49 protein-coding genes, 1 tRNA gene and 1 pseudogene (1 of these 51 running past the window's edge) are annotated in these 57,671 nt (G+C 67.6%); 31 read left to right on the forward strand and 20 right to left on the reverse strand.

The window, feature by feature from the left end; all coding sequences use genetic code 11:
- A partial coding sequence (locus PGN37_RS05880) for a sulfite exporter TauE/SafE family protein (RefSeq protein ID WP_335330099.1) occupies positions 1-464 on the forward strand: 464 nt, incomplete at its 5' end.
- On the opposite strand, the gene PGN37_RS05885 is transcribed toward PGN37_RS05880, so the two are convergent.
- The gene (locus tag PGN37_RS05885; RefSeq protein ID WP_335330100.1) at positions 444-1,922 is read right to left on the reverse strand and encodes a cryptochrome/photolyase family protein; all 1,479 of its coding nucleotides are present in this window, start codon (positions 1,920-1,922) and stop codon (positions 444-446) included. The genes PGN37_RS05880 and PGN37_RS05885 overlap by 21 nt on opposite strands.
- 100 nt (positions 1,923-2,022) lie before the next feature.
- On the opposite strand from PGN37_RS05885, the gene PGN37_RS05890 reads away from it, so the two are divergent.
- A tRNA-Pro gene (locus tag PGN37_RS05890) sits at positions 2,023-2,096 on the forward strand.
- Between the two features lie 215 nt (positions 2,097-2,311).
- On the opposite strand, the gene PGN37_RS05895 is transcribed toward PGN37_RS05890, so the two are convergent.
- Positions 2,312-9,121: an Ig-like domain-containing protein gene (locus PGN37_RS05895; RefSeq protein ID WP_442932867.1), complete on the reverse strand. Its 6,810-nt coding sequence runs from the start codon at positions 9,119-9,121 to the stop codon at positions 2,312-2,314.
- Here PGN37_RS05895 and PGN37_RS05915 point away from each other — a divergent pair.
- The 3 genes from PGN37_RS05915 (at position 9,054) to PGN37_RS05925 (ending at position 10,982) form a co-directional block, all read left to right on the forward strand.
- Positions 9,054-9,248: a hypothetical protein gene (locus PGN37_RS05915; RefSeq protein ID WP_335330346.1), complete on the forward strand. Its 195-nt coding sequence runs from the start codon at positions 9,054-9,056 to the stop codon at positions 9,246-9,248. The two genes, PGN37_RS05895 and PGN37_RS05915, sit on opposite strands and share 68 nt — an antisense overlap.
- Positions 9,249-10,383: 1,135 nt before the next feature.
- A complete protein-coding gene (locus PGN37_RS05920; protein WP_442932868.1) occupies positions 10,384-10,713 on the forward strand; it encodes a nucleotidyltransferase domain-containing protein in 330 nt (109 codons plus the stop codon).
- The gene (locus PGN37_RS05925) at positions 10,713-10,982 is read left to right on the forward strand and encodes a hypothetical protein (protein WP_335330101.1); all 270 of its coding nucleotides are present in this window, start codon (positions 10,713-10,715) and stop codon (positions 10,980-10,982) included. Before PGN37_RS05920 ends, PGN37_RS05925 begins: the two co-directional genes overlap by 1 nt.
- An 8-nt stretch (positions 10,983-10,990) precedes the next feature.
- Here PGN37_RS05925 and PGN37_RS05930 read toward each other — a convergent pair whose 3' ends face one another.
- The 4 genes from PGN37_RS05930 to PGN37_RS05945 all read right to left on the reverse strand — a co-directional run bounded on the left by PGN37_RS05930 (position 10,991) and on the right by PGN37_RS05945 (position 16,290).
- The gene (locus PGN37_RS05930) at positions 10,991-13,090 is read right to left on the reverse strand and encodes a hypothetical protein (protein WP_335330102.1); all 2,100 of its coding nucleotides are present in this window, start codon (positions 13,088-13,090) and stop codon (positions 10,991-10,993) included.
- A gap of 177 nt (positions 13,091-13,267) precedes the next feature.
- Complete coding sequence (locus PGN37_RS05935) at positions 13,268-14,122, reverse strand: SDR family NAD(P)-dependent oxidoreductase (protein ID WP_335330103.1); 855 nt, start codon at positions 14,120-14,122, stop codon at positions 13,268-13,270.
- Complete coding sequence (locus PGN37_RS05940) at positions 14,119-15,591, reverse strand: flavin-containing monooxygenase (RefSeq protein ID WP_335330104.1); 1,473 nt, start codon at positions 15,589-15,591, stop codon at positions 14,119-14,121. Before PGN37_RS05940 ends, PGN37_RS05935 begins: the two co-directional genes overlap by 4 nt.
- A gap of 75 nt (positions 15,592-15,666) precedes the next feature.
- On the reverse strand, positions 15,667-16,290 hold the full coding sequence (locus tag PGN37_RS05945; RefSeq protein WP_335330105.1) for a TetR/AcrR family transcriptional regulator: 624 nt from the start codon (positions 16,288-16,290) through the stop codon (positions 15,667-15,669).
- A gap of 145 nt (positions 16,291-16,435) precedes the next feature.
- On the opposite strand from PGN37_RS05945, the gene PGN37_RS05950 reads away from it, so the two are divergent.
- Positions 16,436-16,855, forward strand: coding sequence for a pyridoxamine 5'-phosphate oxidase family protein (locus PGN37_RS05950; protein ID WP_335330106.1), 420 nt, complete (start codon positions 16,436-16,438; stop codon positions 16,853-16,855).
- Here the strand turns inward: PGN37_RS05950 and PGN37_RS05955 are convergent, their stop codons facing one another.
- The gene (locus PGN37_RS05955; protein WP_335330107.1) at positions 16,856-18,994 is read right to left on the reverse strand and encodes a DNA gyrase subunit A; all 2,139 of its coding nucleotides are present in this window, start codon (positions 18,992-18,994) and stop codon (positions 16,856-16,858) included.
- A gap of 10 nt (positions 18,995-19,004) precedes the next feature.
- Positions 19,005-21,038, reverse strand: coding sequence for a toprim domain-containing protein (locus PGN37_RS05960; protein WP_335330108.1), 2,034 nt, complete (start codon positions 21,036-21,038; stop codon positions 19,005-19,007).
- Between the two features lie 166 nt (positions 21,039-21,204).
- Here PGN37_RS05960 and PGN37_RS05965 point away from each other — a divergent pair, with 166 nt between their 5' ends.
- Together PGN37_RS05965 and PGN37_RS05970 are read left to right on the forward strand one after the other, a co-directional pair.
- A complete protein-coding gene (locus PGN37_RS05965) occupies positions 21,205-22,089 on the forward strand; it encodes an endonuclease/exonuclease/phosphatase family protein (RefSeq protein WP_335330109.1) in 885 nt (294 codons plus the stop codon).
- Between the two features lie 87 nt (positions 22,090-22,176).
- A complete protein-coding gene (locus PGN37_RS05970; protein ID WP_335330110.1) occupies positions 22,177-22,416 on the forward strand; it encodes a hypothetical protein in 240 nt (79 codons plus the stop codon).
- Between the two features lie 58 nt (positions 22,417-22,474).
- Here PGN37_RS05970 and PGN37_RS05975 read toward each other — a convergent pair whose 3' ends face one another.
- Both PGN37_RS05975 and PGN37_RS05980 read right to left on the reverse strand, forming a co-directional pair.
- Complete coding sequence (locus PGN37_RS05975; RefSeq protein ID WP_335330111.1) at positions 22,475-23,179, reverse strand: hypothetical protein; 705 nt, start codon at positions 23,177-23,179, stop codon at positions 22,475-22,477.
- A gap of 126 nt (positions 23,180-23,305) precedes the next feature.
- Positions 23,306-23,710, reverse strand: a complete 405-nt coding sequence (locus PGN37_RS05980) for an LpqN/LpqT family lipoprotein (RefSeq protein WP_335330112.1) — start codon at positions 23,708-23,710, stop codon at positions 23,306-23,308.
- A 28-nt stretch (positions 23,711-23,738) separates the two neighbouring features.
- Here PGN37_RS05980 and PGN37_RS05985 point away from each other — a divergent pair, with 28 nt between their 5' ends.
- Positions 23,739-23,990: a hypothetical protein gene (locus PGN37_RS05985; RefSeq protein ID WP_335330113.1), complete on the forward strand. Its 252-nt coding sequence runs from the start codon at positions 23,739-23,741 to the stop codon at positions 23,988-23,990.
- Positions 23,991-24,005: 15 nt separating this feature from the next.
- Here the strand turns inward: PGN37_RS05985 and PGN37_RS05990 are convergent, their stop codons facing one another.
- Positions 24,006-24,365, reverse strand: a complete 360-nt coding sequence (locus PGN37_RS05990) for an Rv2640c family ArsR-like transcriptional regulator (protein WP_335330114.1) — start codon at positions 24,363-24,365, stop codon at positions 24,006-24,008.
- Between the two features lie 105 nt (positions 24,366-24,470).
- On the opposite strand from PGN37_RS05990, the gene PGN37_RS05995 reads away from it, so the two are divergent.
- The 3 genes and pseudogenes from PGN37_RS05995 to PGN37_RS06010 all read left to right on the forward strand — a co-directional run bounded on the left by PGN37_RS05995 (position 24,471) and on the right by PGN37_RS06010 (position 26,932).
- The gene (locus PGN37_RS05995) at positions 24,471-24,857 is read left to right on the forward strand and encodes an ArsI/CadI family heavy metal resistance metalloenzyme (protein ID WP_335330326.1); all 387 of its coding nucleotides are present in this window, start codon (positions 24,471-24,473) and stop codon (positions 24,855-24,857) included.
- 10 nt (positions 24,858-24,867) lie between these two features.
- Positions 24,868-26,342: pseudogene (arsB, locus tag PGN37_RS06000) on the forward strand (ACR3 family arsenite efflux transporter).
- A 239-nt stretch (positions 26,343-26,581) separates the two neighbouring features.
- A complete protein-coding gene (locus tag PGN37_RS06010; RefSeq protein WP_335330115.1) occupies positions 26,582-26,932 on the forward strand; it encodes a hypothetical protein in 351 nt (116 codons plus the stop codon).
- Between the two features lie 2 nt (positions 26,933-26,934).
- Here PGN37_RS06010 and PGN37_RS06015 read toward each other — a convergent pair whose 3' ends face one another.
- Both PGN37_RS06015 and PGN37_RS06020 read right to left on the reverse strand, forming a co-directional pair.
- Positions 26,935-27,726 carry a bestrophin-like domain gene (locus PGN37_RS06015; RefSeq protein ID WP_335330116.1) on the reverse strand — a complete coding sequence of 264 codons (792 nt, stop codon included), beginning with the start codon at positions 27,724-27,726 and terminating at the stop codon, positions 26,935-26,937.
- A 214-nt stretch (positions 27,727-27,940) separates the two neighbouring features.
- Positions 27,941-28,300, reverse strand: a complete 360-nt coding sequence (locus PGN37_RS06020; protein ID WP_335330117.1) for a hypothetical protein — start codon at positions 28,298-28,300, stop codon at positions 27,941-27,943.
- On the opposite strand from PGN37_RS06020, the gene PGN37_RS06025 reads away from it, so the two are divergent.
- Positions 28,290-28,805 (forward strand): helix-turn-helix transcriptional regulator, encoded by a 516-nt coding sequence (locus PGN37_RS06025; protein ID WP_335330118.1) that lies wholly within the window; start codon positions 28,290-28,292, stop codon positions 28,803-28,805. The genes PGN37_RS06020 and PGN37_RS06025 overlap by 11 nt on opposite strands.
- 8 nt (positions 28,806-28,813) lie before the next feature.
- On the opposite strand, the gene PGN37_RS06030 is transcribed toward PGN37_RS06025, so the two are convergent.
- Both PGN37_RS06030 and PGN37_RS06035 read right to left on the reverse strand, forming a co-directional pair.
- The gene (locus PGN37_RS06030) at positions 28,814-29,722 is read right to left on the reverse strand and encodes a DMT family transporter (RefSeq protein WP_335330119.1); all 909 of its coding nucleotides are present in this window, start codon (positions 29,720-29,722) and stop codon (positions 28,814-28,816) included.
- Positions 29,712-30,575: an SDR family oxidoreductase gene (locus PGN37_RS06035; RefSeq protein ID WP_335330120.1), complete on the reverse strand. Its 864-nt coding sequence runs from the start codon at positions 30,573-30,575 to the stop codon at positions 29,712-29,714. Before PGN37_RS06035 ends, PGN37_RS06030 begins: the two co-directional genes overlap by 11 nt.
- 116 nt (positions 30,576-30,691) lie before the next feature.
- Here PGN37_RS06035 and PGN37_RS06040 point away from each other — a divergent pair, with 116 nt between their 5' ends.
- On the forward strand, positions 30,692-32,497 hold the full coding sequence (locus PGN37_RS06040) for an alkaline phosphatase family protein (RefSeq protein ID WP_335330121.1): 1,806 nt from the start codon (positions 30,692-30,694) through the stop codon (positions 32,495-32,497).
- Here PGN37_RS06040 and PGN37_RS06045 read toward each other — a convergent pair.
- Positions 32,494-33,069 (reverse strand): glycoside hydrolase, encoded by a 576-nt coding sequence (locus tag PGN37_RS06045; RefSeq protein ID WP_442932869.1) that lies wholly within the window; start codon positions 33,067-33,069, stop codon positions 32,494-32,496. The genes PGN37_RS06040 and PGN37_RS06045 overlap by 4 nt on opposite strands.
- A gap of 214 nt (positions 33,070-33,283) precedes the next feature.
- On the opposite strand from PGN37_RS06045, the gene PGN37_RS06050 reads away from it, so the two are divergent.
- Positions 33,284-34,684 (forward strand): amino acid permease, encoded by a 1,401-nt coding sequence (locus PGN37_RS06050; protein ID WP_442932859.1) that lies wholly within the window; start codon positions 33,284-33,286, stop codon positions 34,682-34,684.
- A 3-nt stretch (positions 34,685-34,687) separates the two neighbouring features.
- On the opposite strand, the gene PGN37_RS06055 is transcribed toward PGN37_RS06050, so the two are convergent.
- Positions 34,688-35,017, reverse strand: coding sequence for a cupin domain-containing protein (locus tag PGN37_RS06055; RefSeq protein WP_335330123.1), 330 nt, complete (start codon positions 35,015-35,017; stop codon positions 34,688-34,690).
- Positions 35,018-35,155: 138 nt separating this feature from the next.
- Between PGN37_RS06055 and PGN37_RS06060 the strand changes: the two genes are divergently transcribed.
- From PGN37_RS06060 to katG, 5 genes are all read left to right on the forward strand, one after another.
- Positions 35,156-37,408, forward strand: a complete 2,253-nt coding sequence (locus PGN37_RS06060; protein WP_335330124.1) for an NADP-dependent isocitrate dehydrogenase — start codon at positions 35,156-35,158, stop codon at positions 37,406-37,408.
- 178 nt (positions 37,409-37,586) lie between these two features.
- On the forward strand, positions 37,587-38,633 hold the full coding sequence (locus tag PGN37_RS06065) for a hypothetical protein (protein WP_335330125.1): 1,047 nt from the start codon (positions 37,587-37,589) through the stop codon (positions 38,631-38,633).
- Positions 38,634-38,696: 63 nt separating this feature from the next.
- Positions 38,697-40,016 (forward strand): acyltransferase family protein, encoded by a 1,320-nt coding sequence (locus PGN37_RS06070; protein WP_335330126.1) that lies wholly within the window; start codon positions 38,697-38,699, stop codon positions 40,014-40,016.
- A 32-nt stretch (positions 40,017-40,048) separates the two neighbouring features.
- Positions 40,049-40,486, forward strand: coding sequence for a Fur family transcriptional regulator (locus PGN37_RS06075; RefSeq protein ID WP_335330127.1), 438 nt, complete (start codon positions 40,049-40,051; stop codon positions 40,484-40,486).
- A 33-nt stretch (positions 40,487-40,519) separates the two neighbouring features.
- Positions 40,520-42,766, forward strand: coding sequence for a catalase/peroxidase HPI (katG, locus tag PGN37_RS06080; protein WP_335330128.1), 2,247 nt, complete (start codon positions 40,520-40,522; stop codon positions 42,764-42,766).
- 6 nt (positions 42,767-42,772) lie between these two features.
- Here the strand turns inward: katG and PGN37_RS06085 are convergent, their stop codons facing one another.
- Positions 42,773-43,516, reverse strand: a complete 744-nt coding sequence (locus tag PGN37_RS06085) for an STAS domain-containing protein (protein ID WP_335330129.1) — start codon at positions 43,514-43,516, stop codon at positions 42,773-42,775.
- On the reverse strand, positions 43,513-44,520 hold the full coding sequence (locus tag PGN37_RS06090) for a chemotaxis protein CheB (RefSeq protein WP_335330130.1): 1,008 nt from the start codon (positions 44,518-44,520) through the stop codon (positions 43,513-43,515). Before PGN37_RS06090 ends, PGN37_RS06085 begins: the two co-directional genes overlap by 4 nt.
- A gap of 138 nt (positions 44,521-44,658) precedes the next feature.
- Between PGN37_RS06090 and PGN37_RS06095 the strand changes: the two genes are divergently transcribed.
- The 3 genes from PGN37_RS06095 (at position 44,659) to PGN37_RS06105 (ending at position 48,089) form a co-directional block, all read left to right on the forward strand.
- Positions 44,659-45,774 (forward strand): glycosyltransferase, encoded by a 1,116-nt coding sequence (locus PGN37_RS06095; RefSeq protein ID WP_335330131.1) that lies wholly within the window; start codon positions 44,659-44,661, stop codon positions 45,772-45,774.
- Between the two features lie 141 nt (positions 45,775-45,915).
- On the forward strand, positions 45,916-46,893 hold the full coding sequence (locus tag PGN37_RS06100) for a glycosyltransferase (RefSeq protein ID WP_335330132.1): 978 nt from the start codon (positions 45,916-45,918) through the stop codon (positions 46,891-46,893).
- Between the two features lie 23 nt (positions 46,894-46,916).
- A complete protein-coding gene (locus tag PGN37_RS06105) occupies positions 46,917-48,089 on the forward strand; it encodes a glycosyltransferase (protein WP_335330329.1) in 1,173 nt (390 codons plus the stop codon).
- 4 nt (positions 48,090-48,093) lie between these two features.
- On the opposite strand, the gene PGN37_RS06110 is transcribed toward PGN37_RS06105, so the two are convergent.
- Entirely contained in the window at positions 48,094-48,978 is an 885-nt protein-coding gene (locus tag PGN37_RS06110; RefSeq protein WP_335330133.1) for a glycosyltransferase family 2 protein, read from the reverse strand.
- Here PGN37_RS06110 and PGN37_RS06115 point away from each other — a divergent pair.
- The 8 genes in view from PGN37_RS06115 to PGN37_RS06150 are tightly spaced (at most 12 nt apart) and all read left to right on the forward strand, a layout consistent with a single transcriptional unit that may run on beyond the window.
- Positions 48,977-49,999 (forward strand): NAD-dependent epimerase/dehydratase family protein, encoded by a 1,023-nt coding sequence (locus tag PGN37_RS06115; RefSeq protein WP_335330134.1) that lies wholly within the window; start codon positions 48,977-48,979, stop codon positions 49,997-49,999. The genes PGN37_RS06110 and PGN37_RS06115 overlap by 2 nt on opposite strands.
- A 12-nt stretch (positions 50,000-50,011) precedes the next feature.
- Positions 50,012-51,670 carry a carbamoyltransferase family protein gene (locus PGN37_RS06120; protein WP_335330135.1) on the forward strand — a complete coding sequence of 553 codons (1,659 nt, stop codon included), beginning with the start codon at positions 50,012-50,014 and terminating at the stop codon, positions 51,668-51,670.
- Entirely contained in the window at positions 51,667-53,163 is a 1,497-nt protein-coding gene (locus PGN37_RS06125; protein ID WP_335330136.1) for an HAD-IIIA family hydrolase, read from the forward strand. The genes PGN37_RS06120 and PGN37_RS06125 overlap by 4 nt, the downstream gene beginning before the upstream one ends.
- Positions 53,160-54,182 carry a glycosyltransferase family 9 protein gene (locus tag PGN37_RS06130; RefSeq protein WP_335330137.1) on the forward strand — a complete coding sequence of 341 codons (1,023 nt, stop codon included), beginning with the start codon at positions 53,160-53,162 and terminating at the stop codon, positions 54,180-54,182. The genes PGN37_RS06125 and PGN37_RS06130 overlap by 4 nt, the downstream gene beginning before the upstream one ends.
- Positions 54,179-54,754 (forward strand): D-sedoheptulose-7-phosphate isomerase, encoded by a 576-nt coding sequence (locus PGN37_RS06135; RefSeq protein ID WP_335330138.1) that lies wholly within the window; start codon positions 54,179-54,181, stop codon positions 54,752-54,754. The genes PGN37_RS06130 and PGN37_RS06135 overlap by 4 nt, the downstream gene beginning before the upstream one ends.
- Positions 54,744-56,138 (forward strand): D-glycero-beta-D-manno-heptose 1-phosphate adenylyltransferase, encoded by a 1,395-nt coding sequence (rfaE2, locus tag PGN37_RS06140; RefSeq protein WP_335330139.1) that lies wholly within the window; start codon positions 54,744-54,746, stop codon positions 56,136-56,138. Before PGN37_RS06135 ends, rfaE2 begins: the two co-directional genes overlap by 11 nt.
- Positions 56,135-56,839 (forward strand): SDR family oxidoreductase, encoded by a 705-nt coding sequence (locus tag PGN37_RS06145; RefSeq protein WP_335330140.1) that lies wholly within the window; start codon positions 56,135-56,137, stop codon positions 56,837-56,839. Before rfaE2 ends, PGN37_RS06145 begins: the two co-directional genes overlap by 4 nt.
- Positions 56,830-57,671, forward strand: the 5' portion of a protein-coding gene (locus PGN37_RS06150; RefSeq protein ID WP_335330141.1) for a glycosyltransferase family 9 protein. Its footprint extends 109 nt past the window's final position; the window shows 842 of its 951 coding nt (coding positions 1-842); the start codon lies at positions 56,830-56,832; its stop codon lies off the right edge, out of view. The genes PGN37_RS06145 and PGN37_RS06150 overlap by 10 nt, the downstream gene beginning before the upstream one ends.

Raw genomic sequence — 57,671 nt, forward strand, 5'->3', positions numbered from 1 at the left:
CCGGCGGCGGCGGGTGGGGCCCGGTCACCACCAGCACGCTGCTGTCGCGCGGAAAGACGGCGCCGCGCACCGTCATTGGTTCGGTGAGCGCCTCGGAGTTCCTGGTGTCGGTGTCGGCGTCGATCGGCTTCCTGATCGGGCTGCGCGACGAGTTCTTCCAGAACTGGCCGGTGGTCGTCGGTTTGATGGTCGGCGGCGTGATCGCCGCGCCGATCGCGGCGTGGCTGGTGAGCCGCATCAGCCCTGCGCTGTTGGGCACCGGCGTCGGTGGGGTCATCGTGCTGACCAACAGCCAGAAGCTGGTGCACTTCTTCGACATTCAGTGGCCGTGGTCGACGGCCATCTACACGCTGATCGTGGTGGCGTGGATGTCGCTGGTGGTTTACGCGTGGCGGGTTTCGCGGGCGCCGAAGTCTCTGCCGGTGGTTGTCGGCGAACCGGACTCAGAAGTGCTCCCGCGCTGACTCCTGCTCGAGTACGGCGTCGAGATCGCCGAGGCGGTCCATCGAGGACACCGCGCGGCGGGTGCGCATGTTCTTGGCGAGCAGATCCCGGTGGCGGTGCGTGAAGGCCCAGTAGCCGGCGGTGAACGGGCAAGCATCCTCGCCGAGGCGCTTTTTCGGATCGAATGCGCAGTCGCCGCAGTGGTCGCTCATCTTGTTGATGTAGGCGCCACCCGAGGTGTAGGGCTTGGTGGCCAACAGCCCACCGTCGGCGTGCTGGCTCATGCCGACGACGTTGGTGGGCATCACCCAGCGGAACCCGTCGACGTAAGCGGTGGCGAACCATTCGGTCAGCTCGTCGGGACGGTAGCCGCGTTGTAGGGCGTGGCTGCCGAGGATCATCAACCGTTGGATGTGGTGCGACCAGCCGCGGTCGCGCACCCCTTCGAGCGCGTCGTGCAGGCAGGCCGCGGTGACGGCGTCGGCATCGAGGTCGGCCCACCACCTCGGCAGATTCGTGTGCGCTTTCAGCTCGTTCTTCTTCGTGTAGTCGGGCCCGAAATGCCAGTAGAGATGCCACATGTACTCGCGCCAGCCGAGGATCTGCCGGATGAAGCCCTCGGTGGCGGCCAGGGGAGCGTTGCCGTCGCGGTAGGCCCGCTCGGCGGCCTCGACGGCATCGAGGGGATGCAGCACGCCGAGGTTGAGCGGCACCGACAGCAGGGAGTGAGACATGGCCCAGTCGCCGCCCATCATCGCGTCCTCGTAGCGGCCGAACAATTCCAACCGGTGGTCGATGAAGCGCTTGAGCGCCCTCTTGGCTTCGGTGGGGGTGACGGCGAACAGCCGAGGGCCGTCGGCGCCGACGGTGTCGAGATCCATCGCGTCGAGGTCGCGGCGGACCTGCTCGTCGATGTCGTCCTCGCGGGGTTTGTACGGGGCCGGTACGTCGAGGTGCTGTTGCTTCTTCGGCGGGGACTCGCGGTTGTCCTCGTCGTAGTTCCAGCGCTTTCCGACGGGGTCGGCGCCTTCCATCAGCACGTCGAAGCGGCGGCGTTGATCGCGATAGAAATCCTCCATCCGGAAGCGGGTGCGGTTTCCGGCCCACTCCTCGAAGTCCTTGCGCGGCAACGCAAATGTGGGCGTGGGTAGCACCTCTTCGACGAGCCCTTGCTTCTGCAGTCGGTCGACGAAGCGCTCGGCGGCGTGCGAGGTGGGCTGGTGGACCAGGACGGGGCGGTCGAACTGTTCGAGTGCGTCGGTGTAGGTGTCGGCCTTGAGCAGGGTTGCGCGGTCGCCGAGGTCGCGTTCGGCGTGGCGCAGCGCCGAGAGGACCAGATGCAGCTTTTGGCGGTGATAGCGGCGCTTGGACAGCGCCGAGGTGGCTTCGACCAGTAACACCTCGCGATGGGCGTGCTCGCCGCCGTAGACGGCCGGGCCGAGCTGGTCGGCGAACAGCCACAGGGGAGTGTCACTCATCCGTCAGTGATACCCGCGCAGGACGCGACGACGCGGTTGGGAGCCGGGGGTAACCCTGCTGTAAGCTTTCGACCGCTGACCGGCGATCCCGGGAGGCACGCGGGCTGTGGCGCAGCTTGGTAGCGCACTTGACTGGGGGTCAAGTGGTCGCAGGTTCAAATCCTGTCAGCCCGACTTTCGAAACCCGCTCTGACCAGTGTCGGAGCGGGTTGTCCTCAAGACGCGAGCAGTGCGCTTCCCTCTGATGACGACGCGAGCACCCCCTACCGTTACCGAAGAACGCTGCACTGGCTGTGCGCTGTCTCCTGCGGCGCTGTCCCGCGTCCTGCAACGGTGTCCGGCCGATATCGCGACGAACGTTGCGCCTTCCTACTCCCACTCGGTTCCAGTCAGGTCGCGCTGTTGCCCAGTCCATCAATGCACTGCTGTAGAAGTTGCCTGGCGGCGGCCTCGGCGTCCTCTCCGAGGAGCTGATCCCGGTGTTCGTCTACGGCTTGCTTGACTAGGTCGGCAATGATCTTCGCTTTCTGTGAGCCCTGCATTCCGGGCCCGAAATTGGCTGCAATCTCTGCGGTTTTGGCGCCGATGGGGAGAAGGCAGCTGACTCTCCGGTAGCAGTCCAGGACGTTGGCTACCTCATCCTCGATGTCGCTGTACGGCGTCCAAGTGGGGTCGTCGGGACCGCGCACCGGGTCGCCGCCATTATTCGGTGTGCTTCCGGGCCAGTAGCGATAGGGGAAGGTTCCTGCAGCGAATGTCACGACGACCACTCGATCAGGATTGCCGTAGCCGCCACCCGAGAGGGAGGTATAGCTCCAGAAGACGTCTCGACCCGTTGCGGATTCACCCGGTTTGAGCAGTTGAAAACCGGTGACATGGCCTTCACTGATCTGTAGGACGTACACGTCGCCCGGGGCGGCCGGCTTGTCTGCAGAGTATTTGACCGTCACCGCGCTGTATTGGTAGATCGTGGCGCCGACCCCCCATCCGCCGTCGTGCATGTTCTGCTCGTATTGCTTCGTGGTGGTCACCTCAATGGCGGCGTTGATCACGCCGATGCGGTTGGGATTTTTGAAGACGTCGTCAACCGTAGGTCCCTTGGGTTGTCGAGGGTTCGGGTTGGTGACCGGCGATCCAGGACCAGGATTGTTGGTTGGAGCCGGGGCGGGCGGGTAGGTCGGTGGATTCACCGGCGTCGGCGGGGCCGGTGGGAGGTTCAGAGGCGCGATCGTCACCGGCACACGAACCAGGCTTGACCTTCCGTTGGCCTCGGTGATGGTGACCACGAAGAAGTCCGTGGTGCCGGGGTGCGACGCGGCGTAAGTGCGGTACGCGAGGTCGGGCTCGTAAATGAACGAACCGTCACCCGTGAAGCTGACGCTGCCGTGCAGGCGACTGGTCGCGGCGGCACTGATGGTCAGGGCGTCACCGTCCGGGTCGACGGCTGTGACGCGGCCGCGGACGACGCCGTTGCCGTCCGGCGGGTCCGTTGCAATGGTGGTCGCCGGTCGTCGATTCAGAGGGCTGATCGGCACGACGATCGTCATTACCGACACAGTCTGCCCACCTTCGGTGACCGTCACCACGAAGCTGTCGGTCAGGGCGCTGGCGGGCGCGTTGACGGCTGCGGCGTTCTGTCGGGCGGCGACTGTAGGAGTGTAGGTGTAGGCGCCCGTGGTGGGGTTGACGGAGACGGTTCCCTTGCCTGCGTCGACGGTGCGTGTGTAGGTGAGGGTGCGTCCTGCCGAGCCGGGAACGAAGATCTTTCCGCTGACCGCACCAGTGGCAGCGTCGGTGGGCGCGTTGGTGCTGGTGTCGGTAATGATCGGTGCGGCAGTTGATGTTGGTGCCTGCTTGTCGGCGGTTTCGTAGATGCTGGACTGACCGCCGTGCCCGTCGGTCACGGTGAGCGTGAAATCTGGGCGGTAATAGGCGTCGAGCTCGTTGGGTGTATAAGTCCACTGATAGGTGGAGCCGCCAACCCATTGCGCGACAACAGTTCCTCCGGCGGGTTGTCTACTCACCGAGACCTTCAGGTAGTCACCGTCGGTGTCTTGAGCGGTGAACCGGCCGGTGATGACGCCGGTGGAGGGATCGCGGGTTTGAGTGGCGTAGTTGACTGCAGGCGCAGCGTTGAGCGGTGTGATGGGGACGGAGATGTCGCCGCTGATGCTTGCTCCACGTGTGTCGGTGGCGGTCCAGTGGAACGAATAGATATCGGGGCGTCCGTCATCGGCGGCGGCCTCGTGTCGGCGCGCGTCGGTGGGTACGAAGGTCCACTTCCCGGTCTGGCCGTCGATGGTGAACCGGCCGTCGTCGGCGATGAATACGCCATCCTCGGAGCGGCTTCCAGCGATCGGCTCGAAGCTGAAGGTGAGTCCGTCCTGGTCGAGGTCGGTGAGGTGCAGGTGACCGGATACCGCGCCGGTAGTCGGGTCGGGTGTGCCGACGGTGGTCGGTGAGATCTGGATTGGCGCACGGTTCGGTGCGGCGGAGGGGCTGATGGTGAGGCTGACGACAGTGCTGACGTAGGCGCCGCGATTGTCGTAGGCGGTGATGGTGAAGCTGTCAGTCTTGTCGTCGGCGGTGGCGCCGGCAGCGGCGGCGTAAAAGCGTGCTGCGGGTGCGGGGGTATAGGTGAAGGCGCCGGTCTGGCGATCTACTGTCACGCTGCCTTTGGCGGTCGTCGCGGGGCCGACGTAGGTGAGGGTGTCGTTGTCGGGGTCGGTCACCGTGACCTTGCCGATGATGGCCCCCGTGATGGGATCGGCATTGCCAAAGGTGGTGGACCCCAACAACGGTTTCGTGTTCTGTGTGCCGATCGCCAGCGAGATGGGCATGACGGCGACATTGCCGTGACCGTCGACAGCAACAATGGTGAATGTGTCGCGTCCATCGTCGGAGGCCATCGCTGCGTCATGCTGTGCTTGCGCGCTCGGGGTGTACGTGAATGCACCGGTTGTGGGACTGACCGATACGGTGCCCCTGCCCGCACCGGAGGTGAAGTACCTCAAGGTGTCGTTGTCGGGATCGAAGAATGCGGGTGTGCCCGTAGTGGCCCCAGTGGTGTTGTTCTCAGAAGTAACCGTGTAGCCGCCATAGTTGGTGAGCCCGCGGTTCGGCGTGACGCCCGCAGGGAGTATGGCTACGAGAACGGTGGTGGACGCTGTTCCGCCGTGTCCGTCGTTCACGGTGACAACGATGGAGTCGAACAGGTCGGCAGGTTGAGCGGTGGGCGATGCCGCTTTGTTGCGCGCGGCGGCAGACGGCGTGTAAGTGAAGTCGCCGGCGCTGTTGATCGTGACGCTACCTCTGCTCGAGGTCGTTGCCGTGTACGACAGGGTGTCGTTGGTCGGTCGGTAATCGCTGTCGTAGAAGTACACCTTGCCGCTCACAGTGCCCGACAACGCAGCGGTATCGACCTGGGCGAGCTGGAACGTCGGTGCGCTGTTGTAGGGGCTGATGGTGACGGTGACAGTGGCCGAGGTGCTGTGTCCCCATTGGTCGCTGGCGGTTACGGTGAATGTGTCCGTCTTCTCGGCGGTGGTCGCTGTGGGGGTGGTGGCGATGTGTCGATAATCGAGGTAGGGCGTGTAGGTGAAAACTCCGGTTGTGGGATCGACTCCTAAAGTGCCCTTTTGGGCGAACTCCGATATTTCGTAGTGCAGGGTGTCATCGTCGGGGTCGCTGAATGCGGCTGAGCCGCTGACCGCCCCGGTGACGGCATCGGCGGTGCCGAGCACTGGGTTGCCCGCAATGGGCGCTTGGTTGTTCGCCCCGCTTTCCGCTGGACGTACCGGCACGGTGACGCTCACGGCGGTCACGCCGGCGTTCCCGTCGTCGGCGAGGACAACGACGATGTCCTCTCGGTCGGCTGCTGTGGCGTTGTACGTCGCGGCGCGTTGACGTGTCGCCTGGCTGGGCGTGTAAGTGAACACCCCGGAAACGGGATCGATGGTGACGGTGCCTTTGAGGCCAGGAGCTGCGGTGTAACGCAGTGTGTCCCCGTTGGGGTCGGTGAAAGGTACGGAGCCGGTGACGACACCGGCGCTGTCGGTTGTCAGATACGGTGTACCAGCGATGGGCTTTCCGTTGTTTGCGACCGAACCGACTGTGATGATCGAGATCGTTCCGTCGGTGAGCGAGATGGAATAGGTTCTGTTGGCGGCCTTGCTGGTCGCGATTTGCTGAGCCGCATAGCCGTCGAAGCTGTTGTCAGCGGCGATGAATGGCGTCCCGATAACCGTGTTCGTGACAGTATCGATGGCGACGAGCAGAGGCGTCTGGTCGGCGAACCGGGTCACGTACGCGATGCTGCCGTCGGGGCTGAGGGCGACTCCGACCGGCCTCATGCCGACCGAGATCGGGCTGCCGACAACGCTGTTGGTGGTCAGGTTGACGACGGTGACGGTCCCGTCGCCGTAGTTGCTCACGTAGGCGCGGGTGGCGTCTGAATTCAGGGCGATGCCGCGGGCAGATGCGCCGACCGGGATGGTGCCGACCACGGTGTTGGTCGCGGTGTTGATGATGGAGACTTTGCCGGGGCTTCCGGGCGCGGCATTCGAGGAGGTCGCGTAGGCGAATTTGCCGTCCGGACTCACGACCACACCCCACGCCCATCGGCCCAGCGAGATCGGGGAGCCGACCACGGTCCGGGTGGCCGTGTTGACTGCCGTGATGTTGCCGTTGTCGAAGTCGGTGACGTAGAGGCGTCCGCCATCAGGGGTGATGGCGATGCCGAACGCTGAGCTCGAGGCGGGTCCGACGAATATCGGGCTTCCGATCACGGAATTGGTGGTTGTGTTGATGACAGTGATCGCGGCGGTCGAGCGGTTTGCGTTTATGCCGATTCCGCTGACGTACAGGCGCGTTCCGTCGGGGCTGACGACGAGTGCTTGAGGTCTGTAGCCAACGGTGATCGGGGATCCGAGGATCGTGTTGGTCGCGGTGTCGATGACATACACGGCGCCGGGGTCTCCTGTGTACGAGTCCCTGGTGATGTAGGCCCGAGTGCCGTCCGGGCTGAAAGCGACAGAATTGGAGTTCGGGCCGGTCGCCAGCGAGTCGTTGTCCACCAAGAAGTGGGCCGGGATGATCGGCATCGCAAGGGATGTCGTGGTCGTCAGAGTTCCATCACTCGCGGTGACCGTGAAGTTGTCGGTGTCCACTCCGGGCGTCTGATTGGCGTTCAGTCGAGCCAGCAGTCGGGGTGTGTAGATGAACGAGCCAGTGGAGGCGTTGAAGACGAGTGTCCCGTTGGTGGGCTGGGCGGCCACGGTGTAGGTCAGTCGGTCGCCGTTCGGATCGGTCGCCGAGACGGTTCCAGTGACGACACCTGTGTCTGCGTTGGTGCCGGTGATGTTCAGCGACAGGCCCGACGGAGCGGCGGCCTGACCGGCAACCGTGACCGCCACGCTCTTCGTGGCTATTCCGCCGCGGCCGTCGCTGATTGTCACGGTGAACGTGTCGGCCCTGTCAGCGGCGGTCGCTGTCGGGGAGGCGGCGGCGTATCGCGCTGCGGCGGTGGGGGTGTAGGTGAAGGAGCCGGTGGCCGCGTTGACCGTCACTGATCCCTTGGACGTTGATGTAGGCGCGCTGTAGGTCAATGAATCGCCGTCAGGGTCGATGGCCGTGATGGTTCCGGTGACGACGCCTGTGGTCGGATTCGGGTTCCCGACGGTGGCGACGGCCGCGCCGGGCGCGTTATTGGAGCCGAGGATGGAGACGTTGATCGTCTTGGTGATGGTGCCGCCGTGGCCGTCGGCGATGGTGACCGTGAATGCGTCCGCCTTGTCGGCGGCGGTGGCGGTGGCCGACGAGGCGGCGGCACGAGCGGCCGCAGTGGGCGTGTAGGTGAAGGCGCCGGTTGCGGTGTCGAGGATGAGTGAGCCCTTCGACGTGGCGGCGGGGGCGGTGAACTTGAGAGTGTCGGCGTCGGCGTCGGTGGCGGTAACAGTTCCGGTGACCGCACCCGTCGCGGTATTGGGGTTGCTGACGGTAGCGGTGGCGTTCGTGGGCGCGGCGTTCGCGCCTCCAATGGTGACCGAAACCATGACAGGGGTCAGCGCACCGTGGCCGTCGGCGGCGGTCACGACGAAGGTGTCAGTGGTCGCCGACGCCGGCGCGTTATCGGCGGACGCGGCATGCCGAGCAGCTGTCGTCGGGGTGTAGGTGAACGTGCCATCGGCGTTTACTTGCACCGCACCGCCTTTGGCTGACGTCGTCGGGCCGCTGTAAGTACGTGCATCTCCGTCGGCGTCGGTGGAGGTCACCGCGCCCGTGACGACACCGGTACTCGGATTCGGTTGTCCAGCACTGAAACTCCCGACTGGCGCGACGTTGGCAGGGGATACCGGGACCGAGATTGGCACGGTCAAGTTGCCACCCTTGCCGTCGGTGACGGTGACGGTGAAACTGTCGGACTTGTCGGCTGAAGTCGCCGCGGTGGCCGCGGCGGCGTGCCGAGCTGCGGCGGTGGGAGTGTAAGTGAAAGCACCGTTCGCGCTGACGGAGACGACGCCGCCCTTGGTGGAAGTGGTTGGCCCGCCATAGACGAGTGCATCGTTGTCAGGGTCGGTGGCACTGACCTGGCCACTGACCGTACCGGAGGCCGAACTGGGTTCGCCTGATGTGTACGTGCCTCCGGCTGGGTTGCGGTTCGGCGGTGCGGTTAGTGGCGAAATGGCCACGTTCAGAGTCGTTGTCGTCGTTCCGCCGTGCCCGTCGCTGACGGTGATAGCAAGGGCGTCGCTCTTGGCGCTGGCTGGCGCGCCGGCGGCCGCTGCGGCGTTGCGGGCGGCGACAGTGGGGGTGTAGGTGAAGCTTCCATTGCCGTTGTAGGAGACGGTGCCTTTACCGGTCGAGGCGGGCGTGGTGAAGGTCAACGTGTCGCCGTCGCTGTCGCGGGCAGTGGCGGCGACAGTGACCGCACCGGTGACTGCGTTCGGGGTGCCTGCGCTGACGCGCAGTCGGGTCGGGCTGACGTTCTTCGGGCTGATGGTGACTGTGACCGGGATGGTCTCGGTGCCGCCGGAGCGGTCCGCAACGGTGACGGTGAAGGCGTCGGTGGTGACAGCACTACCGGCTCCGGGGACCGCGGCGGCGTGTCGTGCCGCCGCGGTCGGGGTGTAAGTGAATGTTCCGGAGGCGGTTACTCGCACCGATCCTTTGGCGGTGGTGGTGGACCCGCTGAACCTCAGGCGGCCACCCTCCGGATCGGTGGCGGTCACCCGGCCGCGCACCGCGCCGTTGGAGCTGCTCGGTGCGCCCACCGCGGTCGGGCCCGGCACGGGATCGGCGTTGCCGGCGGCCGTGCTCAGCAGTTGACTGCTAGTGGTTTGGATGGGCGCCGACTCTGCGCTACCGCGGGCCGACGTCAATTGGCGGCGCGCGAACGCGAGGAGACCCCATAACAATGGCGATTCCACTGGAACTGCGGGCGCACTCGACCCGCCCGGAATTAGTAGTGCCGACATCGTTGCCATCACCACCGACGTGGCCGACGACATGGATGAGGGTGCTGCCGAGGACGCGTCACCCGTCGGATTCGCGGACAGACGGTTGACGACTCGGCCTCCGATGATCTCCGTTAGATTCCCCAGCTGCTGCGGAGGCAGGTCGGTGTCGACGGTGCCATAATCGACGAGCTCGGTCGATGTCGCGGCTAGGTGGTCGCGGGCGATAGGCGAGAGTTCTGGTCGAGCAACTGCTTCCGCGTTCCTCGCGACTGGGGGGCGCTTGCTTCCGGTAGCCGTCGCACGAGGCGCGTCCACGGGAGGCGCCTCCGCTGAGGGGTCTTCCGAGCCAACGACGTCAACGACAGTGGTCGCTTCATCGCCCTCGACTGGCACACCGCTGATCGTGCTGTCGTCGTCTTTAGTCTCCAATGATCCCGGCTCATCGGGCAGCTGCGAATACTCGTCGTTCTCGACTGCTTGTTCTTCAGTTTCACCTTGAGTGACGTCTGAATCGCGTTCGGCGGCTGATGATTCCGCGGACTGTGGATCGCGGCCTTCCGCCGGCTGGTTTTGCACGGCCGAGCCCGTAGCCGGGGTGCTCGAGGCGCGTTCATTCTCGCCGGCAGTGTCGGTGCGCGACGAGTTCGTGGTGTCGGGATCCGCCCAGGCGATGCTCGTCGGACAAGCGATTGCGGAACCAATGCCCAGCGCCACAGCCAGCGTTCCGACCCGGCCCACGTAACGTGAACTACCCATGACGGTCCCCCGATCGTCGAAGAATTGACTTTGTCGTCAATCCTTCTTGGGAAAGTACCTCGAACACACAGAAAAATTTCTGACATCGAAGAAACACGCGGGAAACTTGTTTTAGCAAACAAGTTCCAGTGCAGGGCGATCTTGATCACTGGGTGAGCGCAGTGCGGCATCGCCGAGCGCTCAGTGCCGCCAGGTCGGCGTCTTTCGTCGAACGCCTTGAGGCTCACGTGAGCGGCTGGGGCAACGACGTGAAATACGCTGCGGTGTTCGGATCCGCTGCGACCGGGCGCATGACCGTGAACAGCGACATCGACCTTCTCCTGGTGCGCGCTTCCCCTGACGGTCTCGGGGTCGACGACGACGACTGGGATCAGCGGCTCACGGAGCTTGCCCGGTTGGTCACCGCGTGGACCGGTAACGACGCTTGGGTCGTCGAGTACACCGAGACCGATCTCGCCATCGCGGCCGCCGGCGATGAACCCCTCCTCCGCTACATCGCCAGGCACGGCCTGACGGTCAAGGGAACGCGAAGTTGGTTCACCGCGCAGTTGCGGGCCCCGACGGCCAGACCATCCTGATGGCGGGACGCCGCGATTGTGATGCCGTGGTCACCGCGGGCCGCATGTTCAAGGCGAATGAGTTCATGTCCGCGGCCGATCTCGTAGGGGAAGAACTGCCCAAGCAGGCGGCGAGCGGTTCGGAACGGCATCTGAACAGGCTTCTGAATCTGAAGAACAAGGCTGCCTACACCCACCAGGACCTGAGCCCCGCCGGGCTGAGACGCATGACCCGCGCCGCGGAGCACCTGGTCGAATTGGCCAGGCGCGCAGTGGCTTCGGGACGTTGACGGTCCGGTCAGACGCCGGTGAGCGCCGCGAAGCTGTAGACGAGCGTGTCTCGGGTGGCAGTCCCGAGCTTCACGTATGCGATTCCGTTCGGAGTGAACTCCGACAGGAAGCTCTGCGAAGTGTTGGATCTGCCCGCTGCTTCCAGCACCTTCTGAGCGCCCGACGGCGTCAGCGCGTAGACACTCGCTGTGGGGCCGACGTCGTTGTTGATGACGTAGGCGGTGCCGTCGGGGGCGAACGTCAACACCTGCCGCTCGAGGTCTTCCGTGGTGGTGGTCGTCAGGCTGTTGAACTGGCTCAACGGGATGACGGTGTTTCCTGCCGAGTCGAAGCCCAGGATGCTCCATGCGCCGCCGCTGCCCTGCACCTCGAGATAGCCGGTCCCGTCCGGTCCGAATTCGATGTCTCCGGCAAGTCCGAGCGTCTCGGCGGTCAACGTATCGGTCGTGAGCGCGAGCACCTGGTAGGCCGAGACAAACCCATCAGGCCCGATGTAGCGCAGCAGCTGGTACGGGGAGCCATCGGGACCGAACACCAGAGAGGTCCCGGACGCACCTGCCGGCAGGTCGATGGTGCGCGCGAGGGTGCCGTCGGTGTTCAGCACTGCCACGTGCTCGGTTCCGCCCGCGATGTAGTTGACGTAGCCCACAGTCGTCGATGCGGGCGACACGGGTTCCGCCGAGGCCGCCTGCGCCGGCGACCCGGGCAGCGCGACGACGGTGACGGTGTCGTCGGGAGCGACGATCGCCACCGGGGTCGTCAACGACGTCGCCGGAACAGCCAGGGGCGCAGAGACTGTGCCATCCGCGGCGACCTGCATGCGGAAGCCGGCGATGCGGCCGTCGATCACGTCCGACGTGTCCACGGCTGTGGCAGTGATCTTCGAGATGAGCGTCGTCCCGGTGCCGTCGTCAGTCGAGCCGGGGTAGGTGTACGTCTCGAGATAGACGCCGTCGGGAGTGACCACGGTCCGCCCGGGAAGCCCGTCGACGGTACGCACCGTGCTCGATGTCCCGCTCACGGTGTAGACGCGAGTGGTCTTGCTGCCGAACAGCCCCTTCACGCCGGCGGTGACGTAGACCGTGCCGTCGTCACCGACGATCGGGTCGCTGGGGTCCGAACCATACGGCAGCGCAATGGTTTTCGTCGAACCAGTCGCACTGAAGACTCGCAACGTCGACAACCCGCCCTGGGTGGACACCAGGTAGGCGCTCCCGTCAGGCCTGAGCTCGACAGCCGTGTCGTAGGGAAGGCTTCGCGCACCACCGGTCGGGGCGATCCTCACCAACCGGTAGGGGCGGGTCGCTCCCGGCAGGCCGAAGGTCGGCACATCGGTGCTGATGTACAGCGCACCATCTGCCCCGACGCGTATCTTCCTGTCGGGCGCACCTTTCAGCGTCGCAATCGTGGTGACGGCACCAGTGCTGTCGACCGCTGAGACGGTGGAGCGGCTGCCGCGCTGGTTCTGGGTGATCACGACCAACGTCCCGTCAGGACGCGCCGCACCATAGAAGGGATATCCGGCGATGTCGCGGCTGGTCGCGACGACCTGCGCGTCCTCGTCGAGGACGTAGACGTGGGTGGTCGATTTACCCGGCGCGCTCAGTTCGCGGGTCACTTGATATGCAGTGCCGTTCGCGGCGACGACGGGAGCCTCGAAGGCCTCCGCGGGAAGCTCGGAGGACGAGACAGCAGCCTGGACATCGCCGACGTCTCGCCGCGCGGAACCCAGCATCGTCCACAGCAGCGGCGAGGCCGCCGGGGCTTTCGGACTCTCCGGGCGCTCCGGGGCCGGCTTGGGTGAGAACAGCGTCCTGTGGGCCGTCGCTGACCTGGGCTTCGGAGCGACGGATTGCTCGACGGCTACTGCCGGTTCATCAGCGGCATCGCTGTCGGCCGCGGTGCTGCGTGCGGTGCCCACGCGTCTCTTCGTCGTCGGGGCATCGGCGGTGACGCGCTTGTGCACGCGGGTGCGCACGGGTCTGTCGGTGCTCTTGGCGCCGGCGTCAGCGTCGGCCCGCTGTGACGTGCCGGCCGATGCGGTCGATCCATCCGGCTCGGCGTGGGCCGTCCCAGCCAATCCGACGATCGCCCAACCGATTCCCAACGCAACGGCTAATGCACCTACACGGCCGATGTGATTTCCACGCATCATCGCGCACCTCCTGCGGCCCATCCAGCAAACCACTCAGGGAACAACCTGTGAAGGACAAGCGGCAAGTAATCTCAGGTCATGCCACGCGCGCTCGGCCGGCTTGGGAACGGCCGTCAACACGTAGGCGGCTCAGCGATGGTCGAGCCGGCGGACTCGTGCGGCGATGCCGGGATCGCGTTCCATCCGAAGGTCGACGAGGGGATTGACCAGACCGCGCAGCGCCGCCACCGGGATCCATCGCCGAGGCACCTGGATGCGAGGGGAGCGCCGCTCGATACCGTCGGCCACCGCTCGCGCAACTCGTTGCGGCGGGATGGGTTTGCGTAGCGGGGCAGGGGTGGCCCGGTGGACGAGTTCAGTGGCGAGGTCGTCACCGCCGAACGCGACGTCGGCGATGGGAGTGGCGATCCACCCCGGATACAGAACTCCGGCCGACGCGCCGTAGGCAGCGAGCTCGGTCCTCAGCGACCGCCCGAGCGATTCCACAGCAGCTTTGGATGCGGCGTACGGAGCGTTGGCCAGGCCGTTGATGTACGCGTAGGTCGAGGATGTGAGCAGGATGTGTCCGCCGGTGTCGATCACCGCGGGCACGCTTGCCCGCACCGTGTTCCACACACCCTGCAGATTGACCCCGATGACTCGTTCGAAGACCCCGTCGGGGGCACCGGCGATGGTGAATGCTCGCGGCCCACTGGCGATTCCGGCGTTGGCGATCGCGACGTGGAGGGCGCCGAAGGCGTCCCGCGCAGCAGAGACGGCCGCAAGCATCGCGTCGGCGTCGGTGACGTCGGTGCCGATGGCAAGGGTCCGCTCGGCGCCCAGGCGCCGGGCCACTGCATCGACACGGTCCTGCTCGAGATCGACGAGGACGACCGATGCACCCCGGTGGTGCAGCTCCTCGCACACCGCCGCGCCTATACCTCCGGCAGCACCGGTCACCAGGGCCACCGACGTGCTCAGATTGATCCGCCCGGCGCGGCTCATCGGATGGTGTGGTGCTCGGGCCGGAAGCGGCGCGCCAGCCGGCGGAAGGTGAACGAGAAGCCGGGGAACATCGCGATGACGTGGCCAGACTTCGACTTGTACCAGGACTGGCAGCCGCCGGTGTGCCAGACGGTGCGCGTCATCTCCCGGTGAACCATGGTCGTGTAGGCGTCCTCGGCGGCGTCGGTGACCTCGATCGCCGTCGCCCCCGTGCGCTCGACCGCGCCGATGGCGCGTCGGATGTACTCCATCTGTGCCTCGATCACGAAGACCGCACTCGTATGGCCGATTCCGGTGTTGGGGCCCGTGACGACGAAGAAGTTGGGGAATCCCGGCATGGTGGTACCGAGGTAGGCGCGGGGGAACTCCTGCCACAGGTCGGTCAGCTTCACGCCGCGCGCCCCCACGACCGGGTAGGAGATGACCCCGTCGGTGGCGTCGTATCCGGTGGACCACACGATCAGGTCGAGGTCCACGTAGTGACCGCCGGTGGTGACGATGCCGGTCTCCGTGATCCGGTCGATCCCGTCGGTGCGGTCGTGCAGGGTGGTGTTCGGCGCGCCGAGAGCGGGATAGAGCGTGTTGGACAAAATGATTCGCTTGCAGCCGATGGTGTAATCAGGGGTGACGGCGGCGCGAAGTTCGGGATCGGTGACCTGCCGAGCGATCAGTGCGCGCGCCTTGTCCTCGGCGACGCGCTTCAGTGCCCACCGGGAGTACTTGAACCCGATCATCCTGGTCTCGAGGCTCCAGTAGATGGCGGTGCGCACGAGTTTGTGGACCGCGCGGTTGCCCAGCAGTCGACGCTGCCACGGTGTGAACACCCGGTCGTGGCGGGGCATCACCCAGTGGGGGGTGCGCTGGAACACGTGCAGCTGCGCCACATCGGGCTGGATGGCCGGGATGACCTGGGCAGCGCTCGCACCCGAGCCGATCACCGCGACGCGTTTGCCGCGGTAGTCAAAGGTATGGTCCCAGTCGTTGGTGTGAAAGGCTTTGCCGCCGAACAATTCCCGGCCCGCGAATTCAGGAACGACAGGCGTGCTCAGCGGACCGGAGGCGTTGATCAGATACTGTCCACGGAATTCCCGCCCGTCGGCGGTCGAGACGGTCCAGCCGTTGTCGACCCACCGCGCCTCGATGACCTCGGCGCCGGTGCGGATCTTCGGGCGCAGCCCGTGCTTGTCCAGGACGTCATTGGTGTAGGTCTGCAGTTCGGTCTGTTCGGCGAACATCCGTGTCCAGGAGTACGGCTCCGATGCGATCGAGTACAGCGGGGACTGCACGTCCACCGCGGCGCCGGGATAGGAGTTCTGGCACCACGTTCCGCCGGCGAAGCTGCGCCGTTCGAGCATGACGAAGTCGTCGATGCCGAGGCGGCGCAGAGTCATCGCTGCGCACTGGCCGCCGAACCCGCTGCCGATGATGACGGCGCGGTGCTGCTCAGGATCTTCGTTGATCGAACTCACCCCCGAGGTAAAAGTGATGATGAGTGTCATCAGATTAGCGGGTTCGGGGGTCAGCACCATCGAAGGTGACTCAGATCACGTGTCCTCGGGGCTGATCCTCGCGGCCACGCTGTTGAGGAACAGTTCGAGCGCATCGAGGACGTCTGTGCGGGGCGCGGCGAGGCCGGCGGCCACCCACGTCATCACCACGTGGCTGATACCGCCGATGAGGGCGCCGGCGACCCACGGTTCCTGGGCGCGTGGGAGCGAAAGCGGATGGGCCGATGCACCGATGAGGAGCTCGCCGAAGCGCGCCATGCGGCCCAGATAGGTCTGCTCGACGGCTGGGCTCACACCGAGGACCTCGAACCAGACCACACGAGCCAGACGGGGGTCGTCGGCCACCACCTCAAGGAAGGACTCCAGGCCGGAGCGCACCTTCTCGCCGAGTGCCTCTGAGCTGCCCAGCGCGTCGGCCACCGCGGCCTCGAGCCGGTCCAGGCATTCGGTGTAGACCGTGATCAGGAGTTCCTCCATGCTGCGGAACTCGTCATAGAAATACCGATCGGCGACCTTGGCCTCACGACAGACCTCACGCACGGTGGCCGCCCGGTAGCCCCGCGAGCCGAAGATCGACAGGCCGGCGTCGAGCAGTTGGCGGCGGCGGCGCGCCGTGCGCTCGTCGGCGCTGACACCTCCGTACGCGCGTTGTCCCTGCACGACACCATTGTCGCCGCTGTCGGCGCGATGCGATGCCGTGGGTGCGTGGTGGGTGTGGCGCTGCAGAGCCCCAGCGAAGTTTCCGTTACGCGAGACCCTCGAAACGGCAACGCCCAGCAACTCGTTCGGCAAGTAATCTCAGGTCATGCCACGCACACTCACTGACGACGAGATCAAGGCCTTCCTCGACAGCCGGCCCGGCTGGGCGGCCCTGACCACGATCGACGAGGACGGCTTCCCGCACACCGTGCCGCTGGGATACTTCCGGCTCGGCGACGACATCGTCATGGGTGTGCGGGATCGCACTCGCAAGATCGCCAACATCGAGGCGAGTCCGAAGGTGAGCGTCATGCTCGAGGACGGGTCCACCATGTCCGACATCCGCGGCGTCATGATCCAGGGCCACGCCCGCGTGGTCCGCGGCGCCGAAGCGGTGGAGCTCGCGCGCCACGGCGCCCGCAGGCGCGGCGTGCCGGAAGATGAACTGCCCACCGAGCCGCGACCGGGCTCGGCCTACATCTACGTCACGCCTGTGCGCACGCGGTCCTGGCAGTACGGCGACTGATCAGCCTGCTGGTACGACGTCGCTTCCCGCGCCCTTGATCGACGCCTTCGCGCGATTCTCCGCGCGCACCGCCCGCGTGCCGCGTACATAGCCGGTCGCCGAGATCGACGCGGCCAGCAGCGCGTCCTCGCCCTTGGTGAACGGGTGGAAACCGACGCCCGCGCCACCGCGACCCTTGACCGGAATGTCGGCGACTTCGGTGACCTTCCAACTCTTTTCGGCCAGCGACAGGATTGCCTCGCCGTTGGCGCAGGAGACGGGTAGCGCGGCGACGACCTCGTCGCCGTCACCGGCCAGCTTCACGCCGGCCACGCCATTGCCTGCCGCGCCCTGCGGGTTGACCGCGGTTGGATCGATCCGCAGGATCTTGCCGCGCCGCGTCACCAACGCCAGGTGGTAGCCCTCCGGCAGCACGCCGGAGCGCACCAGCCCGGTGATGTCCGGCGCCACCGGGATATCGCGGATCTTGAACGGCAGACCGTTTCCGTTGGTGAACTTCACCCGGCCGTCGGTCCACACCGCCCAGCCCAGACCGGACGTGAGCAGCTCACCGTGGCTGTCGGAGAACACCCCGCGATCGTCGAGCCGCCATGCGGTGTTGACCTTGCGTTCCCGCGGACCGTCGTCGTCCCCGCTCGCCGTGACGGGCGTGGCCTCGGCATCGAGCACCGTGCGGCGGTCGAACTCCGGCCCCTTGAACAGCTTGGCCGTCTCGACGAGTTCCTGGTCGATCACCTTCCGGCGGGCATCCGGGTCGGTCACCAGCTCGGTCAGCGCCGCGAATTCGGCGTCCAGCTTCTCCGCCTCGGCCCGCAGCTCGATCACGTCGAGTTTGGTCAGACGTCGAAGCTGCAGTGCCAGAACGTAATCGGCTTGCACGGCGTCGATCCCGAACCGCTCCTGCAAACCCTGGCGGGCCTCGTCGACGGTGTCGGAGCCGCGGATCACCGCGACCGCCGCGTCGATGTCCAGATGGATGGTCATCAGGCCGGCCACCAGGTGCCGACGGGCGGTGACCTTCTCCAGCCGGTACTCGCTGCGGTGCAGCACCACCGAGTCCCGCAGCGTCAGGAACGCCGCGATCAATTCACGGACAGACCACCAGCGGGGCACCCGGTTCTCGTCGAGCGCGACCAGACTGGCGGCGAACGTCGACTCCAGCGGCGTCAGCGCCAGCAACTGCGTGCGGATGTCTTCGGCGTTGTGGCCGCGCTTGGCGGTGACCACGATGCGCAGCCCGTTGCGACGGTCGGTGAGGTCCGACATGTCCGCGACACCGGACATCTCGCCGGACTCGGCCAGCGCCCGAATCCGTTCCTGCACAGTGTTGCTCGCAACACCGGGCGGCAGCTCGGTGATGATGCAGTTCTTGCCGTCGATGTGGATCGTGCCGCGGACGGTGAACGCACCCCGGCCGGTGGTGATGTACTCACGCAGTCCGGTGGTGCCGACGACGGTGGCGCCGCACCCCCAGTCGGGCCCGGGGATCAGTTTGACCAACCTGTCGTCGGTCATGTTCGGAGTCTTCAACAGGGCCCGGCAGGCGGCCATCACCTCGCGGGGATTGTGGGCCGGGACCTTGGTGGCCCATCCCTCGGCGATGCCGACGGCACCGTTGCACAGGAGCACCGGCCACTGCGCCGGCAGCATCGTCGGCTCGGTCCATTCACCGTCGAACGTGGGCACCATCGGCACGGCGTGGTCGTCGAGTTCGGCGGTCAGCGCCGCCCCCGGGGCCGACAACCGCATCTCGGTGTACCGGTCGGCGGCGGGGATGTCGCCCTGGATGCGGGGGAATGCGCCTTGTCCGTCAATGACTTTCACGCGCTGGAACTCGGCGGCCATCAGGGCTGCCGCCCCGTACATCGACGCGCCGCCGTGGGGGTGCAGGTTGCCGGTGACCGCCGAGCAGACCTTCGACGACTTCTGCGGCTTGTTGCCGGGCAGCAGCCGCGAGTCGTGCATCTGGTAGAGCAGGCGCCGCTGGCCGGGTTTGAGCCCGTCGAACGCCGACGGAATGGCGCGGTCGCTGACACTGTAGAGCGCGAAGGTCAGCTGGTAGTGATTCCAGTAGTCGTCGGCGCTCTGATCGAGCACCAGGTCGGGGTTCTGTTCGGGGATGTCCAGGGTGGCAGACACTTCAGTACTCCTAGTCGAGGTCCAACGCGGAGGTGTCGACGCGGGCGGCGATCTCGGCCATCCACGTGCGGCGCCCCTCGGGCGGCCCACCGAACAACGTGTGGTGCAGCTTTGCCTCGTCGTGGTCGGGGTGGACGCGGATCACCGTGCGCCGCTGGGGATCCAGCACGGTGTTCCAGAAGTCGTCGGCATCCATCTCACCGAGACCCTTGTTTCGTTGCACCTCGACCCGCTTCTTGGAGGTGGCCTTGAGCTGGGCCACCGCCGCGTCCCGTTCGGACTCGTCCTGACAGTAGACCCGCTCGTCACCGTTCTTCACCACGAACAGCGGTGGCAACGTCACGTAGACCATGCCGGCCTCGACGAGCGGACGGTAGAAGTCCAGGAACATCGAGATCAGGCTCGAGTTGATGTTGCCGCCGTCGGGATCGGCGTCGGAGGCGAACAGGATCCGGTCATACCTGCACTGCTCGGGATCGCAGCTGTCACGCACGCCGCAGCCGAGAATCCGTTCGATCGAATCGAATTCGTCCTTGCCGCGCGCCTTGCTCAAGGCGAAGCCGTACACGTTGGGCGGCTTGCCTTTCAGCGGGAAAGCTGCCTGAAACGTCGCGTCGCGGGCGGCCTTGATGGTGCCCAGTGCTGAGTCGCCCTCGCAGAGGAACAACTCGGCTCCCGAGCCCCGGCCGGTTTCCCTGCTGGGCAGCAGCTTCGGTGGCAGCGACAGATTGGTGCCCAGCCCCTTGGCTTTCGATGCCGCACGCGACCGTGCCTTGGCGCCCTCGGCGCTGCGGCGCGCCCGCGCGAACTCGAGCGCCAGCTTGGTCCACAGTGACACAGCCTCACCGTTGGCGGGGTTGGCCGCCCAGATCGTGACGCTGCGAGCGACATCGGGTGCCATCGCCACGTTCAGCGACCGCGACGAGACCGCCGTCTTGGCCTGCGAATCCCACGACACATCGGGTGCACGGGTGTCCACCGCCAGCGCGGTGACCGCGGCGAAATCCTGTGCCTCAGGGCCTTCTTCACCCTTGGCTAGGCCCAGGTCGCGAATACGCGACGCCCGGTCGGCCAGAGCTTCCGAGAGGCCCTTCATCGCCGCGGTCAAGTGCGATCCGCCACCGGGTGTGCGCACGGTGTTGCAGAACGCGGCCACGGTGGCAGGCTCCGCGGGGCCTGCCGTCAGAGACCAGCGGAACGGTGTCGGGCCACGGCCGGTGGTGTACTCCCCGCGGCCTTCCACGCCTGCCCGGACGACCGGCGCGGGCGCGCCGGCCGCGGTGCACATGAGGTCGAGCAGCGTGTCGGTGCCCCAGGGGCCGTCGAACGGCTCGAGCAGCGCCTGCGGCACCTCGTCGCCGGGCCAGCCCTCGTCGACGACGGCCAGGTGTACGCCGGGGGACATCCGCGCGGCCGCGTGGGCGCGCAACAGCACCTCTGAGATGTCCATCGTGGAATCGGGCACGACGGTCGGGTCGAACAGGATGCGCACGGTCGTGCCGTGGGCGTTCGGCTTCCGGTTACCGACGCCCTGCAGTTTCTGGGTGTCGGCGCGGGTGAAGGGCGCATGGGGATCGAAGTCCTGGCCATCGAACACGCCGGGATAGCCGCCACCGAAGCTCTGTAGATAGGTCTTCCCGCCGCGGCGGACCGTGACGTCGGTGCGGGCGGAGATGAAAACTGCTGCTGCAGCACCGATTCCGTTCAGGCCGGCGCCGGTGCTGGTGGCATCGGCATGCGCGGAGAACTTTCCGCCGGCGCGCGCAGTGCCCAGGGTCTTGACGATGCCGTTCTTGCCGGTGGCCGGGTCGGTGTCGACCGGCAGGCCTCGGCCGTCATCGGCGACGCTGACCGACCCGTCAGCGTGCAGGGTGATCGTGACGGCCGACCCGCCATGGCTAGGATCGGCCACTTCTTCCACCGCGTTGTCGATCAGTTCACGCAACGCGGTGTTCAGGATGTCCAGACCGAGGTTGACCGCCGGCCGCAGGCGGGTGTGCTGGACATCGTCGAGCTCGGTGATGTCAGCGGCGGTGTAACTCACGTCTCGTCCTTTCCATGGGGAGGGCGCCGATCGGTGGAATGGTAGACGGCGGATCCGACTTCCTCGTGGATCTGCAGCTCAGCCGCCGGGTTGTGGCGGTGATCAGGGGACGACGGCCCAGGTGCGGCGGTCAAAGGATGCCCGGACAGTCTGACACCATGGCGCGATGCGCGCCTTTCTGTCCCGCCAGCGCCGGCGGCTGACATGGACGTTGCGCCCGCAGCGGGTCATCACCGTCACCGGGTTCGACGAGCGCAGACAGCGATGGGTCGCCGTCGAGACGTCGCCCTCTGTGGAGCGCGACGATGTGACTTTCGCGACGTTCAACGTCTGGTTCGGCGATTACCACGCGACGGCGCGGTACCAGGCCATCGCCGACCTGCTCGAGATGCACACCCCGGATGTCATCGCACTGCAGGAGATGACGCCCGTGGCACTCGAGGTGTTCCTCGCGCAACCGTGGATTCGACTGCACTACGTCCGCGTGGCGGCCACGGGCGAGGACTTCGGCAGGTACGGGCTCGTCATCCTGTCGCGGCTGCCGGTGTCGCACGCCGTCTACACCCATCTGCCACGCAGTGTCGGTCGCGGCCTGCTCCAGGCGAACCTGACGATCAACGGACGCACGCTGACGATCTGCTCGCTGCACCTGGCGAGCGGCAAGACCGCTTCGGAGCTCCGCGCCCGCCAGCTCGCCACGGTTCTTCGTACCGTCGATACCGCCGAAAACGCGGTGCTGCTGGGAGATTTCAACCTGCGCACCGCCGAAGCGCTCACGCTGCCCGCATCGTTGCGCGACGCGTGGCTGACGCTCCATCCCTCCGACGAGGGGTTCACCGAGGACACGTCCATCAACCTCATGCTCAGCGACAAGAAGAACAAGCGCAGACAGGAGCGGTTCGACCGCGTCCTGGTCAAGGGCGACCGGTGGGCACCGGCGCACATCCAACTTTTGGGTACCGGGCCGATCTCGCCCACGTTGCCCCGCGTCTTCCCCTCCGATCACTTCGGTCTGCTGTGCCGGCTGGAACACGTCGCAGGCACCGACTGACGCGCCGGCATTGCGGCCGCATGAACTCTGGGAAAACTCCGTCGTCCAGCGCCGCCCGGTCGGGCGGAGCCGTCTACGCTGGCGTCAATGGCTACCCCTGTGCCGTCCAACGACGAGTTGCGCGTCAACTTCCAGGTTCTGCTGAACAGCGCCCTCACGCACGGACGAGCGGCGGCGCGCGACTGCGGTCTTGGCCCTGCCACGGTCGAAGCGATCAACGCCATCGCCTACGACCACCCGGACGCCGAAGCGGACGCGATCGCTGCTGCCTATGACGCCTTCGGCGCTGAGCATGGGGGAGCGCACCAGGCCAGCAGGTCGGCATAGCTGGTAGCCCTCTCATCATCTGGCGCGAGTTGCGCTGTGTGCCAGTAGATTGCGGCACTCAGGCGAGAACGGGTACCTCGGCGAAGTCCTTTGTGGCAGCCCTGTTCGCCTGTAGGCACGCCCAGGACATCGTGAACAGGAAGATGCAGTAGGTGGTCAGCGCCAACCAGAACACCAGCACCCCGTTCCAGGCGAAGGGGCCGCTGTGGAAGAAGAACGCGAAGATGTCGGGGATGAACGACACGGCGACGAAGAAGTTCACATAGCCGACCCAGCGCGGGAACACGGTTTGACCACTGAGAACGGCGATTCCGATGGACGCATTCTGCAGACAGAACAGCATGATGGCGGGAAACAGGATGAGCCAGCCCATGTCGTGCAGCAGCAGCACCGTGTCATCGGATCGGTCGGTGCGGAATGTGGCCATGGCCCACAACAACATCGGCAACAGGTTGAGCAGGAGCGTGGCGGTTCCGGTGGCCAGCTGGGTCAGCGCCAGTACGGGGCGCCGTCCCTCGATTCGCAGCAGATGCATGCTGATGGTGGCGACCAGTGGTGCGTACAAGACGATGCCCAGGGACGCGAGGACGAACCCTGCCCCGGTCCGGGTGGGATGCTCGAGGTAGAACGCGCGCACCTCGGACATCGGCGCACCCGGACCCAGCGGTAGGGGCAGCATCCCGGCGATGAGCCAACCCGCGAGGGTGACCACGACTGCGGCCGGCCCGCCGAGAGCACACAGTTTCAGCACGCGAGGACTCACGAATCCCTACCCTCCCAACGCACGAGCGGTGAACACCCGCACATTTTTAATCTTGATTAAGTGGGAAGGTAGTTGTTCGCAAGCGCAGTGGTCAAGATCTGCCCCTCTCGCCCCGGGGCGAGACCGTCAGCCGATCGTGGTGTCGCTGTCGATCTTGTCCGTGGCCGCGCTGATCACATCGCCTGCCGCCTGCGGGCCGTCGACGTTGAGTTGCAGAACGTAGAGTCCGTCGTTCTCCGGGATCACCACCGTCTTCTGCGCGATGACCCGCGTCTGTCCATCGCGGGTGTAGCTGCCCCCGAGCACGTAGGCCGGATAGTCCCCGAGGGTGCTCTCGGAACCGGGGTTCCCCGGCTGGTAGTCGGGGAAGTTGTTGAGCTCACCCGGAGCCAGCGAGATGATCTGCTGGGGATCCACGTCACCGGTCAGCTTGGACATCAGCGCGATGATGTTGGGCTGGTCGTCGGCGAACTCGGGCCCGTTGTAGACGATCGCACCGTAGGCGTAATCGGGTGTCTGCTCGGGCGGCACGACCTCCCAGCCGTCGGGGACCGGCAGGTTGACCGGCGGCGCGCTGGACCTCCACGAGCAGGGCGGCCGCAGAATCTTCTGCCCGCTCTACTACGGACTGCTCGCCGACGCGACGGAGCTGCACCGCGGCCCGGCCGACGCGCTGGCCTGTGTCAACCACGCCGAATCCATCGCGGCCGCAACCGGGGAACGGGTGTGGGACGCGCAGTTGTCAGCGCGGCGGCTGCGCCTGGCCGCAAAGCGTATACGGGGTGTCACCGTCGAGGCGACCCACACCTGAGGCGAGCTCGCCGGGCTATCTGCAGCAGTTCGGGTCCAGCACCGCGCACAGAGCGCCCAGCGCATCGGGCGCGACATGATGAAAGACGTTCATGCCGCGGCGATCCGATGCCACGAACCCGGCGCGACGCAATTGTGCGAGGTGGTGGCTGACGGTCGACTCGGTCAACCCCAGCGCCGCCGCCAACGCGCCACTGTTCTCCTCACCGGCCGATGAACTGAACAACATCGACATGATCTTCACTCGGGCGGGATCTGCCAGCGCCTTCAGACGCAGCGCCACCTGCAGCGCATCATCATCACTCATCGGACCCGACGCCACTGGCGCACAGCACACCGGGCCGGACATGTCGATGGTGGGCAAGCTCTTGGGCACCCACTCATAGTGTCACCATCTTGACATTCATCACAAAGGTGGCATCGTGGCCGTCGTCGCAACTTCGACATACGTCGTACAGGTAGGGAGGCAGGTATGTCCTCGATGTCCCGCATCCAGCTCGCACTCAACGTCGACGACCTCGACGAGGCCATCACGTTCTACTCCAAGCTCTTCAACACCGCGCCGGCGAAGGTGAAGCCCGGTTACGCGAATTTCGCGGTCGCCGAGCCGCCGGTGAAGCTCGTGCTGCTCGAAAACCCCGGCCGCGGTGGCACGATCAATCACCTTGGTGTTGAGGTCGATTCGAGCGACACCGTGCACAGCGAGATCGACCGCCTCGCCGGCGAGGGGCTGTTCACCGAGGAGGAGATCAACACCACCTGTTGCTTCGCGACCCAGGACAAGGTGTGGGTGAGCGGTCCCGCTGGGGAGCGCTGGGAGGTCTACACGGTGCTCGCCGATTCGGACACCTTCGGCGCCCGCTGCTGATGGCCCACTCGTGACAGACAAGGCCGGCGTCGTCGAGAAGCTCTCGTTTCTCGACAGGTTCCTGCCCATGTGGATCGGCATCGCCATGGCCGCCGGGCTTCTGCTCGGCCGGCTGGTGCCCGGGCTGGACGCGATCCTCAACGGTGTTGCGGTGGAGGGCATCTCGCTGCCGATCGCCCTCGGGCTTCTGGTCATGATGTATCCGGTTCTTGCGAAGGTGCGCTACGACCGACTCGACACCGTGACCGGCGACCGCCGGCTGCTCCTCAGTTCCCTTGTGTTGAACTGGGTTCTCGGGCCTGCGCTGATGTTCGCGCTGGCCTGGCTGCTGCTGCCCGACCTCCCGGAGTACCGCACCGGTCTCATCATCGTCGGGCTGGCCCGGTGTATAGCCATGGTCATCATCTGGAACGACCTCGCCTGCGGGGACCGGGAAGCAGCCGCCGTACTGGTGGCCCTGAATTCGGTCTTCCAGGTACTCATGTTCGCCCTATTGGGTTGGTTCTACCTGTCGGTGCTGCCCGGGTGGCTCGGCCTGCAACAGACGGGCATCGACGCCTCGCCGTGGCAGATCGCGAAATCCGTCGCCGTCTTCCTCGGCATTCCGCTTCTAGCAGGCTATTTTTCGCGCCGACTGGGGGAGCGGACGAGAGGGCGTGACTGGTACGAACACGTCTTCCTGCCGAGAGTAGGACCCTGGGCGCTGTACGGGCTGCTGTTCACCATCGTCGTCCTGTTCGCGTTGCAGGGCGATCAGCTCATCGGCCGGCCCCTTGACGTCGTGCGCATCACGCTGCCGCTGCTGGCCTACTTCGCGATCATGTGGGGCGGTGGATATCTCATCGGCGCCGCACTCGGTCTGGGATACGAGCGCACGACTACGCTGGCATTCACCGCGGCGGGCAACAACTTCGAGCTCGCGATCGCGGTAGCCGTCGCGACGTTCGGCGTCGCCTCGGGGCAGGCTCTCGCCGGGGTCGTCGGCCCGCTGATCGAGGTACCCGTGCTGATCGGTCTGGTCTATGTGTCACTGGCGCTGCGCCGCCGCTTCGCCGCAGCCCGACCCGAGTCGACAACAGCATGAGGCCCTCTGTGCTGTTCGTGTGTGTCAAGAACGCCGGCAAGTCGCAGATGGCGGCCGCCCTCACCCGTCAGCTCGCCGGCGATTCCGTCATCGTCGCTTCCGCCGGCACGCGACCAGGCGACCATGTCAACGCGTTGTCGTCGCAGGCCCTCGCGGAGGTGGGCGTCGACCTCAGCGGTGAGACGCCGAAGCCGATCTCGGCGAGCATGATTCGTGACGCCGACGTGTTGGTCGTACTCGGCCGCGAGGCTCGTGTGGAGCAGGTCGCCGGCCCTCGCTTCGAGACCTGGGACACCGTCGAGCCGTCCGAGAGGGGCATCGACGGAATCGAGCGCATGCGGCTGATCCGCGACGACATCGCTCGGCGGGTTCGCGCACTCGTCGACGACCTGAGCACCTGACCGCCTGGCGTTCCCAGCCCCACCGCAGCCTTCGGCAAGTATTCACCCACTGAGCGAATCCTTGCGGCGGGCAAGCAATCTCCTGCAGACCTGCCGCGAACCCTTTACGTCATCTCGCGCAGCGCGTTTCATCGAGTGAATCCTCATCACCGCCACGAGTTTCTGCAACGTCGCAGTCTGCGGTATCCGAACGGACGTCAAGCGCTTGCCGAAGACGTTCGCTGTCAAAGGACTTCACGATGATGCGTGGATTGATAGCGCTGTTGACGGCAGCCCTGGCGTTGGCCACATCGGGAATCGCCCACGCGGGAGGCAACATCGGCGCCAATCCGGTGCGCCACGCTGTCAGCTGCAGCGGACAAGAGATGGACGTGCAGAGTGACGGTGGCGCTCCGGTCAGCTGCCCGTCCAGCGGCGGCGGCGCCAAGAGCGACATCAAGCCGCAGACGATTGTTGCGAACATGGTTCCGGTGGGCGGTGATGACCCGCACGACCTGACAGGGACCTACCCGAAGGTCAGCAGCTACGGTGGGATCTCCGATCCGACGCCGCCACCTCAGTACACGGGCCCGTTCCTCCCCACCCAATAGCGCTACCGCTGGCTCTCGAGGATGTCGACGACCTGTTGTAACGGGTCCGAGACGGTGGAGACGGCACCGAAGTACGGGTGCGACAGTTCGACCACGAGGAAGAGCTGTGCCCCGACGAGCGTGCCGATGATCGCCACCATGGCGTAGTGGTTGGCGGGCTTCTCGACTCCGTAGATGATCGCGCACCCGAGCAGCAGGCCACTGGTGACGAAGATGACCGCCCACAGCGACCAGGGTGGACCGGTATCGGTGCGTGCCTGCAGCACCCGTTCCGTGCGGTTCTTGCTCATGTCGTTGAGATTGCTGAACGACGTTGACAACAACGTCTTTTGCGCATCAGTCCGGGCGGTCACACCCTCATACGACGCATAGAGCCGATTCAACGCCTGGTCCGCCTCGGGGTAGAAGCGTCCGGCGTTCGATTCGTCCCACTCCGTCAGTGCGGCCCGCTCGTAGGCCAGCAGGCTCTCACGTATGCGGTCGCGGTCCGGCTCGTCGAACACACCGGAGTCACGCGCCAGCTGGGCGCCCGCCGCCCCTTCGGTGCGCACCACCGAGTCCGCATGGCTGATCTGACCCCACATGGCCGAGACGACGAATCCGATGAAGAACGCGAACACGAACCCGACGACGCCGAACGCGAACTTCGTCACGTCGTTGTGCTCGTCGTCCCGCGCGCCGGGGAAGCGGCGCCGCACCAGCGTCTGGACACCGACGGCGAATCCCGCCGTCGCGGCCACGATCAGGATCAGCAACAACCACGACGGCACATGGGTCACCAGCCACTGACTCACGCTGCCCCCTCGGCTCCGATTGCTGCTGACTCTAAACGGACCGCCTTGAATACTTCGCGAGACACGGGGAACAATGACAGTGGCTCAACAAGGACGCCCTCGCCATATCGGGGTGTCTGGGGAACCTCCAATGACCGTCCTGCTCGATACAACGGATCTCGGTGAAGCCGAACAGCTGGTGAGTGCCAGTTACAGCAAGGTGCGCTTCACCGGGTCAGGTGCCGCCGCTCCTCGAATCCACATGGACCGCACCGAGCTGGGCGCCATGACACTCGACGACTTCCAGTTCAGCCTCGATTTCGAGTTCGACAGCGAGCCGCTCGACGCCGTCGTCCTGTGCCTCGTCCGATCGGGCACGATCCTGCACCGAACTTCCGAGGGTGAGCCTGACGTGTGTCGGGCGGGGGAGATCGTCGCGTTCGGCGCGCACGAGAACGAGTACCTCAGCGGCGAATCCCGCGGTGTGCACTGCGACGCGATAGCCCTGGACAGGCGATTGCTGAGCACCGTCGCGACGGGGGGTGACCGGTTCCGAACCGGTCCGATTGACCGCACCGACACCGGTGTCAGCCATCGCCGGTTCCCACGTCATCACCGCGTTGCGGCACATCAAGCATTCCGTTGCGGCGAATCCGTGCGCTGCCCAGAGCCCGTTGGTGCTCGGCAACGCCCGGCACTACCTGGCGGCCTGCGTACTCGCCGCCTTTCCGACCACCGCGCACCTCGACCCGACTCCGCTCGATCGGCACGACAGCTCACCGGCGTTGCTACGGCGCGCGATCGCCTTCATCGACAGCAACGCCCAGCGCGACATCTCGATGGTCGACATCGCCGGCGCCGTCTACGTGACGCCTCGAGCGCTGCAGTACATGTTCCGTAAGCACTGCCACTGCACGCCGACCGAATATCTGCGCCGCGTCCGGCTCTCCCACGCGCACGCCGAGCTGGCCGCCGGCGACCGGTCCGCGGTGCGGGTCGCGGAGGTGGCTGCGCGATGGGGCTTCTCGCACTCTGGGCGCTTCGCCGTGTATTACCGAGAGCAGTACGGCGAGAGCCCGCACACCACGCTGCGCCGGTGACCGCGGCCTCACGGTGATGGCGGCGGAGGCAGAAGAGACTGAGGCGCAGTGCTTTTGGCGCGCACCGCCAGCAAGCCGCCGCCGATGACCAGCGCCATGCCCGCGTAGGTCGACAGCGCCGGGCGATGGTGCCACACCAGCCAGTCGATCAACGCGGTGAACACGATCACCGAGTAGATGAACGGGCCCAGCTTCTCAGCCGGGGCGTACCGGTAGGCGACAATGATCAACGCCTGCGACGACAGCTGTGCGACGCCGACGCCGATCAGCCACGGCCAGGCTGCCACAGTGACCGGCGCGAAGTCGGCAGCCGCGATCGGCACCGACATCGCTGTGGACAGCAGGAAGTAGTAGAAGAGAATCCGTAGTGTCGGTTCCGTGGCGCCCAGCCACCGCACCGACATCATCGCCACCGCGAGCAGCACCGCACCGGCGAACGCCGACAGTTCCCCGACACTGAGCCCATGGCCCTGCGGCCGCAGCACCAGCATCACACCGGCGAAGCCCACCGCAGCCCCGAGCCACGTCGCCATTGCTACCCGTTGGCGGGTGACCGCCCACGCGATCAGCGGCATCCACAGCGGTGCGCTGTAGGTCAGCAGCGTCGCGTTCGCCAACGGAATCTGGCCGATCGCGAAAAACAGTGCGTACCAACACCCCGTCCCTGCCGCGGCACGCAACACATGCAACCAGATCCTGCGGGTCCGCATCGCCGCCCAGCCGTGCCGCAACGCCACCGGCGCCACCGCCGCCAGACAGATCGCGTTCTGCGTCAGCAACAGCACTCCGGTCGATGTGTGCTGCCCCGCGACCTTGGCCAGCGCGCCCACCAACGCGACACAGAAGAACGCCGCCGTGGTGAGAAGTGCTCCCGCAGTCAGGTTTTCGGCGCGGTAACCGCTGCGGTCAGCCGACACCGCGACCGACCGTCGGCGTGAGCTGCGGAGTGGAGCGCTTCATCACCCCGTTGAGCAGGCGCGGCGACACGAGGTCGAGCGCTCGCAACGGGAGCATCTTTCGGGGCACGATGCGCACCGGGCGCCAGCGGGCGGCCTCCACCATCCACTCCGCAGCCTCGTCGGCGCTCAACGCGGCCAGGCAGTCATACGCCCGCGTCGGGGCGATCATCGGGGTTGCCACCAGAGGGTAGTAAATGGTCGTCGACCGGACCCCGGCCTCGGCCAGCTCGTTGTCGATGACCCGGCTGACCGCGCTGAGTGCGGCCTTCGACGCGTTGTAGACGCCGAACAGCGGCGAGGACTCCGGCATCACCCGCCAGCTCGAGATGTTGATGATGTGGCCGTCACCGCGCGCCACCATCCCCGGTGCGATGCCCCTGATCAACCGCAGCGGCGCGTAGTAGTTGAGCGTGATCGTGCGCTCGACGTCATGCCATCGGTCCAGCGATTCGAGCAGCGGTCGACGGATGGACCTGCCTGCGTTGTTGATCAGGATGTCCACCGGGCCCGCGTCCGCGGCCAGCGCGTCGACGGCATCGAGATCGATGAGGTCGGTCGGCATCGCCACCGCGTGCCCGCCCCGCGCCGTGATCCGGGCGACGACGTCGGCGAGCAGGTCCGCCCGGCGCGCCACCGCGAGCACCGTGGCCCCGTGGGCCGCCAACCTCTCCGCGGCGACCGCTCCGATCCCCGACGACGCCCCTGTGAGCAGAATTCGCCTGTCGCGCAGGGGAATTGAATTGCGCGTCGAAAAGTGGGGGAGCGGTCGCATGCCGGCGAGCCGGAGCGCGCGGCGCAGCGAGCTCGTCATCGGGCCAACTCTAGGGCCGACACGACGACGATCTGAGCGAATTGCCGCCGCGATCGGCTGACGGGGGCGTAATTTTGCCGTAACACACGCCACGGGGGTCGGCGAAGGGATAGTCCATGGTCCAGGCACACACGATCGGACGGGTCGGCGCGCTCGCCGTGACGCTCGGCGTCGGTTGGGCGGTGGCCACGGCCGCCCCCGGAGTGGCGTACGCCGACGACACCGGCAGCGACACCTCGGCGTCGGTCTCGGCCTCGTCGTCGCAATCGTCGTCGGAGGCATCGACGACCGGGACATCCCGGGCTGCCGAGCGTCGGGCCGCTGCGCAGCAACGCCGCGACGACGCGCGCGAGGCCGCCGCGACCCGTCGCGCCGAGCGTCAGGAGGCCCGGCGTGCCCGGGTCGCCGACCGCGACACCAACGGCCCCGAGCGCACCTCGGTCAAGGTCACCAAAGATTCCAAAGATCAGGAGTCGTCGCGCGCTGACGCCCCGAACGATCCGCCCCCCGCAGCGCCGCTCGCGCTCACCACGTTGCTGACCGCCGCTGCCGCCAAGCGTGAGGAACGCACGGTGCAGCGCGCCACCGCCGCGCCCCAGGTGAGCGCCCTGGCTGCCGACGACACCCCGAACGTGCTGGTGATCGGCATCGACGGGACCAATCTCAGCAAGATCCTCGCCAACCAGCAGAACACCAACCTGTTCAGCCTCATGCAGGGAGGCACGACGGCAGCATCGACGATCGTCGGACACACGACGATCTCCAACCCGTCGTGGTCGTCGATCCTGACCGGGGCGTGGGGTGAGAAGACCGGCGTGATCAACAACGTCTTCACCCCCTGGACCTACTCGAAATGGCCGACCCTGTTCACCCAGCTCGAGCAGTTCGACAGCAGCATCGAGACCACGGCGATCTCCGACTGGGACGTGATCGCCGGCATCGCGGGCACCGGCGGGGCAGCCGACGTCGACAACAACATCTACTTCACCCAGGTCGCCGGCGACACCGACTGGTCGAAGACCGACGACCGCGTCGGCGACGCCACCGAGGCTGCCATCGCCAACGCCGACCCGGATGTCGCCAACTTCGTCTTCAGCTACTTCGTCGGAGTCGACGAGAACGGACACATGCACGGCGGCGACTCACCGGAGTACGCGGCCGCCATCACCAACGTCGACCGCAACATCGGCGAGATCCTCGACGCGATCCAGGCCAGCGGCCAGGAGTGGACGATCATCGTCGTCACCGACCACGGGCACCAACCGCAGAAGGGCATCGGCCACGGATTCCAATCACCGGCGGAGACATCGACATTCGTGATCGCGAACGGGGCCGGATTCACAGCCGGCGGGATCAACTCGACCTACTCGATCGTCGATGTCACGCCCACTGTCCTCACTCTGTTCGGCGGACAGGCCTCCCCGAGGTCCGACGGCGAGTCTTTGACAGACCAGGACGGCAGCACCGTCCTGCCCGAGGCCGGTGAGCTCAGGAACGACCTTCTCGACGCCATCGCCTCATACGGTTATCCCGACATCGGGACCCAGCTCAGACTTGGCCTGCGCACCATCGTGACCTCGGTGCCCTACTTCGTGTTCGGCGCGACCAACCAATTCACCGGCGCTCTGCAGGATCTCGTCGACCTCGGCATCCCGATCGTCAGCCTCGTGGCCAAGATCGCGATCATCCCGGTGCAGCTGGGCGGCGACCTCGTCTACGTCGCGACCAACCTCGCCGCGCAGATCGTCGCCAAGCTCACCGGTGTCGAGGGTGCGAGCATCTTCCCGCTCTGGCCGCCCGCCCCGCCCGCGATCGAGCCTCAGCCCGACGAGACCACGACGTTGGTCGACCTCTTCTCGGTGTGCGGGGACGATCCGGCCGCGGCGAGCTTCCTGTGCGGCGCACCGAGCATCGCGGTCTAACGCGACATCGAGCCGATGAAGTAGGACTCCTTGCCGGTGGGATAGCCGCCACCGTCGGTGGCGATGTGCACGTGGTCGAAGTGGTTGGCCGTCTCGTTCCCGTAGTCGGCCGTCCAACTCGGCGCGCCAATGCCGGGATAGAGGGCCTGGCGCCAGATCACGTGCAGGACACCCCAACGTTTGGCGTTGGCCAGGGCATAACCGGCGATCTGGTTGCCCAGCGCGATGCCCTCTTCGGAGTGGTAATTCGGGATCATCACGTCGATCGCCAGACCGTTCGGGTGCCATTTCAACGGATCCTGTCGATACCCGCCGATCGTCGTGATCTCGGGGAACATCGCGCTGATCGCGCGGGCCGCCCAGATCGTCTTGACCTGTAACCCGCCTTCGGGTGCGACGCCGCGCGGCAGCGACAGATCGAAGACCCGCGCGTCGATGGGTGCGCTGGCGGCCAGGAGTTCGGCCTTGTCCGGTGGAGGCGCCGCCGGCGACGACGGCTGTCCGGCCGGGGCGTCGACATGCGGCGCGGAGGTCGGCGTGGCAGCCTTTTCCGTGTCCTGCGCGTAGAACATGCCGGCCGACACCACGAGCGACAGGGCGATCGCCAGCCACCGGCCACGGCCGTTGGCTAACAATTTCGCGCGCACGAGGTGCACTGTAGCGCCGCGTGCTGCCGTCGCGGGCAATGTTGGGATGACGGCGCGTTTGAAAAGAAGCAGCGTTGGGCACGCTGTGTTCCTGTTCTCGGTGCGGGGGCTCGCGTGGCCCGGACGAAAGGCGTGCTCGATGAGCGAAGTCAGGACAGGATCTGCAGAAGCCGGCACCGAGCGAAAGCTGGGAACCAGCCTGAAATCCCGGCACATCACGATGATCTCCATCGCCGGGATCATCGGGGCCGGTCTGTTCGTCGGCTCCAAAAACGCGATCGCCGAGGCAGGCCCCGCGGTCATCCTCTCCTACATCATGGCCGGCACCCTCGTCGTGCTGGTCATGCGCATGCTGGGGGAGATGGCGACCGCGAACCCGGACACGGGCTCGTTCTCCGTCTACGCCGACCGTGCGCTCGGCGGCTGGGCCGGCTTCTCGATCGGCTGGCTGTACTGGTGGTTCTGGGTACTCGTGATCCCGGTCGAGGCCACCGCCGCCGCCGACATCCTGACCAGCCTCATCGGTGGCGCGCAATGGATCTGGGCGCTGGCGGTCACGCTGCTGCTGACCATCACCAACCTCGCGAGTGTGGGCAACTACGGCGAATTCGAATTCTGGTTCGCACTCATCAAGGTCGTCGCCATCATCGCGTTCATCGGCGTCGGCGTGGCCGCGATCTTCGGCCTCATCCCCGACTCGCAGGTCAGTGGCATCGACAATCTGTGGCAGCCCGACGGATTCCTGCCCAACGGGTTCGGCGCCGTCATCGCCGGCATGCTGATCACGATGTTCTCGTTCATGGGCACCGAGATCGTCACCATCGCGGCCGCCGAATCGCCCGACCCCCAGCACGGCATCACCAAGGCCGTGCGCACCGTGATCTGGCGCATCTCGCTGTTCTACATCGGCTCGATCTTCATCATCGTCTCGCTGATGCCCTACAACGAACTGCCCGACGGGTCCTACCAGTCCACGCTGCAGGCGATCGGCATCCCCGGTTCCAAGCTCATCATGGACATCGTCATCCTCACCGCAGTGGCGTCGTGCCTGAACTCCGCGCTCTACACCGCGTCGCGAATGCTGTTCTCGCTCAGTGAGCGTCGCGACGCGCCGCAGGCCGTCCGCAAGATCGCCGGCAACGGCGCACCCTGGGTGGCGGTCCTGCTCTCGACCGCGGTCGGCTTCCTCGCCGTCATCGGCAACTACCTGCTGCCCGAGAAGATCTTCGGCTACCTGCTGGCCACCAGCGGCGCGGTCGCGCTGTTCGTGTACCTCGTGATCGCGATGAGCCAGTTCGTCCTCGGTCGCAAGATGCGGGCGGCCGGGGAGCGCCCGCCGGTGAAGATGTGGCTGTTCCCGTACCTGACCGTGGTGGTGATCGGACTGATCATCGCGGTGCTGGTCCTGATGGCGTTCGATCCCAAACAGCAGCAGGCCATCGGACTCTCGGTGGTATCGGCCGTCATCATCGTCGCTCTCGGGGTGATCGTGCACCGGCGCCACGGTGCCTCGGCCGATGACCGGGTCGGCACCGGCTGAGGATCAGGGCCGCTTGGCGACCGTGAGAAGGATCGCCGCGTCCTCCAGCGCGAGCAGGGAGTGCCGGCGCTCGGGTATCAGCAACAGATCCCCGGCGCGGCCGTCCCACCCGTCGTCGTCGACGACCAGTCGGACGGATCCCCTGAGCACGTAGATGGTCGCCTCACCGGGGTTCTCGTGCTCGCTCATCTGCGAGCCCGCCGTCATCCCGACCACGGTCTGCCGCAGAATCCGCTCGTGACCGCCCACGACCGTGTCGGCGGCGTTGCGGCCGGTCGCTGCCGCCCGCTCGAGTTGTTGGCGGGCCAAGGCCTCGATCGACACCTTCTGCATAGCTGCCATTGGATGCCTGCGGCGCCCGAGGGTCAACCATGGATGTGACCGGACCGGCGGGCACCCCGGTTCGGTAGGCTTCAACCGCCCCGAAACTGACATATCTCTGACCGCACCACAACGCCGGGAGGCCACTACATGAGCGCCGAGCAGCCCACCATTTTCTACACCTTGACCGACGAGGCGCCGCTGCTCGCGACCTACGCCTTCCTGCCCGTGGTCCGTGCCTTCGCCGGCGCCGCCGACATCGACGTCAAGTCCAGCGACATCTCGGTGGCCGCGCGCATCCTCGCCGAGTTCTCCGACCAGCTCACCGAAGAGCAGCGAGTACCCGACAACCTCACCGAGCTCGGCGAACTGACCCAGTTCGCCGAGACCAACATCATCAAGCTGCCGAACATCAGCGCCTCGGTGCCGCAGCTGCTGGCCGCGATCAAGGAACTCAAGGCCAAGGGCTACGACCTGCCCGACTATCCGGGCGAACCCAAGACCGACGACGAGAAAAAGGTCAAGGAACGCTACGCCAAGATCCTCGGCAGTGCGGTCAATCCCGTTCTGCGCGAAGGAAATTCAGACCGCCGCGCACCCAAGGCGGTCAAGGAGTACGCCCGCAAGCATCCGCACAGCATGGGGGAGTGGTCGCAGGCGTCGCGGACGCACGTCGCGACGATGAAGGGCGGCGACTTCTACCACGGTGAGAAGTCGATGACGCTGGACAAGGCGCGCAGCGTTCGGATGGAGCTCAAGACCCACCCCAAGGACGGCTCGGCCGGCGAGACCGTCGTGCTCAAGCCCGAGGTCAAGCTCGACGAGGGCGACGTCATCGACAGCATGTTCATGAGCAAGAAAGCCCTCATCGAGTTCTACGAGGCGCAGATCGAGGACGCCTACAAGACGGGCGTGATGTTCTCGCTGCACGTCAAGGCCACGATGATGAAGGTCAGCCACCCGATCGTGTTCGGTCACGCGGTCAAGGTGTTCTACAAGGACGCGTTCGCCAAACACCAGGAACTGTTCGACGAGCTGGGCGTCAACGTCAACAACGGTCTGTCCGATCTCTACAGCAAGATCGAGGCCCTGCCCGCCTCGCAGCGCGAGGAGATCATCGAAGATCTGCACAAGTGCCACGAGCACCGGCCCGAACTCGCGATGGTCGATTCGGCGAAGGGCATCTCCAACTTCCACTCGCCCAGCGACGTCATCGTCGACGCCTCGATGCCGGCGATGATCCGGCTCGGCGGAAAGATGTACGGCGCCGACGGCCGCACCAAGGACACCAAGGCGGTCAACCCCGAGTCGACGTTCTCCCGGATGTACCAGGAGGTCATCAACTTCTGTAAGACCCACGGTCAGTTCGACCCCACCACGATGGGGACCGTGCCCAACGTCGGACTGATGGCGCAGAAGGCCGAAGAGTACGGCAGCCACGACAAGACCTTCGAGATCGGTGAAGACGGTGTCGCCGACATCGTCGACAACGAGACCGGCGAGGTGCTGCTCAGCCAGAACGTGGAGGCCGGTGACATCTGGCGCATGCCGATCGTCAAGGACGCCCCGATCCAGGACTGGGTCAAGCTGGCGGTGACCCGCGCCCGCGCCTCGGGCATGCCGGTGGTGTTCTGGCTCGACGACGAACGGCCGCACGAGAACGAGCTGCGCGCCAAGGTGAAGAAGTACCTCGGCGACCACGACACCGAGGGCCTGGAGATCACGATCCTGCCGCAGGTGTGGGCCATGCGGTACACGCTGGAGCGGCTGATCCGAGGTCAGGACACCATCTCGGCGACCGGGAACATCCTGCGCGACTACCTCACCGACCTGTTCCCGATCCTCGAGCTCGGCACCAGCGCGAAGATGCTGTCCATCGTGCCGCTGATGGCCGGAGGCGGGCTGTACGAGACCGGCGCCGGCGGCTCGGCGCCCAAGCACGTGAACCAGCTGGTGGAAGAGAACCACCTCCGCTGGGACTCGCTGGGTGAATTCCTCGCACTCGGCGCCAGCTTCGAGGACATGGGCGCCAAAGCCGGGAACAAGAAGGCCTCGATCCTGGGCAAAGCGCTCGACGCCGCGATCGGCAAGCTGCTCGACAACAACAAGAGCCCGTCGCGCAAGACCGGTGAGCTCGACAACCGGGGCAGCCAGTTCTACCTGACGATGTACTGGGCGCAGGAACTCGCCAACCAGAGCGAGGACGCCGAGCTCGCCGAGCACTTCGGCCCACTGGCCGCGAAGCTCGCGGAGCAGGAAGACACCATCGTCTCCGAACTCAACGCCGTGCAGGGCGAGGCCGTCGACATCGGTGGCTACTACTACCCGGACCGGGAGAAGACCGCCGCGGTGATGCGCCCCAGCAAGACGTTCAACGACGCCCTGGAGTCACTGCAGAGCTGAGTCGACCCGGCTGCCCGCTCAGCTAAACCACCAGATTCGCCGCTGCCGTTCATTGCGGTTTCGCCACGTTCGGCCACATTTCGGTGTGGTGTGCGTAACATCCGACATGGATACGCCGATATAGGGCCATCACCGGCCGTCGTCAGGGGTAGCTATGCGCGTGGTTATGGGTGTTTCGTTGACCGCCAAGAGTGCGGTGTGGGCGCTCGTCGATGTCAAGGACGGCACCGTCCTGGCCGACGAGGTCGTCGCGCTGGATTCGGCGAACGAGGTTGCCCGGGCCACGGCCCGCAGCGTCCAGGCGTTCGCCCTGCAAAGTCAGCGCGACATCGACGGGGTGCGCCTGGTGTGGAACGACGACGCACGAGCGCACGGCATCCGGTTGCGCACCAAGCTGCGGCTGTTCGGTTTCGACACCGTCGAGACGGTGACCCAGGAAGCGGCCCGCGACGGGCGCAACCGCACGGCGCGCCACATCGCCCCCCATCTGGTGCTCGCCTACGGCGCGGCCCGCGCCGATGTGCACGGTGACGAGCACCGCAACGCCCTGGCACGCCTCGTCTCCCGCGTGCCGCTGCCCGTCTCGGCAGCGGCCGGGGTGATCGCCGTCGCCGGCATCGGGATCTATGCGCTGACCGGCGGATTCACGGCGAGCGCTCCGGTCGTGGAGGCGTCGTCGCCGGCGCCAGCACCGGCTGCGGCGCCCGCCGTGCCTGCACCCGTCCCCGTCGCGGCACCGGCGGCGGCGCCGGTCGCCGCGTCGATCCCCGAGGCCGCTCGGGAGACCTTCACGCCGGTCGAATCGGCTCAGTCGTATTACGCGCCGGCGGTGACCGATTCCGAGGAGGATTCGCCCGCGGCATCGTCTGCGGCAGCGAACTCCGCGGCGACCCCGGTGGCGGCGAGCACCGATGCGACGGTCTACCCCGCGGAGAGCGCGACGGTGCCACAGGTCGCGACTGCGCGGGAGCCCCAGCAGCCCACCAGCGCGAGCATCGCGGCGGTCGGCATCACCCCGAGTGACCCGCAGACGATCGGCACGATGACCGGCGAGCCGCACCTCACCGGGTCGCAGCTGGCCGCCGGACCGGTGCAGGCCGTCGTCGCGCCTGCCCCGGCACAGTCCGCGCCGGCGAACTCCGACACGCCGGGTGCCCTATCGAACTCGGCGCCCAATCCCGCAACCAACGGTCCCTTGAGCGCCTTCCTGGAAGCGCTGCCCTGACGGTGACCCAACAGGGGTAGAAGTACTCATCCGAGCGGCCCCGCGCGAGGGCATGCTGGCGTCATGACCGTTGCGCCCCCCACCCGTGACCGCGCCGTCGACGTCGCCCGACTCGCGGCGCTCGTCGTGGTGATGTTCGGCCACTGTGCGCTCCTGCTCGCGACCATCGACGAGCGCGGCCTGCACGTCGCCAACCTCATCGGAGCGCTACCCGCGATCGCGCCCGTCACCTGGATCGTGCAGGTGATGCCGCTGTTCTTCCTGGCCGGCGGCGCGGCGGGCGCCTACGGCTACCGCGAAGGAACCCCCTGGGGCACATGGCTTTTCACCCGAGCTCAGCGGCTGTGCCGGCCGGTCTTCTTCTACCTGGCGGTGTGGTCCGCGGGCTTGCTGGCCGTCCAGCTCACCCTCGGCGCCGAATCGGCCGCTCGACTGGGCCGGGAGAGCGTCGCGCTGCTGTGGTTCCTCGGGGTGTACCTGGTGACGCTGGCCTTCGTCCCTGCTCTGGTCCGAATGGCCAGCGCGCGCGCCGTCACCGTCGTGCTGGCCGGCCTACTCGCGGCCGCCGCGCTCGGCGATGCCGCCCGGTTCGCCCTCGACACGCCCACCGCGGGCGTCACCAACTTCGTCGTCGTCTGGCTCATCCCGATCGTGATCGGCGTCGGTTACGCGCGACGGTTGATCAGCGCCCGGTGGGCGGCGTCGACCGGGATCGCCGCCGTCGCCGCACAACTGGCGCTGGCGGCCGTCGGTCCTTACGACGTGTCGCTGGTGGTCACCGGTGCCGAGCGCGTGTCCAACGTGGCCCCGCCGACGCTGCTGCTCGCCCTGCACTGCACCTGGATGGCGTGCGCCTTCGTCCTGGCCGCGGGTGCGCTGCAGCGGTGGGCGCACGGGCGGCGGGTGTGGCGGGTGGTCAGTACGGGCAACGGCGGCGCGATGACGCTGTACCTGTGGCACATTCCGGCGATCGCGGTGGCCGCCTTCGCGCTGAATGCCGTCGGCCTGGACGCCTACGACGTGCACGCGCCGGGGTTCTGGGGCCTGCTGGCGCTGCGTGCCGCCGTGTTCGCCGTCGTGATGGGCGCGCTCTTCGTGGCGCTTTCCCCGCTGGAGCACCGCCCGCTGCCGTGGTGGGACCGGCCGGTGGGCGCACACGGCATGCGTGCGACCATCACCGGCGCGCTCGTGTGCGCGGCCGGGATCGCGCTCGTGTTCACCGCCAAGCTGGGACTCACCGGCTCGGGATGGGCCGCGCTGGCGGTGTTCGTCACCGCAGTGGTCGCGGCGCGGATCGGTGCGGGGACGGGGAACACCGAGGACGTCACCTCCCACAGCGACGTCACGGAAAACTCCACGCAAAAAGTTGGCCCCAAATCTTGATCTAATCCAGAAAACGGGCCAAGATCGAGGAGATGACCGGCGAACCCGAATACGCAGACGCGCTGAAGTCAGCGGGACTTCGGGTGACCCGTCCGCGCCTGGCGGTGATGCACGCGGTCGAACACCATCCGCACGCTGACACCGAGGACATCATCTCCGCCGCCCGTGACAGGCAACCCGACATCTCTCGCCAGACGGTCTACGACGCGCTCAACGCCCTGACCGCAACCGGGCTCGTGCGTCGGATTCAGCCGGCCGGTCATCTCGCCCGCTACGAAGCCCGAGTGGGCGACAACCACCACCACATCGTCTGCCGGTCGTGCGGTGTGGTGGCCGACGTGGACTGCGCCGTAGGCGAGGCGCCGTGCCTGACCGCGTCGGACGATCTCGGCTTCGACGTCGACGAAGCCGAAGTCATCTTCTGGGGCCTGTGCCCCGACTGCAGCCCGCAGCCCCGATCACATCCGTGATCAGTTCGTCATCCACCACCGAAAGGGAATGTTGTGTCCTCTGATACGTCCGATGCCCGCCCGCCGCAGTCAGACACCAAGACCCACAGCCACAGCGAGTCGGAGAACCCCGTCATCGACGCGCCGCAGCCCAAAGCCCATGCGCCGCTGACGAACAAGGACTGGTGGCCCGAGCAGGTCGACGTCTCGCTGCTGCACAAGCAGAACGAGAAGGGCAACCCGCTGGGGGAGGACTTCGACTACGCCACCGAATTCGCCAAGCTCGACGTCGAGGCATTCAAGCGCGACGTCGCCGAGGTCGTCACCACCTCGGTGGACTGGTGGCCGGCCGACTACGGCAGCTACGCCGGTCTGTTCATCCGGATGAGCTGGCACGCCGCAGGCACCTACCGCATCTTCGACGGGCGGGGTGGCGCCGGTCAGGGCGCGCAGCGGTTCGCCCCGTTGAACAGCTGGCCCGACAACGCCAACCTCGACAAGGCCCGCCGCCTGCTGTGGCCCATCAAGCGCAAGTACGGCAACAAGATCTCCTGGGCCGACCTGATCGCCTACGCCGGCAACGCCGCGCTGGAGTCCGCCGGCTTCGAGACCTTCGGTTTCGCGTTCGGCCGCGAGGACATCTGGGAGCCCGAGGAGATGCTGTGGGGCCAGGAGGACACCTGGCTGGGCACCGACAAGCGCTACGACGGCACCAACGACGGCGACCGTCAGCTCGCCGAGCCCTTCGGCGCCACCACGATGGGTCTGATCTACGTCAATCCCGAAGGGCCGGAAGGCAAGCCGGATCCGCTGGCCGCCGCGCACGACATCCGTGAGACGTTCGGCCGGATGGCGATGAACGACGAGGAGACCGCCGCGCTGATCGTCGGCGGCCACACGCTGGGCAAGACCCACGGTGCCGGTCCCGACGACGGGATGGGCCCCGAGCCCGAGGGCGCCCCGATCGAGGAGCAGGGCCTGGGCTGGAAGTGCCCGTTCGGTTCCGGCAAGGCCGGCGACACGATCACCAGCGGTCTCGAGGTCGTCTGGACCGGAACCCCCACCCAGTGGAGCAACGGCTACCTGGAGATCCTCTACGGCAACGAGTGGGAGCTGACCAAGAGCCCCGCCGGTGCCTGGCAGTTCGAGGCCAAGGACGCCGAGGCCACGATCCCGGATCCGTTCGGCGGCTCGCCTCGCAAGCCCACCATGCTCGTCACCGACGTCTCGATGCGGGTCGACCCCATCTACGGTCAGATCACCCGGCGCTGGCTCGACCATCCCGAAGAGATGAACGACGCCTTCGCCAGGGCCTGGTACAAACTGATGCACCGCGACATGGGCCCGGTCAGCCGCTACCTCGGACCGTGGGTGGCCGAGCCCCAGCTGTGGCAGGACCCGGTGCCCGCGGTCGACCACGAACTGGTCGACGAGTCGGACATCGCATCGCTGAAGAGCACGATCCTCGCGTCGGGTGTGTCGGTGCCTTCCCTGGTCAAGACGGCGTGGGCGGCGGCGGCCAGCTTCCGCGGCACCGACAAGCGCGGCGGCGCCAACGGTGCCCGGCTGCGCCTGGAGCCGCAGCGCAACTGGGAGGTCAACGAGCCTTCCGAGCTGGACAAGGTGCTGCCCGCTCTGGAGAAGGTCCAGCAGGACTTCAACGCCTCCGCCGGCGGCGGCAAGAAGATCTCGCTGGCCGACGTGATCGTGTTGGCGGGCTCGGCGGCGATCGAAAAAGCCGCCAAGGACGGTGGATTCGAGATCGACGTCCACTTCGCCCCGGGACGCACCGACGCGTCGCAGGAGCAGACCGACGCCGAGTCGTTCGCGGTGCTCGAGACGCGGGCCGACGGGTTCCGCAACTACGTGCGGCCGGGCGACAAGACTCCTGCCGAGAAGTTGCTCATCGACAAGGCGTACTTCCTCGACCTCACCGCACCGGAGATGACCGCTCTGATCGGTGGGCTGCGCGTGATCGGCGCCAACCACGGCGGCAGCAAGCACGGGGTGTTCACCGACACGCCGGGCACGCTGACCAACGACTTCTTCACCAACCTGCTCGACATGGGCACGGAGTGGAAGCCGTCGACCGACACCGAGAACGTCTTCGAGGGCCGCGATCGTGGCACCGGTGCGATCAAGTGGACCGCGACCGGCAACGACCTGGTGTTCGGGTCGAACTCGATCCTGCGGGGCATCGCCGAGGTCTACGCCCAGGACGACAGCGCGGGCAAGTTCGTCGAGGACTTCGTCGCTGCCTGGGTCAAGGTGATGAACAACGACCGGTTCGACCTGAAGTAGGCAGCCCTAGAGCCGGTTCTCCGGCCCGATGAGCGCCCACACCGTCTTCCCGCCCGCCGTGGGGATGCAGCCCCAGGCCCTGGTCAGGGCCGCGACCACGGCGAGGCCGGAGACGGTGTGGGCGCTGTCTGCGCTCTCGTGGCGGACAGCGGCGCGCGGGTCTCCGTCGCTGACCGCGATCGTCACCTGGTCCCCGACGGCCTCCACGGCCACCGTGGGGTGGCTGCGGGTGTGGGTCAGCACGTTGTCGACGAGCACGGTGACGACAGCCGACGCGGTGAGAATCGTGTCGTTGCGAGACCACGCGATCAGACAATCCATGACGAAGTGGCGGCCCGCACCGACGCTGGCCGGGGACGCGGTGAGCACTCTGCGCGCGCGCCGCCGGAAGTCGCCGACCCCGATCGCCGCGACCGCCTCGGTCTCGTTCGCCACCAGCGGCACGTGCCTCGTGACACCGCTGCGGCGGATCGTCGCGCGTGTCACCGCGTCGGCGGACACCAGGATGACCGGGACGTCGGGCCAGACGCTGACGTGCCACCGAGCGCTGGTGAAGGCGGCCCACGCGGTGATGGCAGGCACCGCGAGGGCGCTGACGTCGACGACCACCGCGTCGTGCTCGTCGAGTGCTGCCTTGATGACGCTGTCGCGGACATCGCGGTAGGTCCAGCTGTCGAGCGTCCCGGCCATCGTCACCAAGGCGTGTCCCGGTCGTCGGGTCACGCTGATGTCGACCGCGCTCTCGCTCATTCGGCTGGTGGCATCCCCCCGGGTACCGACGACAGTTTCTCCCTCAGAACCGCCAGCGCCGTGTCGGTAGCGCCGGCCAGGTCACTGTACCGCCGCTTGACCGCGGGCGAGGTGGCCTTCTCGGCGAGCTGGTGCGCGAGCCGGCGCTTCTCGATCAGCGATTGGATCGCCATCCAGAGTGCCCTCTCGAACTCACGGTCCTGGGCGCCGATCAGCGCCTCGGCCGTCCAGGCATGCCCGACATGGCAGCGGAAGTGGTCAGCGCTGGCGAAGTGCAACGGCCCGTTGCAATCCGGACACGTGTAACCGGCCGGTTGGTCGAACGTTTCGTGTGCGGCACTGATGTCGAAGCGGTGGGACATCGCGATGCGGTTCTCCGACTCCAGCGCCGGGTCCAGAGGGGCGTCCGCGGTGCGGGCACCGGGCAGCGCGAGTTGGGCCAGCAGGGCGCCGATGTCCGCCGCGCGCGCGATGCGATCGACCACGCCGGCATGTAGAGCATTGCGGGGCATCGCGGGGAACAGCGCCTCCTCGGGATCCTGGCATATCGTCGTGCCGCCGCGCGAGCGGATGGCGGCCAGGCCGAGCACCCCGTCGTCGAGCACGCCCGAGACCAGGACTCCGACGGCCTGCGGCCCGAAAGCGACTGCGACAGAACGGAACAGCGCATTCAGCGCGGGACGGTACCCGTTCTCGGTCGGCCCTTCGGAGAGCACGATCCGATGATCACGGGCCAGCAGATGTCGGCCGGGGACCGCGACGTAGATCCTGCCCGGCTCGACCGACATGCCGTCCTGGGCTGCCACCGCCTCGAGTGCCGTTCGCCGGTTGACGATGTCGGCGAGCACGCTGGGGGCTTGCGCCGGAAGGTGCAACGCCATCAGGACGGCGAACGGCAGGTCGGCCGGAAATCCGGCCGCCGTCTGCGACAGTGCCTCGACACCGCCCGCCGATCCGCCGATCGCCACCACGCCGCGCAGCGGACGTTCCTGCTCGATCGTCATCTCGTTCGCGTACCCCGACCGGGCGCCGGCAACCCCGAAGCCGCCGGGTGATCCGCCTGACGAAGACAAGGATCCGCCGAACGAAAGGGACCGGGGCTACGCGTTTGGCAGTGGGTCACTTGTGGACTTCCGACAAGTATGAAAGTGGTGGTAGCCGCAGACGCGGGCTCGGGACGCGCGCCGGCATCATACGACGCACAGAGCTTGGCCGGGGCGCTGTCGCGCCGAGACCACGACGTGCGGCTCGTCACGGCGTCTCCCGCGGATGTCGCAGCCACCGGTGATTACCGCATCATCAGGATGCCCGTCACGGAGGCCGAACCCGGCGCGCCGATGCCGATGATCAGTGAGATGGGCAGTTTTCTGGTCGACGAATACGCCGGGGAGCCGCCCGACGTCGTGCTGAGCCACGGGTGGGTGTACGGGATGGCTGCCGCGCTGGCTGCCAACCGTCGCCCGGTCGCGACAGTGCAGGCGTTCGCGGGGGTGTCCGACCGGGACCGCGCATCCGAGACCGCCGTCAGGATCGAGACGCTGCTGGCACGTAACGCCAGCATGGTCACGGCGCTCTGCAGTGACGACATGCACAAGATCGTCCGACTCGGCGCCCCGCGGTCGCGTGTCGGCATGCTGCCGTGCGGCATCGACGTCGACGCCTTCACTGCGGCGCCGGCGCAACGTGGTGGGGCGCGACACCGCATTGTCGCGCTCGTCGACGACCTGGCGGCGCCGCGTGGTGTCGGACACCTGATCGCCGCGCTGCCCGCCGTGCCGTCGGCGGAACTGTTCGTGCTCGGAGCGGGCGCGCCCGACGGGGAAGCGATGCACCAGGTGCTCGCCCACGCCCGTCGATCGGGCGTCGGGGCGCGGACACACGTGCTTTCTGCTGACGGCGACACCGACGTCGCCGCGTGGCTGGGCTCAGCCGACGTCGCCGTGTTGCCCTCGCCGTACGACCCCGACCCCCGGCTGGCGCTCACGGCGATGGCGTGTGGTGCGGCTGTGGTGGCCGTCGATACCGGCGGGCCGCGCGACGCCGTCGTCGCCGACGTGACCGGACTGTTGGTTCCGCCCGGACATCCCCGAGCGCTCAGCCGCGCCCTGCGTTCGGTGCTGGCGCAGAACGTTCTCCGGGAGGGCATGGGCCTCGCGGGCCGAGCGCGGGCGCGGTCGCGCTACAGCTGGGATCGCATCGCCGTCGACGCAGAGTTGATTTTCCAGGCGGTCACCCGAAGAGACGCGGTGTTCGCCTGATTCGGCGCTGAGCCGAGGTGACGCAGAGCTCGGCCGCTGCGTCAATTGTATTCTGCCGCAATGCTGTTCAGCCCTTCAGACCATCTCAACTTCTTGGAGAAGTTCCGTTTGACGAATTATCTCAAGGGTATTTGGCGCTCCATGCCTTCGCTTCAGGGACCACGGACCGTGCTCATCTGGCACGTGCACGGTTCGTGGACGGAGTCGTTCGTCGCAGGACGGCACCGCTATCTGATCCCGGTGAACGCACACCGGGACGACGATGGGAGAGGCCTCTCCGGCCGAGACTGGCCACGGGCGCACGAGGTGCCACTGAACACCCTGAGCGACAACGACATCGATCTCGTCGTGCTGCAGCGGACCCGCGACGTGGACCTCGCGGAGCGGTATCTCGGTCGCCGCCTCGGTGTCGAGGTGCCCGCGGTGTTCGTCGAGCACAACGCACCTCGGCCGTCTCCCGTGGACAGCGTGCACCCGATGGCCGACCGCACTGATGTGACGCTCGTCCACGTCACCGACTTCAACGAATTGATGTGGGACAACGGCGCCGCCCCGACCCGGGTGATCAGGCACGGTGTGGCCGACCGGGGAACTCTGTACACCGGCGAGGTCGACGCGGCTTCCACGATGATCAACGAACCGATACGTCGCTGGCGTACGGTCGGCGCGGACCTGCTCACCCCACTGAGCCGGTACGTGCCGATCGACGTGTGGGGCATGGGAACCGAAGAGCTGAACAGGGATCCGCGCTGTACCGGCGCCGTGACCGGCCGTGGCGACATCTCCGGCGCGGCGGTCCTGTCGGAAATGGCGCGTCGCCGCGTGTATCTGCACACGGCACGGTGGACGTCGTTGGGACTGTCGCTGTTGGAAGCGATGTGCGCGGGCATGCCTGTCGTGTCCGTCGCCGCGACGATGGCGCCTCTGGTGGTTCCGTCCGATGCGGGCGTCATCAGTGCCGATCCGGTGGTGCTGGGGGAGGCGCTCACCGGCTTCCTCGCGGATCCGGCGGCCGCGACGATGGCCGGCAAGGTGGCCCGCGAGCACGTCCTGACCCATTACGGACTCGATCGCTTTCACGACGATTGGGACCGGCTGATCGAGGAGGTGTGCGCGTGAGCGCTACCAGACATCGCATCGCGATGGTGTCCGAACACGCGAGTCCTCTTGCGGCGCTGGGCGGCGTCGATGCGGGCGGACAGAACGTCGCCGTCGCCGAACTGTCGGCCGCGCTGGCCGCACAGGGGCACGAGGTGGTCGTCTACACCCGTCGTGACGACGCTGACCTACTGGATCGCGTCGACACGGAGTTCGGCTACACCGTCGTACACGTGACCGCGGGGCCTGCGCAAAAGATACCGAAGGACCAACTCGCGCAGTACATGCCGGAGTTCGGTGATGCGCTCGCGGAAGACTGGAACCGATGGCATCCGCAGGTTGCCCATGCACATTTCTGGATGTCGGGACTGGCGACAGTACGGGCCGCACGCAGGCACCGCATACCGGTGGTGCAGACGTTCCATGCGCTCGGGGTGGTCAAGCGGCGCCACCAGGGCCGCGACGACACCAGCCCCGACGACCGCATCCGTCTCGAGACCGACCTGGCGCGCTCCGTCGACTGGGTGGCCGCGACATGCACCGACGAGGTGGCCGAGTTGCAGCGGCTGGGACGCGATGTCACCGCGATGTCCGTGGTGCCCTGTGGGGTGAATCCTCACGAGTTCAGCCACATCGGGCCGACCGCGACCTGCGGCGGCGCTCAGCGCATCGTGTCGGTGGGGCGCCTGGTGCCACGCAAGGGATTCGAGACCGTCATCCGTGCGATGCCGGCGATGCCGTCCGCCGAGCTGGTGATCGTCGGCGGCCCGGACAAGTCCGAACTCGACCACGATGCCGAGGCGCAGCGACTCAGTGCGATTGCCGCGCAGTGCGGTGTCGCCGACCGCGTGCACCTCTACGGGGCGATCGCCCGCGACGAGATGCCGATGCTGCTGCGCTCGGCCGACGTGGTGGCCGCCACCCCGTGGTACGAGCCGTTCGGCATCGTGCCCCTCGAAGCGATGGCGTGCGGGGTGCCGGTGGTGTGCAGCGCTGTGGGCGGCATGCTCGACACCGTCGCCGACGACGTCACCGGACGCCTGATTCCGCCGCGTGATCCGCAACGCTGCGCCGAGGCGATCACCCCGATCCTCGCCGATGCTGCGCTCCGCGCCGAGCTCGGCCGCGCGGGTCGCGCACGCGTCGAGAAGTGTTACTCGTGGACGCGCGTGGCCGAGGACATCGCGTCCGTCTACGCAATGCTGGCGGCGTCATGACCGCTCACGAGCGCTCGAGCAGTCGCACGGACCTCTCGGTGTCCGCCGGCAGGCGGTGGCGCGCGGCCAGCACCGCGGGTAGCGCCCGCATGGCCTCGGCCAACGCGGCGGCATGGGCCCGGTCGGTGGCCGCGGCCCGCACGAACGTCGCGAGCGCGCGCAGGCAGTGCCGCAGTGGCCGGCGCAACCAGGTCGTCAGCGAGGCGTTACGCATCGAGCGGGCGTCCTGCGCGGCGGTGGTGCCCCGCTGCAGCGAGGGCCGGTGGAACGCCGTGAGCCGGTCGCAGAAGCACAGGTCCCATCCGTGGGCGGCGAGGTCCCAGGCCAACAGCGTTTCCTCGCCCCGGAAGTGGATGATCGGCGAGAACCCGCCGACCGCCTCGAAGGCCGAGACCCGCACGATCGACGAACAGGCCAGAAAGCCCAGGACCGACGGGCCGGGCAATGCCGGATCGTGCCCCAGTGGGCTCGCCGCGAGGTCGGCCACGATCGGGTCCTCGCGCTCGTCGGGCAACACCACCGTGCGAGCGGCGAGCACCGCCACGGTGGGGTGCGCATCGAACAGGGACGCCGCCAGGCCGATCGACGTCGGGTCCCACCACGAGTCGTCGTCGCAGAACGCGACATACGGCGTCGAGGCCGTCGCCACACCGACATTGCGTGCGACCGCGCCCCGGTTCTCGCCGAGTTCGACGACGGTGAGCCGCCCCGCGGCCGCGTGTGCGAGTCGGCGCGCCATCTGCACCGAGTCGTCATCGGAAGCATTGTCCACGAGGATGATCGGAGAGCCGGTCGTGTCGAGTAGGCGACGGAGCACTGCCGCCAGCTCGGCGGATCGGTTGCGGCTGGCGATGACGAACGAGGTCCGGGCATCCGGCGGCGACACCATGGCCGACGGTGCTACCCCGGGTGGACCTTTCCAAACCGTTGCGCCGCGCGTGCTGGTCACCGGTGGCGAGGGTTTCGTGGGTCGGCACCTGTGCGCTCGGCTGGCCGCAGACGGCGCCGACGTGGTGAGTCTGGACAACCTGTCGACCAGTGCGCCGCGCACCGCTGATCTGCCCCCCGGAGTGCGGCTGATCATCCACGATGTCACCGTGTCGCTTCCGGACACGTTGGCGCACATGTTGTTCGACACGATCTACCACCTGGCGTGTCCGGCCTCTCCGCCCGACTACCTGCGTCTGCCGTTGCAGACGTTGCGGACCGGGGCCCTGGGCACCGAGACGGTCCTCGACCTGGCCCACCGAACCGGCGCTCGCGTGGTCCTGGCGTCGACCAGCGAGGTGTACGGTGACCCGCTCGAGCATCCACAGCACGAAAGCTACTGGGGAAACGTCAATCCCATCGGCCCCCGCAGCGTGTACGACGAGGCCAAGCGCTATGCCGAAGCGTTCGCGTTCGCCCACCACCGCGAACTCGGAACAGATATCGGGGTGGCCCGGATCTTCAACACGTACGGACCGGGGATGCGAGTCGACGACGGGCGAGCGGTACCCACGTTCTGTCATCAGGCCTTGGCCGGAATTCCCCTCACCGTCGCCGGCGCGGGGACTCAGACACGGTCGCTTTGCTACGTCGACGACACCGTGGGCGGTCTGATCGCGCTGGCACACAGCAAGGTCACCGGGCCCGTCAACATCGGCAATCCCGTGGAGTTGCCCGTCCGCCGGATCGCCGAGCTCATCCGTGACCTCGCCGGCGCCGATGTGCCGATCGAACACGGGCCGGCGGCCACCGACGATCCGCAGCGCCGCTGCCCCGACATCACCGCCGCCCGTGAACTGCTCGGCTGGTCACCGGCCGTCAGCTACCACGACGGTCTGGCCAGGACCGTCGACTGGTTCCGCGACTCCGCAGGGACCGACACGGCCACCACCACCCACGTGCCCGCCACCGGCGCCAGGTGAAAGGAGCCGACGATGCGAATCCTCGGAATCAATGCGGTCTTCCACGATCCGGCCGCCGCCCTGGTCATCGACGGCGAGATCGTCGCCGCCGCAGAAGAAGAGCGGTTCTCCCGCCGCAAGCACGGCAAGCAGGCGGTGCCGTTCTCCACCTGGGAACTCCCTGTCGCCGCGGCCCGCTGGTGCCTAGCGCACGCCGGCATCGAGGCGGCCGACCTGGATGCGGTCGGGTACTCCTACGACCCGGCGCTGATGGCCGACGAATCCGGGCTGACCGAAGGTCTCGACCGCGACTGGGAGTACCTGCGCACGCTCTATGCGCAGCGCGCCCCGCGATTCCTGGCCGCTGCGCTGCCGGGCCTCGACCCGGCCGTGGTGCGCCATGTCCGTCACCACGTCGCCCACGCCGCGTCCACCGCGCTGGCGTCGCCGCACCCCGACAGCGCGGTGCTGGTCGTCGACGGCCGCGGGGAACGGACCTCGATGCTGGCCGGTGTCTACCGCGACCACAAGGTGGACGTGCTGGCCACCCAGGACCTGCCGCACTCACTGGGCCTGCTCTACGAAAGCCTCACCGAGCACCTGGGTTTCACCAGGTCCAGCGACGAATACAAGGTGATGGCGATGGGCTCCTACGGCAGCCCGCGATTCATCGACGCGATGCGCGAGCGGGTGTACGCCTGCCCTGACGGCGGCTTCCGTACCGAGCCGATCACCTGGACCGACTTCGCGCCCGTGCGCGTCGCCGGTACCGGCGAGAAGGGCGGGGCGCTGGCCAGGCCGGAGCCGGTGCACGCCGACCTCGCGTGCAGCGTGCAGTTCGTCGTCGAAGAGGTGCTGCTGGACCTGGCATCCTGGCTGCGCGCGCGCGTCGACAGCGACTCTTTGTGTCTCGCGGGCGGTGTCGCGCTCAATTGCGTTGCCAACACCCGTCTGTACGCTGAGAGCGGTTTCGACCACATCTGGGTGCAGCCCGCCGCGGGAGATTCGGGCACGGCATTGGGCGCCGCCCTCGGCCTCGCCGCCGACCACGGCGAACCGATCGCCCCGATGACGTCGGCGCAACTGGGGCGGGAATGGTCCGACGGGGAGATCCGGGCCATCCTCGACCGTGCCGCAGTGCCCTACGAACAGCCTCACGACCTCGCACGCACCGTCGGGGAGGCGCTGGCCGACAACCAGCTCGTCGGCTGGTTCCAGGGCCGCTCGGAGTTCGGGCCCCGCGCGCTGGGCGGGCGTTCACTGCTGGCGGACCCGCGCCGGCTCGACAATCTGGAACGGCTCAACGACGTCAAGGGGCGCGAGCAGTTCCGCCCGGTGGCTCCGATGGTGCTGGCGGACCGGGCCGGCGAGATCTTCACCCGAGGCCCGCTGCCCAGCCCCTACATGCTGTTCGTCCACGATGTCGCCGACGCCTGGCGTGACCGCATCCCCGCCGTGACTCACGTCGACGGGACCGCGCGGGTGCAGACCGTCGACGAGAGCCTGCCGCTGCTGCACGCGACCATCGGACACTTCGCCCGATGCACCGGTGTGCCCGTGCTCGTCAACACCAGCTTCAACACCGCGGGCAGGCCGATGGTCGACAGCCCCGTCGACGCGCTCGAATGCTTCGGCAGCGCCCCTATCGACGTGCTCGTGCTGGGGCCCTTCGTGATTCGGCGCCGCCGATGACCCTCGACGCCACCATCGTGATCCCGACCATCGGTCGGTCCTCTCTGCAGCCCCTCATCACCGCGCTCGACCGCGGTGAAGGTCCCCGGCCGGCCCAGCTCGTCGTCGTCGACGACCGACCCGGCACACACAGCATGGAGCTGCAGTGCGACCTCCCGGTCACGGTGCTGCACAGCGGGGGACGCGGACCCGCCGCGGCGCGCAATGTCGGCTGGCGTGCTGCGGCGACACGATGGGTGTGCTTCCTCGATGACGACGTCATGCCCACCGCCACATGGCTTTCCGCGTTGGAGCACGACCTCGCGACCGCTGATTCGACGGCCGCGGCCGGCTCGCAGGGACTCCTCGAGGTGCCGCGGGAGGCCGACGGTCGCCCCACCGATGACGAGCACCGCACCCTGCGGTTGGCGACCGCGCAGTGGATCACCGCCGACATGGCCTACCGACGTGACGTGCTGGTCGAATCCGGCGGCTTCGATCACCGCTTCCCGCGTGCCTACCGTGAAGACTCCGACATCGCCCTGCGTATCACCGCAGCGGGCCACCGGATCGAACGCGGAAGCCGACGCTGCCTGCACCCGGTCGCTCCGGCGACGTGGCGGACAGCGCTGCGAGTACAGACCGGCAACCGCGACAACGCGTTGATGCGGCGCAAGTTCGGGCGTCGGTGGCGCGACCGGATCGGCGAAGGGCGCGGACGGCTGCCCGCCCACATCGCTGCCACCGGTGCGCTCGCCACCGCCGCGCTGGCAGCCGCAGCGCGACACCGCCGGACGGCAGCGGGCGCCGCGCTGGTGTGGGTGGGTTTGACCGCACAGTTCGCCACCCGCCGGCACCGCGCGAACTCACGCACTCTGGCCGAGCTCGGCCCGATCGTGGTGACCAGCGTGCTGATCCCGCCGCTGGCCGTGTGGCACCGCCTCGCCGGCGAATGGCAACACCGCAGCGCGAACGCCGAGCCGCCGCTGGCAGTGCTGTTCGACCGAGACGACACCCTGATCGCCGACGGCCCCTATCTCGGCGACCCGCGCGGGGTCCAGCCGGTGCCCGGCGCTCGCCACGCTCTCGACCGCCTGCGCCGCCGCGGACTGCTGCTCGCCGTAGCGACCAACCAGTCCGGTGTCGCTCGCGGACTTATCACCCCCGAGCAGGTGGGGCAGGTGAACACCGAAGTGGCCGATCGCCTCGGCCCGTTCGACAGCTGGCAGGTGTGCCTGCACGGCGAGGACGACGGTTGCACCTGCCGTAAACCCGCTCCCGGCATGGTGCTGGCAGCAGCCGCCGCTCTCGGAGTGCCGCCACGGCGGTGCGTGATGATCGGCGACACCGGCGGCGATGTCGGTGCCGCGCTGGCCGCCGGCGCACGGGCCATCCTGGTACCCACCGGCCGGACGCTGGTGGCCGAGATATCCGCCGCCCGGACGGATCCCCGGGCCGCGGTGGCGCCCACGCTGGCGGCGGCGGTGGAGCTGGTGCTGGGGGAGACACGATGAGCACCGCCGTGGTGGCCCGTCTCGACAGTGCGGGCGACGTCCTGATCACCGGTCCCGCGATCCGAGCGGTCGCCGACCGCCACGACCGGGTGGTGATGCTCGCCGGGCCTCGCGGCCGCGCGGCCGCCGAACTGCTGCCCGGGGTCGACGAGATCATCGACTGGCAGGCGCCGTGGGTGGATTTCGACTCCCCGGATCTGACGGCCGCGCACGCCGACGATCTGCTCAAGCGCCTGCGCGACGTGGCCCCGGAGCGGGCCTACATCTTCACCTCGTTCCACCAGTCGCCACTGCCGCTGGCACTGCTGTGCCGGATGGCCGACATCGGATGGGTGGGGGCCATCAGCGTCGACTACCCGGGCAGCCTGCTCGACCTGCGTCACCACGTCGACGACGACATCCCGGAGCCACTGCGCGCGCTGTCCCTGAGTCAGGCTGCGGGATGCGCCCTGCCACAGGGTGATACGGGCGGTTTGCGGGTGACTGGGGTGGAGCGCACGTCCACGTCGCTTCGACGCCGTATCGGTGCGGGGGAGTACGTGGTGTTCCACCCGGGTGCTGCGGTTCCCGCCCGCCGGCCCGGCGCGGGCCGCAGCCGCGCGATGGTCGCCGCACTCGTCACCGCCGGTCATCGCGTGGTCGTCACCGGCGGCCCCGACGAGACCGACCTCACCGCGCATGTCGCCGGCGCCGGCGCCGTCGACCTCGGCGGCGCCACCACGCTGGCCCAACTGGCCGCCGTCCTCGCCGAGGCGCGGGTGGTGATCGCGCCCAACACCGCAGCCGCGCACCTGGCCGCCGCCGTCGGCACGCCGGTGGTGTCGCTGTTCGCCCCCGTCGTCCCCGCCGCCCAGTGGGCCCCCTACGGAGTGCCCGTCACCATCCTGGGCGACCAGCACGCGCCGTGCCGCGCCAGCCGCGCCCGCGTATGCCCACTGCAGCGCCACACGTGCCTGGACGACATCACCGACAGCGCGCTGCTGGAGGCAGTGCAGGCCATCGGAAGGAGATCATCGTGATCGCAACGCATTTCGACGACCTGATCGGCGCCGTGAGACGCACGAGCGCAGAGATCGGTCAGGTACAGACGTGGGGCGCACAGCTCGCCGGCGTTCTCACCGGCGGCGGCCGACTGCTCGCGTGCGGCAACGGTGGCAGCGCCGCCGAAGCGCAACACCTGACCGCCGAATTGGTGGGCCGGTTCGCCGACGAACGGCAGCCACTCTCGGCGATCGCGCTGCACGCCGACACCTCGGCGCTGACCGCGGTGGTCAACGACTACGGCGGCGACGAGATCTTCGCCCGCGGGGTACGCGCCCACGGCCGCCCGGGTGACGTGCTCGTCACCCTCTCGACCAGCGGCACCAGCCAGAACGTGCTGACCGCGGTCAAGGCCGCCCACGAAATCGGGATGACGAGCTGGGCGCTCACCGGCCCGGCGCCCAACCCGCTGGCCGCCACCTGCACCGAGGCGATCTGTGTCGACGCGCCGACGACCGCGACGGTGCAGGAGGTGCATTTGTTGCTGGTGCACGCGCTGTGCATGGCTGTCGACGAACGCATCCTCGGGGGGTGCGCTCATGAGCGGTAAGCCTCTGGTCGTGGTCGGTGACACCCTGCTCGACGTCGACATCGACGGCAGCGCAACGCGACTCAGCCCCGAAGCGCCGGTGCCCGTCGTCGACGTCGAGCGCGGCTGGCATCGACCGGGCGGTGCGGGTCTGGCCGCTCTCCTGGCCGCGCGCACCCACGAGCACGTCATACTGATCACCGGGGTCGCAGATGATGCGGCGAGCCGAGAACTCTCGGATCTGCTGGCGTCGGCCGGCGTGCGAGTGCTCGCCCTGCCGATGCGCGGAGCCACCGTCACCAAGACGCGGGTGCGCGCCGGCGGGCAATCACTGGTGCGCATCGACCGCGGCGACGCCGTTCCGATCCCCGGCCCGCTGCCGCAGGCGGTTGCCGACGCGCTGTGCGCCGCCAGTGCGATCTGCGTGGCCGACTACGGGCGGGGGATGGCGGCACTGCCGGCGCTGCGGGAGGCACTGACCGCCGCGGCGGTGATCACCCCGGTGGTGTGGGACCCGCACCCGCGAGGGGCCGAGCCAGTCCCCGGTTGCCGAGTGGTGACGCCGAACGACGCTGAGGCACAACATTTCTGTGGCTCCGGCCACCGCGTCGAGGAGGTATTGTGCGAGCGCTGGCAGGTCGACGCCGTGTGCGTGACGCTGGGCGCGCGGGGTGCGCGCGTGTGCGGTGCGGACGGTTCCCGCACACACATCGGCACCCCCACCCTCGCCGCGACGGGCACGGTCCGCGAGGACACCTGCGGCGCGGGGGACCGCTTCGCCGTCGCCGTCACCGACGCGCTGGCCCGGGGCGCCGACACCGTCGCCGCCGTGACGTCCGCGGTGGACGCCGCCGCCCGGTTCGTCGCTGCCGGCGGTGCCGCCGGGGTATCGACCCCCGTCCCCGCCGCCCACGGCAGCCCGCTCACCGACTCAGAACCGGACGCCGTCGCGCTGGCCGACCGGCTGCGCGCCGACGGACGCACCGTCGTGGCCACCGGCGGATGCTTCGACCTACTGCACACCGGCCACATCCGGTTGCTGCGCACGGCAAGGGAATTGGGTGATGCACTGATCGTCGTCATCAACTCCGACGAATCGGTGCGGGCGCTCAAAGGCCCGAGCCGGCCCGTGATGACCGCCGAGGACCGCGCCTGTGTGCTGATGGCACTCGCGTGCGTCGACGCGGTGGCCATCTTCGACGAAGCGACCCCCGAGCGCATCCTGGCCACCTTGCGCCCCGACATCTGGGTCAAGGGCGGCGACTACACCGCCGACGCCCTGCCGGAGACCGACGTGGTGACCCGCCACGGCGGAGACGTCGTGATCGTGCCGATGGTCGCCGGTTACTCCTCGTCCACCCTGATCGCCGCCGCGCGTTCAGGCCATGTGAAAGGAAGCTCATGACCGATCCCACCACCCGCTCGCCCGGTGCCGTCCTGATCACCGGTGGTGCCTCCGGCCTCGGCGCCGCCGTCGTGGACGCGGTTGCCGCACAGGGCGGTACGCCCCTGGTATTGGACCGGGCCCGCCCGACCGGCGATGTGGCACACGTGTGCGCCGACCTCGCCGACACCGACGCCGTCGACGCCGCGGTTGCCAGCCTGGCCGACCAGGCCGGCGGGCAGATCGACGGCGTGTTCACCGCCGCCGGCATCGACTCGTGCGGCACCCTGCGCGACGTGCCGGCCAAGGAGTGGGAGCAGGTCGTCGTCGTCAACCTGCTCGGCACTGCTGCCGTCATCCGGTCCGCCCTGCCGTACCTGAAAACCGGGCGGAGTCGTATCGTCACGGTGGCCTCGACACTGGGCATCAAAGCGGTCAGCGACGCCACCGCGTACTGCGCCTCGAAGTTCGGCGTCGTCGGCTTCACGCGTGCGCTGGCCGCCGAGTTGGCCGGCGAGATCGGGGTGACCCTGCTGATTCCGGGTGGCATGCACACCCCGTTCTTCGACGGGCGCACCGAACAGTACAAGCCGCCCGCAGACGCCGTCCTCAGCCAGCCTGCCGACGTTGCGGCGACCGTGCTGGTCGCGCTGACGCAGCCGCCGGGCTGCGAGATCCGCGAACTCGTCGTGTGCGCGTCGACGGAATCCTCGTGGCCGTAAGCGTTTCCGAGCAGCCGCGCACGATCGTCGTGTTGCGTGCGCTCGGGCTCGGTGATCTGCTGACCGGGATTCCCGCGCTGCGCGGGCTGCGCCGACGCTATCCCGATGCGCGTATTCTGCTCGCCGCGCCGCAGCAGTACCTCGAGTTGGCGCTGCTCTCCGGTGCGGTCGACGACGTCGTCGACACCCCCGGCCTGGGCCCCCTTCGCGAAGCACCCAGTGAACCCGACCTGGCGGTCAACCTGCACGGCAGGGGACCGCAGAGCATCAGCGCGCTGTTGGCGCTGCGGCCCGCTCAACTACTGACCCATCACCACGACGCCCACCCCGCCATCGCGGGGCCGCCGTGGCGGGCCGACCTTCACGAGGTGGACCGCTGGTGCGCACTTCTGCATTGGGCCGGGATCGATTGCCGCGCAGACGATCTCACGGTAGACCGCCCGGAGGGTTATGACGACAACAGGGGGACGGTGGTGATCCATCCCGGTGCGGCCGCCCCATCGCGGCAATGGCCGCCGCATCGGTTCGCCGCGGTGGCCGCGGCCCTGGCCGGCGAGGGGCACCGAATCGTGGTCACCGGCTCGCCGGCCGAAGCGGACCTCGTGCAGACCGTGGTGCGCAAGGCAGGTCTGCCCCGCTCGGCCATCTGGCCCACCCCGGGACTGCTCGCACTGGTCGCCCTGATCAGCGACTGCGCGCTGCTGATCTGCGGCGACACCGGCGTGGGACACGTGGCCACCGCCACAGGCACCCCGTCGGTCCTGCTGTTCGGCCCCACCCCGCCGGCGCTGTGGGGGCCCCGCGGCGACGGCCGCCACGTCACACTGTGGGC

This window comes from Mycobacterium kyogaense (assembly GCF_036946525.1).
Taxonomy (GTDB): domain Bacteria; phylum Actinomycetota; class Actinomycetes; order Mycobacteriales; family Mycobacteriaceae; genus Mycobacterium; species Mycobacterium kyogaense_A.

What these genes read in the sequence shown, in the direction of transcription:
- PGN37_RS06090 (WP_335330130.1), bottom strand. Translation starts at nt 44,520, where the DNA reads ATGACGATCGAGCAGGAACGTCCGCTGCGCGGCGTGGTGGCGATCGGC.
- PGN37_RS06120 (WP_335330135.1), top strand. Translation starts at nt 50,012, where the DNA reads ATGCGAATCCTCGGAATCAATGCGGTCTTCCACGATCCGGCCGCCGCC.
- PGN37_RS06100 (WP_335330132.1), top strand. Translation starts at nt 45,916, where the DNA reads ATGCCTTCGCTTCAGGGACCACGGACCGTGCTCATCTGGCACGTGCAC.
- PGN37_RS06130 (WP_335330137.1), top strand. Translation starts at nt 53,160, where the DNA reads ATGAGCACCGCCGTGGTGGCCCGTCTCGACAGTGCGGGCGACGTCCTG.
- PGN37_RS06045 (WP_442932869.1), bottom strand. Translation starts at nt 33,069, where the DNA reads ATGTTCTACGCGCAGGACACGGAAAAGGCTGCCACGCCGACCTCCGCG.
- PGN37_RS05935 (WP_335330103.1), bottom strand. Translation starts at nt 14,122, where the DNA reads ATGAGCCGCGCCGGGCGGATCAATCTGAGCACGTCGGTGGCCCTGGTG.
- PGN37_RS06085 (WP_335330129.1), bottom strand. Translation starts at nt 43,516, where the DNA reads ATGAGCGAGAGCGCGGTCGACATCAGCGTGACCCGACGACCGGGACAC.
- PGN37_RS06070 (WP_335330126.1), top strand. Translation starts at nt 38,697, where the DNA reads ATGACCGTTGCGCCCCCCACCCGTGACCGCGCCGTCGACGTCGCCCGA.
- PGN37_RS06105 (WP_335330329.1), top strand. Translation starts at nt 46,917, where the DNA reads ATGGTGTCCGAACACGCGAGTCCTCTTGCGGCGCTGGGCGGCGTCGAT.
- PGN37_RS06110 (WP_335330133.1), bottom strand. Translation starts at nt 48,978, where the DNA reads ATGGTGTCGCCGCCGGATGCCCGGACCTCGTTCGTCATCGCCAGCCGC.
- PGN37_RS05950 (WP_335330106.1), top strand. Translation starts at nt 16,436, where the DNA reads ATGCCACGCACACTCACTGACGACGAGATCAAGGCCTTCCTCGACAGC.
- PGN37_RS06050 (WP_442932859.1), top strand. Translation starts at nt 33,284, where the DNA reads ATGAGCGAAGTCAGGACAGGATCTGCAGAAGCCGGCACCGAGCGAAAG.
- PGN37_RS06010 (WP_335330115.1), top strand. Translation starts at nt 26,582, where the DNA reads ATGATGCGTGGATTGATAGCGCTGTTGACGGCAGCCCTGGCGTTGGCC.
- PGN37_RS06055 (WP_335330123.1), bottom strand. Translation starts at nt 35,017, where the DNA reads ATGCAGAAGGTGTCGATCGAGGCCTTGGCCCGCCAACAACTCGAGCGG.
- PGN37_RS06060 (WP_335330124.1), top strand. Translation starts at nt 35,156, where the DNA reads ATGAGCGCCGAGCAGCCCACCATTTTCTACACCTTGACCGACGAGGCG.
- PGN37_RS05925 (WP_335330101.1), top strand. Translation starts at nt 10,713, where the DNA reads ATGGCGGGACGCCGCGATTGTGATGCCGTGGTCACCGCGGGCCGCATG.
- PGN37_RS06040 (WP_335330121.1), top strand. Translation starts at nt 30,692, where the DNA reads ATGGTCCAGGCACACACGATCGGACGGGTCGGCGCGCTCGCCGTGACG.
- PGN37_RS06125 (WP_335330136.1), top strand. Translation starts at nt 51,667, where the DNA reads ATGACCCTCGACGCCACCATCGTGATCCCGACCATCGGTCGGTCCTCT.
- PGN37_RS05885 (WP_335330100.1), bottom strand. Translation starts at nt 1,922, where the DNA reads ATGAGTGACACTCCCCTGTGGCTGTTCGCCGACCAGCTCGGCCCGGCC.
- PGN37_RS06075 (WP_335330127.1), top strand. Translation starts at nt 40,049, where the DNA reads ATGACCGGCGAACCCGAATACGCAGACGCGCTGAAGTCAGCGGGACTT.
- PGN37_RS06035 (WP_335330120.1), bottom strand. Translation starts at nt 30,575, where the DNA reads ATGACGAGCTCGCTGCGCCGCGCGCTCCGGCTCGCCGGCATGCGACCG.
- PGN37_RS05995 (WP_335330326.1), top strand. Translation starts at nt 24,471, where the DNA reads ATGTCCCGCATCCAGCTCGCACTCAACGTCGACGACCTCGACGAGGCC.
- rfaE2 (WP_335330139.1), top strand. Translation starts at nt 54,744, where the DNA reads ATGAGCGGTAAGCCTCTGGTCGTGGTCGGTGACACCCTGCTCGACGTC.
- PGN37_RS05965 (WP_335330109.1), top strand. Translation starts at nt 21,205, where the DNA reads ATGCGCGCCTTTCTGTCCCGCCAGCGCCGGCGGCTGACATGGACGTTG.
- PGN37_RS06095 (WP_335330131.1), top strand. Translation starts at nt 44,659, where the DNA reads ATGAAAGTGGTGGTAGCCGCAGACGCGGGCTCGGGACGCGCGCCGGCA.
- PGN37_RS06115 (WP_335330134.1), top strand. Translation starts at nt 48,977, where the DNA reads ATGGCCGACGGTGCTACCCCGGGTGGACCTTTCCAAACCGTTGCGCCG.
- PGN37_RS05970 (WP_335330110.1), top strand. Translation starts at nt 22,177, where the DNA reads ATGGCTACCCCTGTGCCGTCCAACGACGAGTTGCGCGTCAACTTCCAG.
- PGN37_RS06020 (WP_335330117.1), bottom strand. Translation starts at nt 28,300, where the DNA reads ATGGCTGACACCGGTGTCGGTGCGGTCAATCGGACCGGTTCGGAACCG.
- PGN37_RS06145 (WP_335330140.1), top strand. Translation starts at nt 56,135, where the DNA reads ATGACCGATCCCACCACCCGCTCGCCCGGTGCCGTCCTGATCACCGGT.